This window comes from Kribbella sp. NPDC051586, from assembly GCF_044453965.1.
Lineage (GTDB): Bacteria > Actinomycetota > Actinomycetes > Propionibacteriales > Kribbellaceae > Kribbella.
In genome coordinates, this window is sequence record NZ_JBITDF010000006.1 from 1 (window position 1) to 55,825 (window position 55,825).

Annotated in this window: 52 protein-coding genes (1 of these 52 cut by a window edge); 18 read left to right on the top strand and 34 right to left on the bottom strand. The window is 68.3% G+C overall.

From position 1 onward, the window contains the following. Positions 1-728: 728 nt before the first annotated feature. The 4 genes from ACIA58_RS38010 to ACIA58_RS38025 form a co-directional block, all read right to left on the bottom strand. On the bottom strand, positions 729-2,048 hold the full coding sequence (locus ACIA58_RS38010) for a serine hydrolase domain-containing protein (protein WP_396408722.1): 1,320 nt from the start codon (positions 2,046-2,048) through the stop codon (positions 729-731). Between the two features lie 60 nt (positions 2,049-2,108). Beyond that, positions 2,109-2,336 (bottom strand): hypothetical protein, encoded by a 228-nt coding sequence (locus ACIA58_RS38015; protein ID WP_396408723.1) that lies wholly within the window; start codon positions 2,334-2,336, stop codon positions 2,109-2,111. 69 nt (positions 2,337-2,405) lie between these two features. Beyond that, complete coding sequence (locus tag ACIA58_RS38020; RefSeq protein WP_134111686.1) at positions 2,406-2,609, bottom strand: KTSC domain-containing protein; 204 nt, start codon at positions 2,607-2,609, stop codon at positions 2,406-2,408. A gap of 51 nt (positions 2,610-2,660) precedes the next feature. Further along, entirely contained in the window at positions 2,661-3,014 is a 354-nt protein-coding gene (locus ACIA58_RS38025; RefSeq protein ID WP_396408724.1) for a multiprotein-bridging factor 1 family protein, read from the bottom strand. 140 nt (positions 3,015-3,154) lie between these two features. On the opposite strand from ACIA58_RS38025, the gene ACIA58_RS38030 reads away from it, so the two are divergent. Next, a complete protein-coding gene (locus ACIA58_RS38030) occupies positions 3,155-3,448 on the top strand; it encodes a hypothetical protein (protein ID WP_396408725.1) in 294 nt (97 codons plus the stop codon). Between the two features lie 59 nt (positions 3,449-3,507). On the opposite strand, the gene ACIA58_RS38035 is transcribed toward ACIA58_RS38030, so the two are convergent. Then, the gene (locus tag ACIA58_RS38035) at positions 3,508-4,512 is read right to left on the bottom strand and encodes a hypothetical protein (protein WP_396408726.1); all 1,005 of its coding nucleotides are present in this window, start codon (positions 4,510-4,512) and stop codon (positions 3,508-3,510) included. Between the two features lie 264 nt (positions 4,513-4,776). Then, a complete protein-coding gene (locus ACIA58_RS38040) occupies positions 4,777-5,406 on the bottom strand; it encodes a hypothetical protein (protein WP_396408727.1) in 630 nt (209 codons plus the stop codon). A gap of 223 nt (positions 5,407-5,629) precedes the next feature. Between ACIA58_RS38040 and ACIA58_RS38045 the strand changes: the two genes are divergently transcribed. Further along, entirely contained in the window at positions 5,630-6,454 is an 825-nt protein-coding gene (locus ACIA58_RS38045) for an aldo/keto reductase (RefSeq protein WP_396408728.1), read from the top strand. Here ACIA58_RS38045 and ACIA58_RS38050 read toward each other — a convergent pair whose 3' ends face one another. From ACIA58_RS38050 to nrdR, 3 genes are all read right to left on the bottom strand, one after another. Beyond that, the gene (locus ACIA58_RS38050) at positions 6,455-6,880 is read right to left on the bottom strand and encodes a hypothetical protein (RefSeq protein ID WP_396408729.1); all 426 of its coding nucleotides are present in this window, start codon (positions 6,878-6,880) and stop codon (positions 6,455-6,457) included. A gap of 215 nt (positions 6,881-7,095) precedes the next feature. Continuing rightward, complete coding sequence (locus ACIA58_RS38055; protein WP_396408730.1) at positions 7,096-10,011, bottom strand: vitamin B12-dependent ribonucleotide reductase; 2,916 nt, start codon at positions 10,009-10,011, stop codon at positions 7,096-7,098. Positions 10,012-10,145: 134 nt separating this feature from the next. Then, a complete protein-coding gene (gene nrdR, locus ACIA58_RS38060; RefSeq protein ID WP_130449420.1) occupies positions 10,146-10,640 on the bottom strand; it encodes a transcriptional regulator NrdR in 495 nt (164 codons plus the stop codon). A gap of 301 nt (positions 10,641-10,941) precedes the next feature. On the opposite strand from nrdR, the gene ACIA58_RS38065 reads away from it, so the two are divergent. Further along, a complete protein-coding gene (locus ACIA58_RS38065; RefSeq protein ID WP_396408731.1) occupies positions 10,942-11,892 on the top strand; it encodes a nucleoside hydrolase in 951 nt (316 codons plus the stop codon). Here the strand turns inward: ACIA58_RS38065 and ACIA58_RS38070 are convergent. Then, positions 11,885-12,475 carry a TetR/AcrR family transcriptional regulator gene (locus tag ACIA58_RS38070; protein WP_396408732.1) on the bottom strand — a complete coding sequence of 197 codons (591 nt, stop codon included), beginning with the start codon at positions 12,473-12,475 and terminating at the stop codon, positions 11,885-11,887. The two genes, ACIA58_RS38065 and ACIA58_RS38070, sit on opposite strands and share 8 nt — an antisense overlap. A 74-nt stretch (positions 12,476-12,549) precedes the next feature. Here ACIA58_RS38070 and ACIA58_RS38075 point away from each other — a divergent pair, with 74 nt between their 5' ends. Both ACIA58_RS38075 and ubiG read left to right on the top strand, forming a co-directional pair. Next, on the top strand, positions 12,550-13,116 hold the full coding sequence (locus ACIA58_RS38075; protein WP_396408733.1) for a GNAT family N-acetyltransferase: 567 nt from the start codon (positions 12,550-12,552) through the stop codon (positions 13,114-13,116). After that, entirely contained in the window at positions 13,106-13,882 is a 777-nt protein-coding gene (ubiG, locus tag ACIA58_RS38080) for a bifunctional 2-polyprenyl-6-hydroxyphenol methylase/3-demethylubiquinol 3-O-methyltransferase UbiG (RefSeq protein ID WP_396408734.1), read from the top strand. The genes ACIA58_RS38075 and ubiG overlap by 11 nt, the downstream gene beginning before the upstream one ends. On the opposite strand, the gene ACIA58_RS38085 is transcribed toward ubiG, so the two are convergent. Further along, positions 13,883-14,422, bottom strand: a complete 540-nt coding sequence (locus ACIA58_RS38085; protein WP_396408735.1) for a LysM peptidoglycan-binding domain-containing protein — start codon at positions 14,420-14,422, stop codon at positions 13,883-13,885. It lies immediately after the preceding gene. A gap of 368 nt (positions 14,423-14,790) precedes the next feature. Here ACIA58_RS38085 and lexA point away from each other — a divergent pair, with 368 nt between their 5' ends. Both lexA and ACIA58_RS38095 read left to right on the top strand, forming a co-directional pair. Continuing rightward, positions 14,791-15,600: a transcriptional repressor LexA gene (gene lexA, locus ACIA58_RS38090; protein WP_396408736.1), complete on the top strand. Its 810-nt coding sequence runs from the start codon at positions 14,791-14,793 to the stop codon at positions 15,598-15,600. 48 nt (positions 15,601-15,648) lie between these two features. Then, positions 15,649-16,158 (top strand): glutathione peroxidase, encoded by a 510-nt coding sequence (locus ACIA58_RS38095; protein ID WP_396408737.1) that lies wholly within the window; start codon positions 15,649-15,651, stop codon positions 16,156-16,158. 158 nt (positions 16,159-16,316) lie between these two features. Here the strand turns inward: ACIA58_RS38095 and ligD are convergent, their stop codons facing one another. From ligD to macS, 5 genes are all read right to left on the bottom strand, one after another. Further along, the gene (ligD, locus tag ACIA58_RS38100; protein ID WP_396408738.1) at positions 16,317-17,294 is read right to left on the bottom strand and encodes a non-homologous end-joining DNA ligase; all 978 of its coding nucleotides are present in this window, start codon (positions 17,292-17,294) and stop codon (positions 16,317-16,319) included. Then, the gene (locus tag ACIA58_RS38105) at positions 17,291-19,285 is read right to left on the bottom strand and encodes an ATP-dependent DNA helicase (RefSeq protein WP_396408739.1); all 1,995 of its coding nucleotides are present in this window, start codon (positions 19,283-19,285) and stop codon (positions 17,291-17,293) included. The genes ligD and ACIA58_RS38105 overlap by 4 nt, the downstream gene beginning before the upstream one ends. 73 nt (positions 19,286-19,358) lie before the next feature. Then, entirely contained in the window at positions 19,359-21,659 is a 2,301-nt protein-coding gene (secD, locus tag ACIA58_RS38110) for a protein translocase subunit SecD (RefSeq protein ID WP_396408740.1), read from the bottom strand. Positions 21,660-22,200: 541 nt separating this feature from the next. Continuing rightward, entirely contained in the window at positions 22,201-22,833 is a 633-nt protein-coding gene (locus ACIA58_RS38115) for a response regulator (RefSeq protein ID WP_396408741.1), read from the bottom strand. Next, positions 22,830-23,951 (bottom strand): MacS family sensor histidine kinase, encoded by a 1,122-nt coding sequence (gene macS / locus ACIA58_RS38120; protein WP_396408742.1) that lies wholly within the window; start codon positions 23,949-23,951, stop codon positions 22,830-22,832. The genes ACIA58_RS38115 and macS overlap by 4 nt, the downstream gene beginning before the upstream one ends. 195 nt (positions 23,952-24,146) lie before the next feature. On the opposite strand from macS, the gene ACIA58_RS38125 reads away from it, so the two are divergent. Beyond that, positions 24,147-26,522 carry an immune inhibitor A domain-containing protein gene (locus tag ACIA58_RS38125; protein ID WP_396408743.1) on the top strand — a complete coding sequence of 792 codons (2,376 nt, stop codon included), beginning with the start codon at positions 24,147-24,149 and terminating at the stop codon, positions 26,520-26,522. Positions 26,523-26,696: 174 nt separating this feature from the next. On the opposite strand, the gene ACIA58_RS38130 is transcribed toward ACIA58_RS38125, so the two are convergent. The 3 genes from ACIA58_RS38130 to dapF form a co-directional block, all read right to left on the bottom strand. Next, a complete protein-coding gene (locus ACIA58_RS38130; protein ID WP_396408744.1) occupies positions 26,697-27,317 on the bottom strand; it encodes a hypothetical protein in 621 nt (206 codons plus the stop codon). 129 nt (positions 27,318-27,446) lie between these two features. Next, positions 27,447-28,934: a GTPase HflX gene (hflX, locus tag ACIA58_RS38135; protein WP_396408745.1), complete on the bottom strand. Its 1,488-nt coding sequence runs from the start codon at positions 28,932-28,934 to the stop codon at positions 27,447-27,449. A gap of 84 nt (positions 28,935-29,018) precedes the next feature. Further along, positions 29,019-29,861, bottom strand: a complete 843-nt coding sequence (gene dapF, locus ACIA58_RS38140; protein ID WP_396408746.1) for a diaminopimelate epimerase — start codon at positions 29,859-29,861, stop codon at positions 29,019-29,021. A gap of 25 nt (positions 29,862-29,886) precedes the next feature. On the opposite strand from dapF, the gene ACIA58_RS38145 reads away from it, so the two are divergent. Beyond that, positions 29,887-30,135 (top strand): hypothetical protein, encoded by a 249-nt coding sequence (locus ACIA58_RS38145; protein WP_396408747.1) that lies wholly within the window; start codon positions 29,887-29,889, stop codon positions 30,133-30,135. Here ACIA58_RS38145 and ACIA58_RS38150 read toward each other — a convergent pair. The 4 genes from ACIA58_RS38150 to ACIA58_RS38165 are packed head-to-tail and all read right to left on the bottom strand — an operon-like array spanning position 30,128 to position 34,099. Next, a complete protein-coding gene (locus ACIA58_RS38150; RefSeq protein WP_396408748.1) occupies positions 30,128-31,675 on the bottom strand; it encodes an amidohydrolase family protein in 1,548 nt (515 codons plus the stop codon). The two genes, ACIA58_RS38145 and ACIA58_RS38150, sit on opposite strands and share 8 nt — an antisense overlap. A gap of 4 nt (positions 31,676-31,679) precedes the next feature. Next, on the bottom strand, positions 31,680-32,810 hold the full coding sequence (gene menC, locus ACIA58_RS38155) for an o-succinylbenzoate synthase (RefSeq protein ID WP_396408749.1): 1,131 nt from the start codon (positions 32,808-32,810) through the stop codon (positions 31,680-31,682). Beyond that, positions 32,800-33,444, bottom strand: a complete 645-nt coding sequence (locus ACIA58_RS38160) for a MurR/RpiR family transcriptional regulator (RefSeq protein WP_396408750.1) — start codon at positions 33,442-33,444, stop codon at positions 32,800-32,802. The genes menC and ACIA58_RS38160 overlap by 11 nt, the downstream gene beginning before the upstream one ends. After that, entirely contained in the window at positions 33,437-34,099 is a 663-nt protein-coding gene (locus tag ACIA58_RS38165) for a GNAT family N-acetyltransferase (protein ID WP_396408751.1), read from the bottom strand. Before ACIA58_RS38165 ends, ACIA58_RS38160 begins: the two co-directional genes overlap by 8 nt. Positions 34,100-34,167: 68 nt before the next feature. On the opposite strand from ACIA58_RS38165, the gene ACIA58_RS38170 reads away from it, so the two are divergent. Continuing rightward, positions 34,168-35,250: a M20/M25/M40 family metallo-hydrolase gene (locus ACIA58_RS38170; protein WP_396408752.1), complete on the top strand. Its 1,083-nt coding sequence runs from the start codon at positions 34,168-34,170 to the stop codon at positions 35,248-35,250. Here ACIA58_RS38170 and ggt read toward each other — a convergent pair. From ggt to miaA, 4 genes are all read right to left on the bottom strand, one after another. Continuing rightward, the gene (gene ggt, locus ACIA58_RS38175; protein ID WP_396408753.1) at positions 35,243-37,057 is read right to left on the bottom strand and encodes a gamma-glutamyltransferase; all 1,815 of its coding nucleotides are present in this window, start codon (positions 37,055-37,057) and stop codon (positions 35,243-35,245) included. The genes ACIA58_RS38170 and ggt overlap by 8 nt on opposite strands. Before the next feature lie 70 nt (positions 37,058-37,127). Further along, positions 37,128-37,820 (bottom strand): hypothetical protein, encoded by a 693-nt coding sequence (locus tag ACIA58_RS38180; protein WP_396408754.1) that lies wholly within the window; start codon positions 37,818-37,820, stop codon positions 37,128-37,130. A gap of 6 nt (positions 37,821-37,826) precedes the next feature. Beyond that, positions 37,827-38,330: a SigE family RNA polymerase sigma factor gene (locus ACIA58_RS38185; RefSeq protein WP_396408755.1), complete on the bottom strand. Its 504-nt coding sequence runs from the start codon at positions 38,328-38,330 to the stop codon at positions 37,827-37,829. After that, the gene (gene miaA / locus ACIA58_RS38190) at positions 38,317-39,279 is read right to left on the bottom strand and encodes a tRNA (adenosine(37)-N6)-dimethylallyltransferase MiaA (protein ID WP_396408756.1); all 963 of its coding nucleotides are present in this window, start codon (positions 39,277-39,279) and stop codon (positions 38,317-38,319) included. The genes ACIA58_RS38185 and miaA overlap by 14 nt, the downstream gene beginning before the upstream one ends. A 155-nt stretch (positions 39,280-39,434) precedes the next feature. Between miaA and ACIA58_RS38195 the strand changes: the two genes are divergently transcribed. From ACIA58_RS38195 to ACIA58_RS38210, 4 genes are all read left to right on the top strand, one after another. Continuing rightward, a complete protein-coding gene (locus ACIA58_RS38195) occupies positions 39,435-39,659 on the top strand; it encodes a hypothetical protein (RefSeq protein WP_396408757.1) in 225 nt (74 codons plus the stop codon). Between the two features lie 122 nt (positions 39,660-39,781). Beyond that, positions 39,782-40,027 carry an antitoxin gene (locus tag ACIA58_RS38200; protein ID WP_396408758.1) on the top strand — a complete coding sequence of 82 codons (246 nt, stop codon included), beginning with the start codon at positions 39,782-39,784 and terminating at the stop codon, positions 40,025-40,027. 68 nt (positions 40,028-40,095) lie between these two features. Further along, on the top strand, positions 40,096-40,839 hold the full coding sequence (locus tag ACIA58_RS38205; protein ID WP_396408759.1) for an MBL fold metallo-hydrolase: 744 nt from the start codon (positions 40,096-40,098) through the stop codon (positions 40,837-40,839). 43 nt (positions 40,840-40,882) lie between these two features. Then, positions 40,883-41,470: a GNAT family N-acetyltransferase gene (locus tag ACIA58_RS38210; RefSeq protein ID WP_396408760.1), complete on the top strand. Its 588-nt coding sequence runs from the start codon at positions 40,883-40,885 to the stop codon at positions 41,468-41,470. Here ACIA58_RS38210 and ACIA58_RS38215 read toward each other — a convergent pair. Next, entirely contained in the window at positions 41,467-42,486 is a 1,020-nt protein-coding gene (locus ACIA58_RS38215; RefSeq protein WP_396408761.1) for a hypothetical protein, read from the bottom strand. The two genes, ACIA58_RS38210 and ACIA58_RS38215, sit on opposite strands and share 4 nt — an antisense overlap. Continuing rightward, a complete protein-coding gene (locus ACIA58_RS38220) occupies positions 42,479-43,486 on the bottom strand; it encodes a LuxR C-terminal-related transcriptional regulator (protein WP_396408762.1) in 1,008 nt (335 codons plus the stop codon). The genes ACIA58_RS38215 and ACIA58_RS38220 overlap by 8 nt, the downstream gene beginning before the upstream one ends. Positions 43,487-43,785: 299 nt before the next feature. Here ACIA58_RS38220 and ACIA58_RS38225 point away from each other — a divergent pair, with 299 nt between their 5' ends. The 3 genes from ACIA58_RS38225 (at position 43,786) to ACIA58_RS38235 (ending at position 49,990) form a co-directional block, all read left to right on the top strand. After that, a complete protein-coding gene (locus ACIA58_RS38225; RefSeq protein WP_396408763.1) occupies positions 43,786-47,535 on the top strand; it encodes a S8 family peptidase in 3,750 nt (1,249 codons plus the stop codon). 108 nt (positions 47,536-47,643) lie between these two features. After that, a complete protein-coding gene (locus ACIA58_RS38230) occupies positions 47,644-48,099 on the top strand; it encodes an NUDIX domain-containing protein (protein WP_396408764.1) in 456 nt (151 codons plus the stop codon). A gap of 70 nt (positions 48,100-48,169) precedes the next feature. Beyond that, a complete protein-coding gene (locus ACIA58_RS38235; protein WP_396408765.1) occupies positions 48,170-49,990 on the top strand; it encodes a LamG-like jellyroll fold domain-containing protein in 1,821 nt (606 codons plus the stop codon). Here the strand turns inward: ACIA58_RS38235 and ACIA58_RS38240 are convergent. Together ACIA58_RS38240 and miaB are read right to left on the bottom strand one after the other, a co-directional pair. Beyond that, positions 49,980-50,681, bottom strand: a complete 702-nt coding sequence (locus tag ACIA58_RS38240) for a phosphotransferase (protein ID WP_396408766.1) — start codon at positions 50,679-50,681, stop codon at positions 49,980-49,982. The genes ACIA58_RS38235 and ACIA58_RS38240 overlap by 11 nt on opposite strands. Beyond that, on the bottom strand, positions 50,678-52,150 hold the full coding sequence (gene miaB, locus ACIA58_RS38245) for a tRNA (N6-isopentenyl adenosine(37)-C2)-methylthiotransferase MiaB (protein WP_396408767.1): 1,473 nt from the start codon (positions 52,148-52,150) through the stop codon (positions 50,678-50,680). The genes ACIA58_RS38240 and miaB overlap by 4 nt, the downstream gene beginning before the upstream one ends. A 101-nt stretch (positions 52,151-52,251) precedes the next feature. Here miaB and ACIA58_RS38250 point away from each other — a divergent pair, with 101 nt between their 5' ends. Next, positions 52,252-53,772: an amidohydrolase family protein gene (locus ACIA58_RS38250; protein WP_396408768.1), complete on the top strand. Its 1,521-nt coding sequence runs from the start codon at positions 52,252-52,254 to the stop codon at positions 53,770-53,772. On the opposite strand, the gene ACIA58_RS38255 is transcribed toward ACIA58_RS38250, so the two are convergent. The 3 genes in view from ACIA58_RS38255 to groL are tightly spaced (at most 10 nt apart) and all read right to left on the bottom strand, a layout consistent with a single transcriptional unit that may run on beyond the window. Further along, positions 53,708-54,097 (bottom strand): ArsR/SmtB family transcription factor, encoded by a 390-nt coding sequence (locus ACIA58_RS38255; protein ID WP_396408769.1) that lies wholly within the window; start codon positions 54,095-54,097, stop codon positions 53,708-53,710. The two genes, ACIA58_RS38250 and ACIA58_RS38255, sit on opposite strands and share 65 nt — an antisense overlap. Then, positions 54,094-54,294, bottom strand: a complete 201-nt coding sequence (locus ACIA58_RS38260; protein ID WP_396408770.1) for an iron dependent repressor, metal binding and dimerization domain protein — start codon at positions 54,292-54,294, stop codon at positions 54,094-54,096. Before ACIA58_RS38260 ends, ACIA58_RS38255 begins: the two co-directional genes overlap by 4 nt. A 10-nt stretch (positions 54,295-54,304) precedes the next feature. Then, on the bottom strand, positions 54,305-55,825 hold the 3' portion of the coding sequence (gene groL, locus ACIA58_RS38265; protein WP_396408771.1) for a chaperonin GroEL. It continues 129 nt past the right edge of the window; the window shows 1,521 of its 1,650 coding nt (coding positions 130-1,650); its start codon lies beyond the right edge, outside the window; the stop codon is at positions 54,305-54,307.

Below are 55,825 nucleotides of genomic sequence, written 5' to 3' on the forward strand. Positions count from 1 at the left end.
AGCAGATCATCCGAAGCCCATGCACGGGGTTAATGCATCTTTCGGCATTGACTTTCGGCACGCTGTTGAGTTCTCAAGAATCGGACGCACACCGCGCTTCAGACTTTCGTTTGAAGCTCCGGGGCAACTCGCCCAACTTTACTGTTTCGCTTCCAGCCGGTCAAATCGGCCTTTTTCGATCCAGTCCCCCTGCGCGACTCAGTGTCCGAAACCCGCCGAGGCGTGTTTCGGCTTCCGAGACCTTCAGGGAGTTTGTTGAAGGGCCGGCCGCTTTCGCGTCCTGCGCCTCGCTCCAACAAGAAGAACATTACTGACATTCATGGTGCGGATGCAAATCGGGGTCCCGGACCCTCGTCCGAGCTCCTCGGCACCCGTCCTCGGCACCGGTCTCCCGGCGTCGAGGGAAGCAGTGCTGATCCCTCTGGTCACATCACTCACTCGCGTCTCCGCGAGCGACACTTCCATCATGCCGCACCCACACAAGCGGTTTTCACCCGCCCCGGCAACCACGGAGACAACGACCGAGACGCGACGACGGAGACGGCGCTGACGGTGGAGACGACGGTGGAGATGGCGACAGAGTGGGAGCCGGTCAGCCGGCTCCCACTCCGCCAAGTACCGCACCGTCCAGCAGACGCCTCTCGGCGAGTGGCCGCTCGTAGCGGCTTAGGTTGAGGCCCGGGGTCACGAACCGGACGGCATCAGATGTAACCCGACGGCCCCAGCACCTATTCCCGCACGCAGTCGAACTCCACTCCCTCCTGGTGGAAGACCAGTCGACCCTCTCGAGCCTCGAACGTCGTCTCGGTGTTCGCCGCGATGAAGCCCGTGGCCGACCGCGCCAGGAACAGCTGCGGACGCTGGCCGTCGAACGTCACCTCGAGCCCTCTCCCCCAGCGCTCCACCGTGAAGGCCACCCTGCCGTCCAAGCGATAGGAGCCGACCAGCGCAGCGACGGTCTCTTCACTCGGCAGATCCGGGGTGTCGACTTCCAGCGGATAGCCCTTCCAGCCGTACGCCGAAGCCACCGCGGCGAATGCCCTCTGCACCACCCATCCGCCCCGGTCCCCATTCGTCATGACCACAGCGCCCTGCCCGGTGTCGCGATCAGCCAGCAGGTGACAAGAGAACCCGGCGTTGCCCCCGCTGTGCCCGAACCGCTGACCAGAGTCATCGAGGAAGAACCCGAGCCCCAGGTGCCCGAGCCCCCCGATCCGCTGGCCGGCCGGGAGCTGGTGCGTCAACATCTCCCGCGCCAACTCCGGCGACAGCAGGGCGCCCTCGGCTCCGGCGTACATCCGCTGCACGCCAATGGCCACCTTGGCGAGATCTGTTGGAGTCGTCCACAGTCCGGCGGCAGCCAGCTCGGGGTACGCATGCCAGCGGCCCTCCAGCGGGCGACCACGCTCGTCGTGCGCGACAGCGGCCCTCGCGTGGAGCGCTGGTGGCAGCGGTTGGGTGTAGTCGCTGTCGGACATTCCGAGCGGCTCCAGCACAAGCTCACGGATCAGTTTGCGGAACGGCGTACCCGTCACGTCCTCCAGCAGTTGCTGCATGACGATCGTGCCGCCTCCGGAGTACCGGAACTGCGTTCCTGGCACGAGGTCTACGCGAACACCGAAGGTGTTGGTCGGCGGAAGACCGTCAAGGATCTGCAGCGTCCTGGGCAGCGGATCACCCTCGGCGTACCCCGGGAACCCGTGCACCGTCAGTCCGGCGCTGTGACTGGCCAACTGCCGTAAGGTCACGACAGGTTGCCACGAGCCAGTCGCCGGGACCTGCCACGACTTGAGCTTCCGGTTCACGTCCTCGTCGAGATCGAGCAGGCCGCGATCGACCAGCCGAAGCATCGCCAGTACGGCGATCGGCTTGCTGATCGACGCGGCCTGGAACAGCGTGTCCGGCGTGACGGCCTCAGTTCCGCCTGCGTCCACGAGACCGGCCGTACCGGTCTCGTGGACAGCACCGCCCTCGATCACCACCCAGCTCGCGCCGGGCACGTTGAATCTCCCGAGATCCGCCTTGATCTCCTCTTCCAGCATGTCCATGTCCCTCCCGATCCGGTTCCTGCTGGAACGGTACGGCGGACACGGCTCGCCGGAGCTGGATCACCGGGACGGCTGAGGTGTGCTGCAGTCGATCTTCGGGTTGGCGCCGATGTAGTTGAGCGGGCCGGCGACGATCGTGACGAGCACCGTGCCGACCTTGGCACAGGAAGTCCGGGAACTCTCGAAGTAGTGGCGCTGGGCCGCGGCCGCCAGGCCGATCAGCAGCCAGACGACGATGATGATCGTGATCGCGCGGGAACGGGTCGCAGTAGCTCTCCGGGTAGCCATTTGCATCTCCTGGTTCGGCGTGCCCCCGTGCTGCCCTCCTCAGGTGCCCGCTGCGAACCTGACAGAAACTCAGATCTCGCGAAACTCGTAGTACGGCTTGATGTGCTTGTTGATGTACGCGCCGATGCTCGGGGCGGCCAGTAGCGCCGCGTACGTCGGCTGTGGGACGTCGAAGTACTGGTAGACGTAGCCGTTCACGTACTCGAGCTCCAGTGTGCCGTCGGACCATCCGACCGACCGCACACTCGACGAATTCACCGGGCGTCGCCTCATGCGTGGCTCCTTCCGCACCTCGCGCTGCGGCGCCCAGTCTGCCGTCCGGCGTCAAGACGTGGGAGACCGCTCCGGATCGTCGGCCTGCAGGCGGGCCAGGGCGCGGGCGAGATCGCCCAGCGCAGTGTTGAGCTGGGTCAGCACGGCGTCGTCGATCGGCACCCGTCGCTGGTCCAGGCCGAGGGTGGCGGCGAACCGGACGTGGGCGTCGGGCGGGGCTTGGTTGAGGTAGGTGTCGAGGGCCTCCTGGAGGTAGGGACTGGGCACCACCTCCGGTCTCTCCCGCCACTTCGTCAGTGTGCGCGGCGAGATGCCGAGCCGCTCGGCGAAGGCCTCGTTCGTCAGGCGCATCGCCGTACGCAAGGCATGTGCGTGCCGGCCGGTCCATTCGTCGACGACTGTCATCGGTTCTCGCTCCCTTGCCTGTCGGTCACTCCCTGCTATCAGAATATGGCGATTTGGTGACCGCCGAGGGCAGAATTTGTGCGCTGTGGATACCGGTTGAGTTCCTGGTGAGGACACCGGGGCACGCGTTGACTTGGCGCATGGACGAGATCAGCGGAAGAACCGCGACGCTGCCGCGGACCACACGACGGCGTCACCTGAAAGTCGCGACCAAGGCCGGGCCACGCCGCTTCCAGTTGGTCCGCCACCACGACCCCTCCGGCGTCAGCGGCACGGGCGTGGTCGCCGAGGGGGTCGAGTGGAGCGACGGGACAGTGGCGCTCCACTGGGGTGGGCGCTACGCGACGACGACGGTGTGGCCGGATGGCATCGACGCGCTGATGACCATCCACGGTCACGGCGGTGCGAGCACGATCCGCTGGCTGGACGAGTGACGATGCGTAGCCGATCTCGGTGGGGCGGGCCCACCCTGCAGCCGGCCCGCCTCACCGGTCTACTCCGTGTAGAACTGCTCTCGGTACGGCGCGTGCCGCGGGACCGGACGCTGGTGGGACTCGTCAGTCGGGCCCTTGGCGCCGGACCCGTTGGACTCCGCACCCTCGGGCAGATCCGAGTCCGGCGAGTCGGTGAAGTTGTCGTCGGTGAAGTTGTCGTCGGTGAGGTTGTCGACTGCCGTGCTGAAGGCGAGTTCGGCGCGGGTCGGCCGTTGGCGTTCGATCTCCTCCGCGGATGTCCGCCGGATCGGGAGATCGTTCGCCGCGGCCGACAGTTCGGCAAGGGTGTCGAGGAGACCGAGCGCTGTCTCCACGTCGCCCGGGTGGTTGACCAGCCACCACACCGCGGCCGAGCCAGGCGTGGCGAAGACGTCGTCCTTCAGGTAGGCGCGTTTGTCCTGCTCCATCCGGCGTTCGAGCAGAGTGGCCTGCTCCCGGCGGTGCAGGGCGGCCAGATGCAGGAGGTGCTTGTGATCCGCGTCCGGCAGTCGCAGCCGCACCTCGGTGGCCCAGCTGCGCACCTGGCCTTTCTCGTCGAGCGCTGGTTCGCCGAGGAGAGCGGCCAGCCGGTGCTGGTTGAGCGACTCCTCGGTGACCTGCTGCCTCGCAGTCAGCGATCGCGCCCGCTCCAGCAAGGCGTCGACCGCCACCGCACCCAGGTCCGCGTGGCGCGAGCCCGACAGGACGGTCGACCACTGCACCACGGCAGAGAAGCTGAATTGGAAGTCGGGCGAGGAGGACGGCAGCCGGACGTCGCTCACCGTCCGCGACGGTGGACCCGAGAAGACCGGATCCGGATCCGGCAGTACGACGGACGGCGGCGCCGGCCTGGTCACGACTGGACGGGGTTCGTCGGGCTGCTTCCAGACGACGGCCAGCAAGACCAGGAGCACCACGGTCAGGACCACGGCCGACCAGCTCGGCAGGCCGACGATCAGCGACACCAAATAGAGGACCAGCACAATCGCGGCGGCAGTCAGGAGGGAGTTCCGGTGGAGCTTCATGGGCGCGTTCCTTCACCGCGTCGGGCGGAGGTCAGCAGGTCGGCCAATGCACAACAGACGGCTTCCCCGTCTTCACACCATCCGAGTCACCGGCAACCCAGACCACGGACTGCGCCACACGACGAGTCCACAAAAAGTCTCACATGCCTCACCCAAAGTAGCCGCCAAAAGCGTGTCGGCGACCACCCTCTGGACGTGCCCGTGCCCGTCCAGTCCGGGACAGCCAAGACAGCCAGGTCGGCCGAGACAGCCAGGTCGGCCGCGTCAGCCCGTGAGGGAGCGGAGGGCTTGGCGGGAGGGGGTCAGGAGGACCGGTTTGTAGGGGCAGCGTTGGTCGGTGAGGGTTTCATAAGCGCGGATGGCTCGGTTGGCGGCGTCCCAGCCTTGCTCTGCGGGGGTGCGGCCGAGGCCGCGGTTTCGGACCAGGGCGCCGTAGAAGGCGGAGCAGAAGACGGTCGCCTCGTACCAGCCGATGACGGTGCTGGTGCCGATGTAGGTGATGTCGTCCTGGAGGCAGTCGCGGATGGCGCGCTGCCACTTCCCGATGCCGGTCTTGCAGCCGTCGGCGATCACGACGCCGCTGGCGATCCCCCACTGGCGATCCAGGAACCAGTCGGCCAGGGACCGGAGCGAAACCTGGGTCTGCCCGTCGGTGGAAAGGAACGACGGCTCCTCACTGTGGTCACCGTGTGCCATCACGTGCAGGACCGAGGACGGGGTGGTCAGCGCGGAGAAGGCGGTCTCGTGATCGCGGCTGCGGACGAAGTTCACGTCGATCACCGGCCGGTTCCAGCCTGCGTTGATGTTCCCGGTGATGCTCTGGACGAACGTCATCGACGCGTCGAACGAGCTGTCCAGACCGAGGTCCACCAGAGTGATCAGACGGTTCTTCATTTGCCCACCCCTCCAACGTGTTTCGAGGCCCCACGGGTCCATCATGAACTACGGATCCGACAGTCCGCAGGGTGGTTTCCCGGGGCTGAGACACCTCACCCGCGCCGTACGGCGTACGGCGGATCCCGGGCCGGGAGCGCCGGTTCCGGACGGTCGGCTGACAGGGGTGCGGACTGTGATCGGCGTACGGTGTCGGGGCAGCGTCAGCCGAAGGAGGAGTTGGATGAGCGACGTTCCGACCGTCACGCTGAGTCACGGATCTGCGATGCCGCGGATCGGGCTCGGTACGTCGCCGATGAACGACGCCGACGCCGAGCGGGCCGTGAGTACGGCGCTCGAGCTCGGGTATCGGCTGATCGACACGGCGGAGAACTACCGCAACGAGGTCGGCGTCGGGCGGGCGCTGAAGGGTGCGCCGCGCGACGAGGTGTTCGTGACGTCGAAGTTCAACAAGAGGTGGCACAGCGTCGAAGGCGCGCGTACGGCGTTCGAGGCGAGCGCCGAGAAGCTCGGCGTCGAGTACTTGGACCTGCTCCTCATCCATTGGCCGAATCCGGCGCAGGACCAGTACGTCGACGCGTGGCGAGGGCTGATCGCGCTGCGCGAGGCCGGACTCGTGCGAGCGATCGGCACGTCGAACTTCAAGCCCGCGCATCTGCAGCGCTTGATCGACGAGACCGGTGTGGCGCCGGAGGTCAACCAGGTGCAGCTGAGTCCGGTGTGGGCGAAGGCCGCGGAGCGCGAGATCCATGCCCAGCACGGGATCGTCACGGAGGCCTGGAGCCCGCTGGGCAAGGGCACCGACCTACTGAGCCACCCGAAGGTCCAGGAGCTCGCCAAGAAGTACGAGCGGACGCCGGGACAGGTCGTGTTGCGCTGGGAGACTCAGCAGGACGTCGTACCCATCCCGAAGTCAGCCGACCGAGGCCGCCTCGCGGACAACCTGGCGGTCTTCGACTTCGACCTGACCGCTGACGAGCTGGCAGCCCTGTCGGGTCTGGACGGTACGGCGAAGGGTGCCGCCGACTCCGACCGTGCCGGCCACTGATCAGGTGGTGAAGGAGCCGGTGACGACCGAGTAGGACTCGACGCCGTTCTTGGAGGACCACAGGCGGATCCGGACGAGGGTGCCGTCGGGCACGGAGAAGTTGCAGAAGCTCCAGCCCTGGTAGTCCGCGACGGTGGTGTCGTCGAAGCACTCGTGGGCGTCGTACCAGAAGCCGACCTGGCTTTGGTACAGCTGGATCGCGGCGCGGGCGCTGTAACCGTCTGCCTGGTCGTCGTGGACGCCCAGCCATTCGCCGTCGGTGCAGTAGACCGCGGCGCTCAGGCGCGAGTTCAGCAGTTCTTTGTTGTGGTTGGTGTAGCAGTTGGCGGCCGAGTTCGCGTACGCCGGCGCTGCAGCCAGCACACCTGCGAGCACGAGTCCGGCGGCTGCGGCTGCAAGCACGCGTCGAAGCGGGGACAGAAACATCGGGCGGCTCCCGGCGGTGGCAGATGTGATCGCCGGTGAGCCTAGGGCCCTGGCTGGGAGCGCTTCCAGCCTTCTAGCTGAGCAACTCGTGAGCAGACGCACCTCGGCCCCCGGGGAAAGTGGGAAGTTCCCGGGGGCCGTGGCGCTATCAGCTACAAGGGCGGCTCAGCCACTACGAATCAGCCAGCATCAGGCAGCCAGAGATCAGCCAGAGATCAGCTGCAGCCGGAGGTGCTGCCGCAGCCTTCGCAGACGTAGCAGGAGCCGCTGGGGCGCATCTTGGTGCCGCAGGTGAAGCAGAGCGGGGCGTCGACCGAGGTGCCGGTGATGAGTTCGAGCATCTCGGCGGTGGTGTGGGCCTCGCCCTTGATCGGCTTCGCGGAGGCCGCGTCGGCGATCGGCTTCTCCGGGGTGACGTCCGCGACCTCGGCCACAGGCTCGACCGACTTCAGGGACTCGGGCTCGGACACCTCGACCGGAGCGAGCTCGTAGGAGCCCGTGTCGAGCTGCCGGGACCGCTCCTCCGCGGAGTAGATGCCCAGGGCGGCCCGCTCGTCGAACGGCAGGTAGTCCAGCGCCAGGCGGCGGAAGATGTAGTCCATGATCGACTGCGCCATCCGGACGTCCGGGTCGTCGGTCAGACCGGCCGGCTCGAACTTCAGGTTGGTGAACTTCTGGACGTAGGTCTCCAGCGGCACACCGTGCTGCAGCGCGATCGAGATCGCGATCGAGAAGGCGTCCATCACGCCGGCAAGCGTCGAACCCTGCTTGCCCATCTTCAGGAAGACCTCGCCGAGACCGTCGTCCGGGTACGAACCGGCGGTCATGTAGCCCTCGGCGCCACCCACGGTGAACGACGTGGTCCGCGACGGCCGCGACTTCGGCAGGCGCTTGCGGGTCGGCCGGTACTCGATGACCTTCTCGACGATCTTCTCCGCGACGGCGGCCTGGGCCGCGACCGCGTCGTCGGCCTCGGAGGCCTTCTTCGCCTTCGCGTCCGCCAGCGGCTGACCGACCTTGCAGTTGTCGCGGTAGACCGCGAGCGCCTTCAGGCCGAGCTTCCAGCCCTGGAAGTAGACGTCGGCGATCTCCTCGACCGTCGCGGTCTCCGGCAGGTTCACCGTCTTCGAGATCGCGCCGGACAGGAACGGCTGCGCGGCCGCCATCATCCGCACGTGGCCCATCGGCTTGATGGCCCGCTCGCCCATCGCGGTGTCGAAGATCTCGTAGTGCTCCGGCTTCAGGCCAGGGGCATCGACGACGTGGCCGTTCTCCGCGATGTACTCGACGATCGCCTCGATCGTCTCCTCGGTGTAGCCGTACTGGCGCAGCGCCCGCGGGACCGTGGTGTTCACGATCTGCATCGAGCCGCCGCCGACCAGCTTCTTGAACTTGACCAGCGAGAAGTCCGGCTCGATACCGGTGGTGTCGCAGTCCATCATGAAGCCGATGGTGCCGGTCGGCGCGAGCACCGAGGCCTGCGCGTTCCGCCAGCCGTTCTTGGCGCCGACCTTGAGCACGCCGTCCCACGCGGCCGACGCGTGCTTGTGCACGTCCTTGTCGATCTCGTGGATGGTCCGGATCGCGTCATTGGCCGCCGCGTGCTTGCGCATCACCCGGGTGTGGGCGTCCTTGTTCCGCTCGAAGCCGTCGTACGAGCCGACGATGCCGGCCAGCTCGGCGGAGCGCTTGTACGACGTACCGGTCATCAGCGAGGTGATAGCGCCCGCCAGCGCGCGACCACCGTCGGAGTCGTACGCGTGCCCCGTCGCCATCAGCAGCGCGCCGAGGTTGGCGTAGCCGATGCCGAGCTGCCGGTACGCGCGGGTGGTGACGCCGATCGCCTCGGTCGGGAAGTCGGCGAAGCAGATCGAGATGTCCATCGCGGTGATGATCAGCTCGACCGCCTTGACGAACTTCTCCGAGTCGAACAGGTCGTCGTCGCGGAGGAACTTCATCAGGTTCAGCGAGGCGAGGTTGCAGGACGAGTTGTCCAGGTGCATGTACTCCGAGCACGGGTTGGACGCGGTGATCCGGCCCGTCTCCGGCGTGGTGTGCCAGTCGTTGATGGTGTCGTCGTACTGCAGGCCCGGGTCGGCGCAGGCCCACGCCGCCTGGGAGATCTTGTCGAACAGGTTCCGCGCGTCGACGGTCTCGATCACCGAGTTGTCGAGCCGCGCCCGCAGCCCGAACTCGCCCTTGTCCTCCACCGCGCGCATGAACTCGTCGGAGACCCGGACCGAGTTGTTCGCGTTCTGGTACTGCACGGAGGTGATGTCGCGACCGCCGAGGTCCATGTCGAAGCCCGCGTCACGCAGGATGCGGATCTTCTCCTCCTCGCGCATCTTGGTGTCGACGAACTCCTCGATGTCGGGGTGGTCGACGTCCAGCACAACCATCTTGGCCGCGCGCCGGGTGGCGCCGCCGGACTTGATCGTGCCTGCCGACGCGTCCGCGCCGCGCATGAAGCTCACCGGGCCGGACGCCGTGCCGCCGGACGACTGGAGCAGCTCCTTCGAGGAGCGGATCCGGGACAGGTTCAGCCCGGCGCCCGAGCCGCCCTTGAAGATCAGGCCCTCTTCCTTGTACCAGTTCAGGATCGACTCCATCGAGTCGTCCACGGCGAGGATGAAGCAGGCCGACACCTGCTGCGGCGAGGACGTCCCGACGTTGAACCAGACCGGCGAGTTGAAGCTGAAGTGCTGGTGCAGCAGCAGCCAGGTGATCTCCTGCTCGAACACCTCGGCGTCGGCGGGCGTGGTGAAGTAGCCGTGCTCCTCGCCGGCCTTGCGGTAGGTCTTCACGACCCGGTCGAGCAGCTGCTTGAGGCTCCACTCGCGGTTGTCGTGGGCGAGCGCACCACGGAAGTACTTCGTGGTGACGATGGTCGAGGCGTTGACGCTCCAGAAGTCGGGGAACTCGACTCCGCGCTGCTCGAAGACCGTCTCACCCGTCTTCCAGTTCTGCTGCACGACGTCGCGACGCTCCCACGTCACCTCGTCGTACGGGTGGACGCCCTCGGTGCTGAAGACGCGCTCGATGGTGAGTCCCGTGGGCGCGTTCTTCCGCCCGCGGAACCCGGCCGCCGACCGCTTGGTCGACCCCGAGTGGCCGGTCACCGTCTCTGTCATGGTTGCTCCTCGCCCTGTGTCTACTACCGCGGTCTGTCGGGACCGCCCCGTTGGAGTACTGCGTGAACGCCACGTACCGCCTGTATTGCTCACTGAACTGCTCGGCACTACCTGGAACTACTCGTTCCCCCGGTTTACGTCTGCTGGGTCGGCTTCAGCTGGCCCGGCTCGGTGCCCTGCGGCTCCTTCTCGGCGCGCAGCAGCGCGATCTCCGTCTCGAAGTCGTCCGCGGACTCGAACTGCCGGTACACGCTCGCGAAGCGCAGGTAGGCGACCTCGTCCAGCTCCCGCAGCGGCCCGAGGATCGCGAGTCCGACCTCGTGCGCGGGAACCTCCGGCGAGCCGCTGCCCTTCAGCGCGTCCTCGACCTTCTGGCCCAGGCGCGCGAGCTGGTCGGCGTTCACCGGCCGGCCCTTGCACGCCTTCCCTACCCCGTTGATGACCTTCTCCCGGCTGAACGGCTCGGTCGCGCCGGAGCGCTTCACGACCGTCAGCTGCATCTGCTCGACGGTGGTGAACCGCTTCTCGCAGACCGGGCACTGACGCCGGCGGCGGATCGCTCCGCCGTCCTCGGCCACCCGGCTGTCTACCACTCGTGAGTCGGCGTGCCGGCAATACGGACAGTGCACGACGATCACTCCTCCCGTGACTGCCGCAGGGGCAGGTTGTGGATCAGCCTGGGGACAACTTGTGTAGAACCTGTGTGCAACCAACCACTACCTGTGGAAAATTACACCCGTGTAACCACTACATCTAGGGATCCTAGATCGCTGCTCCGACAGTTGCAAGCACGCTCCGATCGCCCGCGCGTGTCTAGGTTCCAACACTCACGCGGGCCCGTGTACTCCCGCGTGGCGTCCCTCCGTTTGACCCTTTCGAGGCGCAAACTACGGCCTCGGCGGAAGGGACGCCGGATGTGAGGATGGCGCTATGAAGCCGGTGATTCTTGATGTCGATACGGGGCTGGATGATGCGTGCGCGTTGCTGCTGGCGGCGCGGCATCCCGAGCTCGAGCTGAAGGCCGTCACCTGCGTCGGCGGGAATGTCGGCCTCGACGACGTGGTGGCGAACACGCTGACCGTTCTCGACGCCGCCGGCCGACCGGACATCCCGGTCGCCCGTGGCGCCGCCGTGCCGCTGCTTCAGCCGGTGCGGATGGCGCGGCATGTCCACGGGGCCGACGGGCTCGGCGACATCAACTGGCCGCGGTCAAACCGGGAGACGGATCCGCGCCACGCGGTCGAGCTGCTGCGCGACGTACTGCGGGAGGCGGCGGCGACCGGTGAACTGATCACGCTGATCCCGCTGGCGCCGTTGACCAACATCGCCCTGCTTCTGCGGACGTACCCGGACGCGGCAGCCGGACTGCGCGAGATCGTGTTCATGGGCGGTGCCGCGGGGATCGGGAATGCGACGGCGTCGGCGGAGTTCAACATCTGGACCGATCCGGAGGCGGCCGCGATCGTGCTGACAGTGGTGGGCGAGCTCGGCGTACCGATGACCATGTACGGGCTGGATGTCTTCTACGACGTCGTCGTCACGTCGGACCAGGCGCGCGGATTGAGCGGGTCGCAGTCGGCGGAGCTGGCGCGCAAGCTGATCGAGAACCGGAGCGACCGGTACCAGACCGACGGCGCGAGCATCGGCGACGGCGGCGCGGTATGCGCGGTCATCGATCCGTCCGGACTGACGACTCGGTCGTTCCCGGTGCGGGTCGAGCTGTCGGGCGGTTGGTCGCGCGGACGGACCATCGTGGACACACGGGATTGGTCGACCGATCTGACGAGCGATCCACATGGGCTGTCACCGACGACGGTCCAGGTGGCGACGGCGGTGGACGGCAAGCGGTACGCCGAGATGTGGCTCGCGACCGTCAGCTGACCAGATCGACCAGGCGAGCCCGGACCCCGTACAGGAACAGGTCGAGGCCGTCGGCGAAAAGGTCCGGGCCGTCGGCCGACTCGGCGACGACGGCAGCCAGGCTCCAGCGGGCGGTGACTTCGAACAGATGACGCGCTTCGGACTCGGGCACGCCGAGGCGGACGAGGGCGTCGATCTGGACACGGATGAGCTCGGCGCGGGATCCGTCGCCTTGGTCGCGATCCGGGCCGGCCTTTGACTGGATCAGTCCGGCCAGACCGGGGTGGTCGGCGTAGAAGGCGCGCAGCTCGAGGGAGCCGGATCTCGTCAGCGCGATCCACTCGTCGACTGTCTGCAAGTTCTCGTACGCCGCGTTGTCGGCGGTGAACTGGTCGAAGGCGTTGCGCGCGACCAGATCGAGCAACTCCGACTTGTTGCGGACGTGGTGGTAGAGGGTCGGGGCCCGGACGTGAAGACGCTCAGCGACCGCCCGCATGGTGAGGCCGTCCACGCCGTCGGCGCGGATGACGGCCAACGCGGCGTCGGCGATCGCCGTCACGGTGACGCCGGCCGGCGCGTGGGACGACGGGTCGCGTTCAGTCATGAAATCTCGTTGTCCAGGTGGTTGGCCACAGGTACTGTCTAACGTCATTAGACAGCGTAGCCGAGGATGGTGCCGTGACTGTTTTCCGACCTGAGTACCCACTGCGGACCGAGCGGCTGGAGTTGCGCCCGCACCGGATGGACGACCTTGACGATCTGTACGCGTTCCATTCGCGGCCCGAGGTCGTGCGGTACACACCGTGGCCCGTGCGGGACCGCGAGGAGACCCGGGTCGCCCTGGAGAAGAAGCTTTCGCAGGGCGAGCTGACGGAGCCGGGTCAGTGGCTGGTGCTCGCGATCGAGCTGCGCGAGACCGGGACCGTGATCGGCGAGGTCCTCTTGAAGTGGGCGAGCGAGACCGATCGTCAGGGCGAGATCGGGTTCGCGCTGCACACCTCGTACCAGGGCAAGGGGCTGGCGGCGGAGGCGGCGCGGGAAATGCTGCGGGTCGGGTTCGAGGATCTCGGGCTGCACCGGATCGTCGCTGTGCTGGACGATCGGAACGACGCCTCCGCCCGGTTGCTCGAGCGGCTCGGGATGCGCCGGGAGGCGCATTTCATCGACGCGCTCCAATTCAAGGGCGAGTGGGGGAACGAGTACGTTTACGCGCTGCTGGAGGACGATTGGCGTGATGCCGATTGACAATGCGATCTACGACCGGCTGGGCAGCGGCTGGTGGGACGAGTCGAATCCACTGAATGCGCTGAACGGCAGCTTCACGCCTGCGCGGTTCGCCTACTTCCGCGACGTGCTCGATCGGCTCGGGCGCGATCCTGGCGGCCTGCGGGTCCTCGACATCGGCTGCGGGGGCGGCTTCCTGGCCGAGGAGTTCGCGCGGATCGGCTGCCGGGTCGTCGGCATCGACCCGTCCGAGATGTCGATTCGTACTGCGCGGCAGCACGCGTCGGCTTACAGCCTGAAGATCGGGTACGCCGTGTGCGTGGGCGAACGGCTCGTGCTGCCGGACGGGAGTGTCGATCTCGCGTACTGCTGCGATGTGCTCGAGCATGTCGCGGACCTGGATCGGGTTGTCGCGGAGACCGCTCGGGTGCTCAAACCCGGCGGGGTCTATCTGTTCGACACGATCAATCGGACGCGGGCGTCGAAGCTGTTTTTCATCAAGCTGCTGCAGGAATGGCGACTGACCCGGATGATCGACAGCGACGTGCACTCCTGGGCGATGTTCATCAAGCCGACCGAGCTCGAAGAGATCCTTCGACGGCACGGGTTGCGGCTCGGCGAGGTCGCCGGGCTGGGGCCTCGGGCGGGCGCGGTGTCACTCGGCTGGAACTTCGTGCGGGTGCGCCTGGGTCGGCTGTCCTTCGGCGAGGCGAGCCGGTTGATGGACGTCGGCCGGGTGCGGCGGGTGGACCTGTCCTACCTGGGCTATGCCACCAAGAGCCTGTGATCAGCCGGCGATCGGGATCTGGAGCGTCTCCCCCGGGGTGATGTCGGCCGGGCTGGAGAGCTTGTTGAGGTCGGCGATCTTCTCGACGACCGTGGCGGGGTCCTGGCCGGGATTGGTGCTCTGGGCAATGGACCACAGGGTCTGGCCGGGGGCCACCTGGACCGGGACGGTGTGGGTGAAGTGCGGGCCGGGCTCGAGCACGCCGGTGACGCGGAGACCCAGGACGGCGATCGCCGAGCCGAAGACCAGGACCGACAGGACAGTCAGCAGGACGCGGCCACGCCGGGTCAGCTGAAGGGTGGACGACTGGGCCCGCGGGCGCGAGACGTCATGGCGACCGAGGGCCTCGCCGGAGCAGCCACGAACCGGAAGCGGGTCGGTGGTCGCGCCGTCGATCCGCGGCCGGCGGCGCGGCATGGTCGCCGGCGCCGGCGACGTCACGGGAGAAGTCGAGCGCAGCGCGGGCTCGAGCGAGCGGGATGTGGGCTCGGGTGAGCGTCGTGGTGCCAGTGCGTCGGCCGCGAGAGCTGCTGTGCTCATCGGATCCTCCAGACCTCGGTCAGTGCGCGTCCTGCGGTGCTGAGTCCTGTCTACCGGCCGCCTCCGACAGTTTTCGGAGAGCGGCCCATTCGACCGGACCGAACACCTGTTCGATCGAACGTCTGTACGAATGATTAACCGACGGGCACCCGTCGCGCAACCACTTCCAACCAGGACACGCCCACGAAATTCCCTGACGCCGAAGTTGCCCGCGTGCGGCTTATAACCCGACACACGAACAGACGTGCGAACCGACACGCCTTCGAACAGATGTTTGAAGAATCTCAGGATTCGGTCTACGGTCATCACAGTCGAGCAAGCTTCGGCCGGTGGTGTGATCGCCGGCCCGACCCGAGGAGCAACCACCGATGGCCAGGACGCCGAGCGGATCCAGCAAGAATGACCGGGGTGGCGGGGCGGGGCAGCAAGGACCCGAGCGCATTGGTGCGGACAAGGCTGCGGACCGGACCGTCACCGAGCTGCCCGACGGGCCGGCCGACGCGACCGGTCTGACCCCGCGGCAGCGCCGCGTGCTGGACGTGATCCGCGATTCGGTGGACAGCCGGGGCTACCCGCCGTCGATGCGCGAGATCGGCGAGCGGGTCGGACTGACCAGCTCCTCCTCGGTGTCGCACCAGCTCCGCGTGCTCGAGCAGAAGGGCCTGCTCCGCCGCGATCCCAACCGGCCGAGGGCGATCGAGGTCCGCTACCCGGGCGAGGTCGACGCCGCGGCCCGGCGATCCGCACTCAGCTCGGTGCGGCAGACGACGTACGACGAGACCGGGGCCGGCGACGCGCATCCGGACGCGGTCTACGTCCCGATGGTCGGCCAGATCGCCGCCGGTAATCCGATCCTGGCCGAGCAGGAGATCGAGGAGATCTTCCCGTTGCCTAAGGCAATGGTCGGCGAGGGCACGCTGTTCATGCTGAAGGTCAAGGGCGAGTCGATGATCGACGCGGCCATCTGCGACGGCGACTGGGTCGTCGTCCGGCAGGAGCAGACCGCGGAGAACGGCGACATCGTGGCCGCGATGATCGACGGCGAGGCGACCGTGAAGACGTTCAAGAAGACCAAGACCGAGGTCTGGCTGCTACCACACAACCCGGCGTTCGAGCCGATCGACGGCAAGGACGCGGTCATTCTCGGAAAGGTCGTAACGGTTCTGCGCCGAGTCTGAAATCTCAGACGGCGAGCAAAGTCCGGCGTGTCGTGTCAGCATTGAGTCATGACGACTGTCTATGACTTCAGCGCCACGCGGATCGAAGGCAGTGAACAGTCTCTTGCCGATTTCCGCGACCAGGTGCTCCTGGTGGTGAACACGGCGTCGCAGTGTGCCCAGACTCCGCAGTACACAGGTCTTCAGAAGCTCTACCGGACATACCGCCGGCAGGGCTTCTCTGTGCTCGGGTTCCCCTGCGACCAGTTCGGCCATCAGGAGCCTGGTGACGAGAACGAGATCGCGAACTTCTGCTCGACGATCTACCACGTCACGTTCCCCATGTTCGCCAAGATCGATGTCAACGGGTCGAGGACGATCCCGTTGTACAACTGGCTGAAACGCGAGCAGGGCGGCCTGCTCGGCGGCCGGATCAAGTGGAACTTCACCAAGTTCCTGCTCGGTCGCGACGGTGGGGTGATCGCGCGCTACGCGCCCACCCACTCGCCGGAGAAGCTGGCCGACAAGATCGAGGCCGCGCTGGCGGTGCCCGCGCCGTCGAGGGAAACGAACGACTGACCCTGGACGCGATTCGGGGCCGTGCGCAACTGTCACCTTGCTGAATTCCTGCGACAGGTGAACAGAAAGCGTCGCAGCACCTCAGATTCTTCTCCGCATTTCGAACATTTCCTGCCGCTGCCTGCATGTCGCGACGGCCTGCAATTGCAGCTGCACGGTCAGTTCCGCGCGACGAGAACCGTCTCCGGGTCGATGTCGAGGCGCAATCCACGCCAGACCGGGTGCCGGAGCCGGCCGTCGCCGCCCCAGCCCGAGTAGGTGACCTCGGCGACCAGCACGGGATCGAGCCAGTGCGCCCGCCGCCGGTCGGTCATCGGGATGCCCGACGGATCGAACGACGGGCGGTCGATCTCGAGACCGGTCAGCTCGGCGCTGAGCATCTCGAGGGTGGCGAAGTCCAGGCCCGATCCGACCTTGCCGATGAGGACGAGATCGCCACCGGGCTCGGCGTACGCCCCGCAGTAGAAGGAGCCGATCCTGCCTTCCCGGTTGCCCTCCCCCGGGTGCCATCCGCACAGCACCACGTCCCTGGTCTGCACCGGCTTGATCTTGATCCAGTCGGCGCTGCGACGGCCGGGCAGGTATCGCGACTTGCGACGTTTCGCCACGACCCCTTCGAGTCCTTGCGCGGCAGACTGATCCAGCGCCTCGGATCCGTCGCGCAACGCGGGCGGGATCTCCCAGAACGGGTCGCCGATGTCCAGCGAGTCGAGCAGTCCGCGACGATCGTCATACGTTGCCTCTAGCAACCACCTGCCGTCGAAGCGGAGTACGTCGAACAGCCGCACCGAGACCGGCACCTCGGTGATCAGATGCCTGAGCTGGCGTGGATCGCGCACGTGCATCCGCCGCTGCAGCAGACCGAACGACGGTGCGCCGTTCTCGTCCAGGGTGACGATCTCGCCGTCGAGCACTGCGGGCAGTCGCAACCCCGGCGCCTCGGCGAGGCCGATGAGCTCCGGGTACCCGCCGGAGACGTCGTGGCTGTTGCGCGACCACAGCCGGCACACCCCGTCGTCCACTTCGGCGATGACGCGGATGCCGTCCCATTTCAACTCGTACGACCAGCCTGAGCCCGAGGGCATCTGCCCCAGCGCCGCCATCATCGGCAGCACGGGCGGACCGGCCGGACTCATGTCGACTGCAGTCGTTTCAGGGCGCCGAGCACCTTCTCACGATCGGCGGTCGGCCACATCGGGGGCAAGGAGGCGCGCAGGAACGCGCCATACCGCTGGGTGACGATGCGGGGGTCGAGGATCGCGACCACACCGCGATCGGTGCTGCGGCGGATGAGCCGGCCGGTGCCCTGCGCGAGCAGGAGCCCCGCGTGGGTCGCGGCGACCGCCATGAAGCCGTTGCCACCTGCCTCGTCGACGGCTCGCTGCCGGGCCGCCATCAGCGGCTCGTCGGGGCGTGTGAACGGGACGCGGTCGATGATCACCAGGTTGCAGGTCGAGCCGGGCACGTCGATCCCCTGCCACAGCGACAGCGTCCCGAACAGCGAGGTCTCCGGGTCGTCGACGAACTCGCGGGCCAGCTCACCGAGCTGGGCGTCGCCCTGACACAGCACCTTGAGGTCGGTGGCCTCGCGCACTGCGGCTGTCGCGGCCTCGGCGGCGCGACGGGACGAGAACAGGCCGAGTGTCCGGCCACCGGCCGCGGTGATGAGGTCGATGATCTCCTCGAACTGCTTCTTGCCCAGTCCGTCGCGGTGCGGCGGCGGCAGGTGCTTGGCGACATACAGAATCGCCTGCTTCTCGTACTCGAACGGGGAGCCGACGTCGAGGCCGCGCCAGGGCAGCGGAGCCGTCTCCGAGTCCTCCAGCTCCGGCATCTCGTCGTCGTCGGCGAGCTTGTCGGCGGGCCGGAGACCGACCTGGCGGGCGATCGCGTCGAAGTCGCCGCCGAGCGTCAAGGTGGCGGACGTGAGGACCGCCGTACGGTCGCGGAGGACCAACTCGCGGAGCAGCCCGGCCACGGTCAGCGGGGCGATCCGGAGCTCGCGGCCGAAGCGGTCGCGGTCGATCATCCAGACGACGTCGAGATCACTCAGCGCGGCGACCCGCTCGGCGACGTCGAAGATCTCCTTCACCGCGCCCTTGGACTGCCGCTTGGCGCCGTCGGGGTCGTCGTCCTTGTCGTCGGACTTCTTGTTGAGGTCGGAATACATCGCGCGGGCGGCGTCGCGGACCAGGGCGGCGGCCTCCAGGACCGGCCCGTTGGAGGCCTCGATGCGGCCCTCGCGGGTGCCGTCGAGGGCAGCGCGGAGAGCGTCGGAGGCGTCGATCAGGTCGTCGGCCTTGTCGTCGTCGACGAACCGGCGGGCCCGCTTGCCGGCACGCTCGACCATCTGCGGCGACAGCTCGTCACCCGCGGCGCCGGTGACCCGGGCGGGCAGCTCGTGGGCCTCGTCGACGATGACGACGTCGTGCTCGGGCAGGACGGTGCGGTTCTCGAAGGCGTCGATCGAGAGCAGGGCGTGGTTGGTGATGACGATGTCGGCCTTGCGGGCGTGCTCCTTGGCCTTCTCGGCGAAGCATTCCTCGCCGTACGGGCATTTCTGCGCGCCGAGGCACTCCCGCGCCGCGATCGCGACCTGCTGCCAGGCCTGGTACTGATGTGAGGGCGCGTGGTCCCGGTCGCCGGCCTCGCCGTCGGCCAGCTGCTGCTCGGCCCAGTCGCGGAGCTCGATGACCTGGCGGCCGACCTCACCGGGCGGCGGCACGTCGACGAGCATGCCGTCGTCGTCCGGCGCGCCCTCGCGGATCCGGTGCAGGCAGGCGTAGTTGTTCCGCCCCTTCTGGATCGCGTACGACGGTCTGCGCGGGAGGAGCTTCTCCGTCGCGTCGAGCAGCGCCGGGACGTCGCGGTCGACGAGCTGCGACTGGAGCGCGAGAGTCGCCGTCGAGACGACCACTCGGCGGTCCTCGATCGCGTGCAGCAGGGCGGGCACGAGGTACCCCAGCGACTTGCCGGTGCCGGTGCCGGCCTGGACGAGCAGATGCGATCCGTCGTGCATCGCGGTGTCCACGGCTTGCGCCATCTCCACCTGCCCGGGCCGGGTCTGGCCGGCGATCCCGGCCACGGCAGCTTCCAGCAGTTCCCGCACATCAACACCCACCGCCACACCCTAGCCCGACGGACCGACAGATTTCCGATCCGGCGGGCGGGGTGTGGATAACCCCTGCCGGTCCTTCGGACTAGACGACGGCGCCGCGGTCGGGCTGGGCGTCGCGGTCGACCTGGGGCCGCTTGGGACGCGGCGGTGGGGCCGGGAAGCGCCGTTCGAGCTCGAGGAGGAGTGGCGCTGCGGTGAGGTTCGACGAGTAGGTGCCGACCAGGATGCCCAGCAGCAGCGCGAGGGCGAAGTCGGCCAGTGAGTCGCCGCCCAGGAACAGGAGCGCGCTGAGGATGAACAGGGTCGAGATACCGGTGTTGATGGTCCGTGGCAGGACGTTGACGATGGCGGTGTCGATGACCTGGCCGAGGTTGTCGGTCGCGCGGGCGTTGCGGGTCTCGCGGATCCGGTCGAACACGACGACGGAGTCGTTCACCGTGTAGCCGATGATCGTCAGGATCGCGGCCAGGAAGATGCCGTCGATCGGCTTCCCGGTCCAGGCGAAGACGCCGACCACGACCGCGACGTTCTGCAGCAGGGCGAGTACTGCGCCGGCGCCGAAGGTCCAGCGGAACCGGGCGGCGAGGTACGCCAGCTGGGCGAGCAAGGCGATGCCCAGCGCGATCAGACCCTTGTTGCGCAGCTCCTCACCCAGCGAGGGGCCGATGCTCTCGTTGCGGATCACCTCGGCGCCGCCACCGATCCGGGAGATCGACTCCTTGATCTTCTCGGCTTCGTCGTCGCTGATCGTCCCGGTCCGCACGGTGATGTCGTCCGTCCCGGACGATTGCACGACCGCGGTCGGATACCCCGCTTCGCCCACTGCGGCACGCGCTTGGTCGGGCGTGACCGGCTGCGTCGTACTGACCTCGAGCAGCCGGCCGCCGGTGAACTCGATGCCGAGGTTCAGGCCGCGTACGGCGACGCCGGCGACGCTCACGATGATCGCGACGGCCGTGATCACCAGCCAGCGCCGGCTGTGCTTCATCAACGCCGGCTGCCTGGATTCCAGCCACGTCCGCACCTTGCCGTGGCCGGCGATTCCGCTCAGGCGGGGGCGGCGCAGGACGAAGCCGCGCGACACGGCGAACTCCGCGAAGACCCTCGTGACGACGAGCGCGGACAGCATCGAGGCGAGCACACCGATCGACAGCGTGACGCCGAACCCGCGGACCGGACCGGCCGCCAGGAAGAACAGCAGACCGGCGGCGAGCAGAGTGGTGATGTTGGAGTCGGCGATCGCGGACAGCGCGTTCTGGAATCCGCTGCGGAGCGATCTTCGCAGGCCATCCGTCCGGCCGGCTGTGTAGTCCTCGCGGGCGCGCTCGAAGACCAGGACGTTCGCGTCGACCGCCATGCCGATCGCCAGCACGAAGCCGGCCAGGCCGGGCAACGTCAGGGTCGCTCCGAGCGCGGTCAGGGCGGCGTACGACATCGCGGCGTACCCGAGGAGGCCGAGGACCGCCATCAGACCGACGAGGCGGTAGACCATGACGATGAACAGCGCGGTCAGCGCGAGGCCGATGATCGCGGCGAGGGCGCTGGCCTGGATCGCGTCCTGGCCGAGCGAGGGACCGATCGTCCGCTGGTCGATCACCTGCACCGGCACGGGCAGCGCGCCGCCGGAGATCAGCGCGGCCAGGTCCTTCGCCTCTTCCTCGGTGAAGGCGCCGGAGATCGTCGTCGTACCGCCGGTGATGCCGACGTTGCAGAGCTGGTTGCCGCCGTTCGGGTCGACCTGCGGTGCGCTGATCACCTCGTTGTCCAGCACGATCGCGATCAGCCGCGGCGCGGTGTTCACCGGGTTGCACGCGGCCTTGCCGGTGATGGTCGACCAGATCTTGCCGCCGTCGCCCTTGAAGTTCATCTCGACGAACCAGCCCTGCGCGACCTGCTGCGGGTCGAGCCGGCCCTCGGCGCCGCTGACCAGCTCACCGGTCATCGCCGGCTTGGCGAGCCGGAGGAAGCCCTGGCCGCTCTCGGGCGGTAGATAGACCTCGCCCGCGGCCGGCTTGGCCGGTTTGGCGGCGACCTGGTCGAGCACCTCGTGGAACGTGAGCTGCGCGGTCTTGCCGATCACCTTCGCGGCCTCGCGCGGGTCCTGCACGCCGGGCAGCTCGACGATGATCCGGTTCTCGCCCTGGCGGGTCACGTTCGGCTCGCTCACGCCGAGCGCGTCGATCCGCCGGTGCAGCACCTGGGTGGCCTTGTCGGTGGTCTCCTTGGTCGCCTTGACCGTCGGAGAATCCTTGGCCTCGAGCACGATCTGCGTCCCGCCGCGCAGGTCGAGACCGAGCTGTGGCTTCGCGGTCAGCGTGACGTACGTCGACGCCGCGAGAACCAGGAACGCGAGCACTACACGGACAAGGGACGACCGGTTCACCGAAGCCTCCGGAGGTGGGCACCCGCAGTACGGATGTCGTGACAGAGAGCACCCACGCGGGTGTGAACGCACAGTGTACGAACCCACTCAAGCCCGACCAAGAACAATCGCACAAGCGACTGGGTCGCGGGTGTGGCTCGGTCCGCCTCTGCTCGCCCGGGCGCGCCGATGGCGGGTTGTTGGCTGACTGACGGGATATAACACGCTTGCTGTCGAACAACCCGCCACCCGGCAGCGTCGGCGCGCTTGAGTATCGGGGACGAACCGTTCAGTGGGCCGGCGGGAGCGGTACTGTCACTACCGTTGCATAAGGCAACAATATGGTCGGCTGGATGCCACCCGCTTCTCACGTGTGCGGGGTGGGCCGGTAGATGAGCTCCTGGGTGCTGCCGTCGAGCGTGTGGCTCTCGAGCAGCTCCAGATCGAAGTCGCCGGTGCCGTCGAAGATCCGGTCCTGCTAGAACACGTCGCCGCCGATCCGACACTGCTTCACATCAGATCCTGGCAGCTGCTGGGGCCATCGACCGCGAGCGGGAGCCGGCTAGGTGTCCAGGCCGTGTTCTATGGCGTAGCGGACCAGTTCGGCTCGGTTGTGGAGTTGGAGTTTGCGGAGGGTGTTTTGGACGTGGTTCTCGACTGTGCGGTGGGAGAGGACCAGGCGGGTGGCGATCTGTTTGGCGGTCAGGCCTCGGGCTACCAGGCGGAGGACTTCGGTTTCGCGGTCGGTCAGGTGCGGCACCTCGGGACCACCGGCGCCGAGGCGGCGGTACTCGCCCAGCAGCAACCCAGCCAGCCCGGCGCTGAAGATCGCGTCGCCCTCGGCGGTACGACGGACAGCCTCGTCGAACTCGTCCAAGGACGCGGACTTCACCAGATACCCCGACGCCCCGTTCTTCACCGCCGCGAGTACGTCGTCCTGCTCGGCACTGGCGGACAACACCAGCACCCGAGTGTCGGGCAGCGCCGACGTGATCTCCCGCGTCGCGTCCACACCGGAGCCGGAGCCCAGCTGCAGGTCCATCACCACCACGTCCGGCCGGGTCGCCAAGGCGATCTTCACCGCGCCGGCAACGTCGGAGGCGGTCGCGCACACGTCGTACCCGCGGCTGCCGAGGTCGCGCGCGACTCCTTCGCGCCACATCGGATGGTCGTCGACGATCATGATTCGCGTCATGCGGTCACCTTCAGCTCCCACTCGGTTCCTTCGCCGGGCGCGGTCCGTACGGCGACGGTGCCGCCCAGGTCGGCGATCCGGCCGCGGATCGACTGGCTGACGCCGAGGTGGCCGTCCACGCGGGCCTGCTCCAGCCGGGCGGGCGTCGTGCCGACTCCATCGTCGCGGATCGACACCACGACGTCATCTCCGAGGTCCTCGACCGCGATCCAGCAGCGGGCGTCCTGGCCGGCGTGCTTGGACACGTTGCTCAGCGCTTCCTTGACCGCGGCAACCAGCTCGGCAGCTGTGCGCGCGGGCATCAGGACCTTCGTGGCCGGTACGACGACATCCACCCGGGTCGTCGCCAACGGCAACAGAAGTCCGCACAGATCGACGCGACCGCCCTCGGCGACGGCCGGACGCGTCGACATCAAGGTGCGGAGGGCAACTTCCTGTTCCGCTGCGAGCTGGGCGAGCTCGATCGCGTCGCCGCCGATCGCCGTACCGCGTCGCTGGACCTGCGCCAGCACCTGCAGTACGCCGTCATGGATCGAACGACTGAGCCGGAGCCGCTCGGCGGTCGCGCTCTCGGCGGCGATCGCCGACCGCAGCCGGGCGCCTGCCTGCCGCAGGGTCGAAGCGGCGTACCCGACGACCAGTCCGGCGACCAAGAGCAGCTGGACGTTGCTGAGGATCTTCGACGCGTTGTCGACACCGCGCAGCGACAGCAACGCCAGGCTGATCGTCGCGGCGCCGAGCAGGCCGCCGTCGCGGCCGCGGGAGATCGCCAGCGCGAGGACCGGGCCGGCTGCCCAGACCGACGTCAGGACCGAAGCTCCACCGCGGATATCCACCAAAGGCTGCGCCCACAAGGTCGCGTACATGCAGCCGACCGTGACGATCAGGTCGGCGAAGGCGAGCCGGGTGTTCCGGCGACCCCAGCGGCGGCTGTAGCCCAGCGACGAGATCAACGTCCAGATGCCCATCACGGCGAGTTGGAGCAGCGCACCGGACGGCCGGACGATGCCGTCCCACCGCGTCCACACACCGAAGCAGGCGAACGCCCAGGTGATCACGCGGAACACCACCAGCGCACGCCACAGCGGCTGCAGCAGATCGACCTTCTCGCGTTCCACGCGCCACAGTCTGCCAAGGACCGCGACCGGGCGGCGTGAGCCCTATTACTCAAAGCTCGAGGTGCAGGTTTCCCCGCACGTTGACAGGTTTTCCTCAGTTTCACCTTCAGCTGAGCGGATTTTCCCCGTACTCTCGCGCAGAACACGCTCGGGGGAGCTTTGATCACACCGCGTTATCAGACACGGAGGGGAATCGTGCGCAAGCTACCCGCCGGGCTGTTCAGCCTGGCTCTGGCCGCGACGACCGGGCTCGGCATCGCCGCAGCATCGGCCGGAAACGCCGCCACACCGCCCAAACAAGGGTCGGCGCCGATCGCCAGCGAGGTCGCGCCCACGCCGGACGACCTGTCCAGCCCGCAGGAGGACAAGCGCCGCGAGCTGCGGCAGGAGGCTCTGACCAAGGTCCTGAACGGTCAGGCCAAGCCCGAGCTGCGCAACGGCAGCACGGTCGTCAACCTCGGCAACACGCCCGCGCCGAAGAGCGTCAAGGCGACCAGGAACGCCAAGGGCAAGGTCGACCAGTACGTCGAGCTGAGCCGGGAGAAGACCGACCGGATCTTCGTCGTGCTCGCCGAGTTCGGCAACGACCGCGACCCGAACTACCCGGACCAGGACACCTCCCCGGCGACGCCGGGCCCGACCCGGTTCGACGGTCCGCTGCACAACCAGATCCCGGCCCCCGACCGCTCCGTGGACAACTCCACGATCTGGCAGGCCGACTACAGCCAGAAGCACTTCCAGGACATGTACTTCGGCAACGGGAACTCGGTCAAGGAGTTCTACGAGAAGCAGTCCTCGGGCCGGTACTCCGTGTCCGGTGAGGTCACCGACTGGGTCAAGGTCAAGTACAACGAGGCCCGGTACGGTCGCTCGAACGGCTACCCGTGCGCCGGCAACGTCTGCAACAACACCTGGAACCTGGTCCAGGACGCGGTGAACCAGTGGGTCGTGGACCAGAAGGCCAAGGGCCGCACCCAGGCGCAGATCACCGCGGACCTGAAGACGTTCGACCAGTGGGACCGCTACGACTACGACCACGACGGCAACTTCAACGAGCCCGACGGGTACATCGACCACTTCCAGATCGTGCACGCCGGCGGCGACCAGGCCGACGGTGACCCGTACCAGGGCGAGGACGCCATCTGGTCGCACCGCTGGTCGGTGCAGTTCCCGGGCGGCCCGGCGACCAACCCGCGGGGTGGCGCCCAGGTCGGTGACACCGGCATGTATGTCGGCGACTACACGATCCAGCCGGAGAACGGCGGCGTCGCGGTGTTCGCGCACGAGTACGGCCACGACCTCGGTCTGCCGGACGAGTACGACACCGCCGGCGGCGAGAACGGCGTCAACTGGTGGACGGTGATGGCCCAGAACCGGGTCAGCGCGGCCACCGACGGCGGCATCGGCGAGCGCGTCCAGTCCATGGGTCCGTGGGACAAGCTGCAACTCGGCTGGCTCGACTACGAGATCGTGAACTCCGGCCAGAACCGGACCGTCGACCTCGGCCCGCAGGAGTACAACTCGAAGAAGGCCCAGAGCCTGGTCGTGCCGCTGCCGAAGAAGGAGATCACCAGCCAACTGGTGCCGCCGGCCGTCGGGACGAAGTCCTGGTGGAGCGGTCAGGGCAACAACTTCACCCACACCATGAGCCGTCAGGTCGCGCTCCCCGCCGGCCAGCCCGCGAGCCTCACCTTCCAGGCGAACTGGGACATCGAGGACTGCGGCCCGGACCCGTGTGACTACGCCTATGTCGACGTCAACGACGGCAGCGGGTTCAAGACGATCAAGGGCAACATCACCAAGGATGCCGAAGGCAACGGTATCGACGGCAAGAGCAACGGCTGGGTGCCGGCCACGTTCGACCTGTCGGCGTACGCCGGCAAGACGGTCACGCTCCAGTTCCGCTACGCCACCGACCCGGCGTCCGGCGGGATCGGCTTCTTCGCCGACGACATCAAGGTGACCTCGGGCTCGACCACGGTGGTCGCGTCCGGTGCGGAGACCTCTCCCGACGGCTGGACGCTGAACGGGTTCTCCGCGGCGGGTTCGTCGTTCACCACGCTGTTCGACAACTACTACCTCGCGGCCAACGTGAACTACGTCGACCACGACCAGTACCTGCAGACCGGTCCGTACAACTTCGGGTTCCTGAACACGCTTCCGGACAAGGTCGAGCACTTCCCGTACCAGGACGGCCTCGTCATCTGGTACTGGGACACGTCGCAGGCCGACAACAACACCAGCGTGCACCCGGGCTCCGGCCTGATCCTGCCGATCGACTCGCACCCGACGCCGATCAACCGGGTCGACGGAACGCTCTGGCGCCCCCGCGTCAGCGCGTACGATGCTCCGTTCGGGCTCGAGAAGGCCGACTCGTTCACGCTGCACTTCAACGGCCAGGCCAGCTACATCCGCGGCCAGAACGCCGTTCCGACGTTCAACGACAGCAAGTCGTACTGGAGCGCGGACCAGCCGACGAGCAGCGTCAAGGTGCCGAACAACGGGGTCAACATCAAGGTCGTCTCCAAGACCGGTACCTCGATGAAGGTCCAGGTCAGCAAGCGCAAGTGATGCCGTGAGCAACAAGACCTGAGCAACAAGACAAAAGATGGCCCCGGGAGTCCAGACTCCCGGGGCCGTCTGCTCGTTCCGGCTGTCACGCCGCGGACGAGCTCGGCCCGCTGCCGGATGCTGATGTCGACGAACTCCCCGGACGGTAGGTCGAACCAGGTCAGGTAGGTCGAATCAGGTCAGGCAGCCGCCAGGTCCCACGGACCGCAGGCCTTCGACTCTGGTCAGCAGCTGCCGGCGGACGAAGTTCGGTGGCTGCTCGTCCGCCCGCAACTCGGGAGGATCGTCCGGGGTCCGGAGGAAGTTCGCGTTGTAGATGAACTCGCCTCCACCTGCTCCGGCGGCGGGGCGAACAGGAGGTTGGGCGAGGGCTCCCGGTCGCGCATCTGATCGGAGGCCCAGTCGGCTGTCGAGGATGTACTGCGCGTCCACGTCAGTACCGCGAATCGATGCCTGCCGCGACACCGAGGCCGGTGACGCGAAGCCGAGGACGAGCCGGAGCTGCGGCCCGATCTTGTCGGTACGCCAGACCCGGTCCCAATCGATCACGGCCGGATCGGCCAGATCGCAGCAGTCGAAGACGACGATCACCGGGCCTCGGTCGCCGAATCCGCCCGCGAGTACGGGCCAGTCGTCCGCGTGCAGCCCGAGCTCGTACCCGGATGCGCCGTTCAGCCTGTGCGTCGCGACGTACAGGATGTCGACCTGCTGCGCGTCACCGCCGTGGTCGAGATCCTGGTCGACCAGGTTCTCGTCGAAGGTCACGAACTTGACGTTCGCGCCGGCCGCGAGCATCCCTTCCAGGAACAGCGACGGTTTTGATGTTGATGGTCATCCCCCTGACTCCCGCCCGGAGGATGACACAGCGTGAGCGCGCCGCCAAGAGTTGGCGACGCGCTCACGCTCTGTGTTACCTCTGTGTTACTAGGCCGTTGCTACCTGGTACCGCCTCAGGTCGCCGGCGAGGGCCGGGTGGACCCGGGCGGTGACCCGGGTGCCGTCGGCGGTGTGTTCGAGCTGCTCGACCGAGCCCTCGGAGTGGATCCGGGAGACCAGGTCGCCGCGGTCGTACGGCAGGAGTACGTCGAGGGCGACGTGCGGCTGCGGCAGCCCACCCTCGATCAGCTCGCGGAGCTTGTCGATCCCTTCGCCGGTGCGGGCCGACACCACGATGACGTGCGGCTCGCGGTGCAGGATCGGCGCCAGCGCCATCGGATCGGCCAGGTCGGCCTTGTTGATCACGATGATCTCGGGCACGTCGCTCGCCTGGATCTCGGCCAGTACCTCGCGCACGGCCTGGATCTGTGCCAGCGGGTCGGGGTGCGAACCGTCGACCACGTGCAGCAGCAGGTCCGCGTCCGCGACCTCCTCCAGCGTCGAGCGGAACGCCTCGACGATGTCGTGCGGCAGGTGCCGGACGAACCCGACCGTGTCGGTCAGCGTGTACACGCGCCCGTCCGCGGCCGTCGTCCGCCGGGTGGTCGGGTCCAGGGTCGCGAACAACGCGTCCTCGACCAGCACGCCCGCGCCGGTGATCTTGTTCAGCAGCGAGGACTTGCCGGCGTTGGTGTACCCGGCGATCGCGACCGACGGCACCAGGTTGCGGCGACGCTCCTGGCGCAGGGTCGAACGCTTGCCCTTCAGGCTCTTCAGCTCACGGCGCAGCTTGGCGATCTTGGTGTTGATCCGGCGCCGATCGGTCTCGATCTTCGTCTCACCGGGACCACGGCCGCCGATACCGCCACCGGCCGCGCCGACGCGTCCACCGGCCTGGCGGGACAGGTTCCCACCCCAACCACGCAGGCGCTGCTTCATGTACTGCAGCTGGGCCAGCTCGACCTGGGCCTTGCCTTCCTTGCTCTTCGCGTGCTGGGCGAAGATGTCCAGGATCAGCGCGGTCCGGTCGACCACCTTGACCTTGAGCTTGTCCTCGAGGTTGCGCAGCTGCGCAGGGGCCAGCTCGCCGTCGGCGATCACCGTGTCCGCGCCGAGCGACGCGACCAGGTTGCGCAGGTCGGAGACCTTGCCGGAGCCGATGAACGTGGCCGGGTCGGGCTTCTTCCGCCGCTGGATCACGCCGTCCAGAACCTCGGAACCGGCGGTCTCGGCGAGCAGCTTCAGCTCGGCCAGCGAGTTCTCCGCGTCCTCGGCGCTGCCTTCGGTCCAGACGCCGACCAGCAGCACCCGCTCGAGCAGCAGCTTGCGGTACTCGACCTCGCTGATGTCGGTCAGCTCGGTGGACATCCCGACCACGCGGCGAAGCGCTTGGCGCTCCTCCAGGTCGAGGCCCTCGGTGCTCAGTTCGTGTTCATACTCATCGTGACCCGTCAACGAAGCGCCGGAGTCCTCGCCCTCGATGAGGTCAAGTTCGACGTCGGTGGTCTCGTCGTATGCGTGTGAATGGGTCGTCATATACCTTCCATGGTGGCACGGGCCTCCAGTACAGGCGACCCGTTTAACCACGTCAACGCCCCACGCGGCACCAGGATTCCCCGCCTAGGCAGGTAGCCAGGTCCGGTCGAACTCCCCACGAGCGTGCAGAACGGCCGGTCCGGTCAGCTCCAGGTGGTTGTCGGCACGCCAGGTCACGCTCACCTCACCGCCTGGTACGCCGACGCGGTACGTGACCGGGAGCTCGTCGCGGGCCTGTCGCGCCGCGGCCACGGTCACCGCGCAGGTGCCGGTCCCACAGGACCGCGTCTCCCCCGAACCGCGCTCGTGGACCCGCATCTGCACCTCGTGCGCATCCCGGCGTACGACGAACTCGACGTTGACCCCGTGCGGGAAAGCGCTGGTGGGCGACCACGTCGGCTGGTCGCAGAGGTTGCCGGGCTCGTCCAGGCTGTCGACGAACGCGACGGCGTGCGGATTGCCGATGTCGACGTGCACGGCGGGCCACTGGTGACCGTTGGACTCGACCACGATTCCGGCCGGACCGGGCAGCGTCGGCTCGCCCATGTCGACGGTCAGCGTGCCGTCGTCGTTCTGGGAGACAGCCTTGATACCGGCGCGGGAGCCGACCCGGACGGGCTTGTCGTCGATGAGCCCCGCGTCGGCGAGGTACTTGACGAAGACGCGGACGCCGTTCCCGCACATCTCCGCGATCGAACCGTCCGCATTCCGGTAGTCCATGAACCAGTCGCCACCGTCCTCGACGTACGGCTGCTTGTCCCCCTGGATCACCCGCAGTACGCCGTCGGCGCCGAGGCCCGCGTGCCGGTCGCAGAGGAACCGCACCAGGCCGGCGTCCAGATCGCCGTGGACCGAACCGTCGGGGTCGGGCAGGATCACGAAGTCGTTCTCCGTGCCGTGCCCCTTCAACCAGGGAAACGTGCTCATGGTGCTCAGCGTACGGTGTTCCCTCGTGGAGCTGATTGCCTACTTCTGGGAGCAGGAGGACGCCGAGACCGTCGCCGGGTTGCTGGACGGCGAGGTACGGCGGGGGCGCTTCCATGGCGAGGACGACGACGAGGATCACCCGTGGGTCGTCGTTCTCGATCACCCGGACGCGGAGCGAGTCGTCGCCGAGCACGACGGATGGGTCGAGACGGTGACGAAGGAACCGGGTGCGACACCCGCACCGCTGCCCCAGGAACCAAGGCGATTCAAGTAAGGACCCGGCCCGGCCGGCTGCTGGTTGGTTTGCCGTTGGACAACGCGGGCTGACCGGCAACCAGGACGTGTTCGACGCCGACGGACAGTTGCCAGGGGTCGTCGTACGTCGACCTGTCGGCGATCGTGCTCTGGTTGAGGACCACGAGGTCCGCGATCGCCCCGGGTTTGATGACGCCGCGATCGGAGAAGCCGAGGCGTGCCGCGGGCAGAGAGGTCATTCGGCGGATGGCCTCGGACAACGTGAGGATGCCCAGGTCGCGGGCGTAGTGGCCGAGGACGCGCGGGAACGTGCCGAAGTTGCGGGGATGGGGGTGGCCGAGGCCGGTCGCGTCCATGATCCAGCCGTCGCTGGCGATCGCCGTACCTGGGTGTTCGAGGACGGTGATCACGTCGTTCTCGCTCATCGCGTGGTTGACCACGCTGACCGCGGCCTGGTGGGACTCGAGGATGCGGAGCACGATCTCGGCAGCGTCGACGTCGTCGCGCCGGGCGATCTCCGTCAGGCTGAGGCCGCGGCTGTCCTCGTAGCGTCCGGGTGGCAGCGATGCGATGACGACCGAGTCCGGCGACAACAGGTTGTCGGAGCGGAGCGCGTCGGCGATTCGCTTGCGCTCGGCCGGATCCGCGAGGCGGTCCAGGAGGGCGCCGTCCGCCAAGGCCCAATCGGGCAGGCGGGTGGTGAGCGTGGTGCTGGTCGCGGTGTACGGGTACGCGTCCCAGCCGACGTCGAGATCGGCGTCGTCGAGGAGCTCGAGCGCTGCGTGGACCAGGCCGTGGTTCTGTTTGCCGACGGCCTTCAGATGGGAGATCTCGAGGCGGGCGCCGCCGGCGCGGGCGGCCGACATCGCCTCCTCCAGAGCCGCGAGAAGGCCGGAGCCCTCGTTGCGGATATGGGTCGAGTAGAGCAGACCGCAGTCGGCGGCGGTGGCGACCAGTGCGGCCACCTCCGCCGGCGAGGCGTAGGCGCCCGGCGCGTAGATCAACCCGGTCGAGAACCCGACTGCGCCCTGGTCCGCGGCCGCGCGGAGCAGGTCCTGCATCTGGCGGAGCTCGTCGGCCGACGGCGCCCGGCGCGCGTTGCCCATGACCGCGATCCGCAGTGTGCAATGACCGACCTGGAGAGCCAGGTTCACCGCCGGCTCCAATGTTGCGGCGAAGCCGCCCAGGTCGTCCCAGGACCAGTCGTGCTTCGACCCCAGAAATGCCGTACCGGCCTTCAACGTCTCCAGGTCGCCGATCGGGAACGGCGACCAGCCGCAGTTGCCCGCGACGAGCGTGGTCACGCCCTGGGCCAGCTGGGACTCGGCGGCCGGACTCGAGCCCAGACTGAAATCCGCATGTGAATGAAGATCGACGAATCCCGGTGCCACAATGTTGCCTGTGGCATCGATGACCTCTGCCCCGGACAGCGCCGCGCCGGGTGGCAGCACCGCGGTGATGCGCTCGCCGTCGATCACCACGGTCCCCGGCACGGGTTCCGCGCCGGTGCCGTCGGCAACCAGGCCGCCGGTCAATGCCACTGGCCCCGTCGTTCGCACCGAATCACTCCTGTTCTGGACCGAGGGCGAGCTCGGCGACGGTGTTCGCCTCGATCAGCGCCCGGTCCACGACATGGCCGAGACCGGTTGCCTCGGGCACCTGTACGACACCGTCGACGGCGACGACGGCCGGTTCGATCACGTCCCGGGCGTAGTACTTCTCCGAGGCGGACACATCCGATGGGAGGGTGAACCCGGCGAGACTGGAGAGCGCGACGTTCGCGAGCCGGCCGATGCCGAACTCGTGCATACCGCCGCACCAGACGGGGATCCCGGCAGCCTGGGCCCGGTCGTGCGCTTCACGCGCTGGGGTCAGCCCACCCATCCGCGACACCTTGATGTTCAGGACCTGCAGCGCCTCTAGCTCGAGAGCCGTCTGCAGGTCGTCGACCGTCTCGATGCTCTCGTCGAGGCACACCGGCGTCCTGATCGTGCGTTGCAGCTTGGCGTGCGTGAGCAGGTCGCGCGGTGCGAACGGCTGCTCGATCATCGTCAGGCCGAACTCGTCCAGCTCCCGCAACAGCTTGAGATCGTCGACGGTGTAGATGCCGTTGGCATCCACATGCAGATCGAGGTCGGGGTACGCCGCACGCACGGCACGGACCGGCTCCACGTCCCAGCCGGGCGCGATCTTCAGCTTCACCCTCGGGTACCCGGCGGCCACCTGGTTGGCAACCTGGGTGAGGAGATCGTCGATCGTCGGCTCGATGCCCAGCGAGACACCCGCGACCACCTCGGTCCGCGTCCCGCCCAGAACTGTTGCTAAAGGCATTGATTGGGTCTCGGCGAACAGCACCCAGGCCGCGGTGTCCACGCCGGCCTTCGCGAAGTTGTTGCCGCGAACCTTAGACCAGACCGCCGCCAGTTGGCCGGGGTGCGTCCACGAGCGGCCGAGGATGGCAGGCAGAAGGTACTGCGAGGCGATGTGCCAGCAGGACTCGACCGTCTCGGGCGCGTAGTACGGGTCGGAGGACGACGCGATCTCGCCCCAGCCGACGGCACCCGACGCGTCCTCGAGCTCGACCAGGATGTGGTCGAGGAACGCCTTGCGGTGAGAGCTGGTCTGGAACTCGTGCACCAACGGCATCCGGACCCGGTGCAGTCGCGCGGTGACAATCTTCAGCTCAGTTGACATAGAGTCCCAGCTCCGTGTTCAGCCGGTCGCGCTCGAGCAGCCGCCGCCGCGCGCCCTTCGCGCTCGCGGTCGTCAGCGTCGCGAGGACATGCAGCACAGAGGCGACGACGGTCGGAGAGTCGACGTACGACGCGCTCCCGGTCGCGACGTAGATGCTCTGGTCGGCGATCTTGGCCAGCGGCGCGTCCTCGAAATCCGTGACCGCGACCAGCTCACCGCCCGCGTCCACGAATCGGCGGGCGATCTCGACCGTGTCCCGCCGGTACCGGCGGAAGGAGAACGCGACCATCAGGTCGTTCGACCGGACGTCGGACAATACGTCGACGCCGCGGACGACCGTGCCGTCGATCAACGTGACCTGCGACAGGCCGGCCCCCAGGTCGAAGGCCAGCAACGACGCGTACGAGAACGACTTCGCCGAGCCGACGATGAAGCGCCGGCGGGCGGCGACGATCCGGGCCGCGGCCTGCGCGATCGACTCGTCGGTCAGGATCTGGTCCAGGGCCTCGTCGATCGAGGCGCGCTCCTGCTCGACCACGCGACGCTGCAACAACGTCGACGATCGCCGTTGCAGCCGGGCGTCGTACCGCTCGTGGGGGCTGGTGAGCTCGCGGTTGCGTGGGTCGTCAGGCATCGGCGGCCGGTCCGAAGTAGTACGCGCCGCGGCCGTCCGGCAGGCGACGGCACGACACAGCGACGAGTCCCTGCGCCAGAAGACCTTCGAACGAGCTGCGAAGCTCGGCCGGCTCGGTCGGCATCACCAACTCGGTCAGGGTGTCGGGGACGGCCGGCCGCTCGCGGGTCAGGTCCCACTCGACGATCACTCGATCGGTGCCCGGACCGTACATGTCCGGGGCGAACCATCGCGCGCGAGCGCCGAGAACGTCGAGGTTGAAGTGCGCGTTGCGGACCTGCGCCGGGTCGTACGTCCATCGCATCCGCGACATACCGTGGCTCAGGGCAACTTCTCGCTGGGCGTGCTTGAGCATCCGGCCGAGGCCGTGCCCCTGCTGGTCGGCGGCGACCACGGCCGACTGCGAGTAGTGGTAGAAGCCGCGCCGGTCGGTGCCGCAGAAGCCGTACGCGAACGCGACCAGCTTGTCGGTCCCGTCGAGGATGCCGACCACCGATCCCCCGTTGCTCGCCAGCGCACCCAGCAGCCGCGGATTCAGCCCGTACGCCGGGTCGAGGTAGCCGAAGACCGCGCGGTACAGCTCCGAGGCCTCGGCGAACCGCGACGCCGTGGTGAGCGAGACCGCACGAAAGCTCACCTCAGAGATACGATTCATATCCTGAGTAGATCCCATGGATCTCCAGGGAGTCAATCCGTGATCAGATGATGATACGTTGACTATCCATGATCATCGAGCGACTCCAGGAGTACGTCGGCGCGGAGACCCCGACCGGCGACGCGGCCGCGCTGAACGCCTTCGCCGACCGTCTGGCCGAGCGGTACGACGCGCTCGGCGCGACCGTCCGCCGGGTGCCGGCGCCGACCGGTGATCACCTGGTCGCGGACTTCCCCGGCCGGGCCGGCGAGGCGCCGCTGCTGTTCCTCGGGCACCACGACACCGTCTGGCCGATCGGCCAACTGCGCGACGCGATGCCGTGGCGCCAGGAGGACGGCGTCATCCACGGCCCGGGCGTCTTCGACATGAAGGGCGGACTCGTCGTTCTCGAGACCGCCCTGGAGCAGGTCGCCGACCAGGACCGCCGGCCGGTCCGGGTCGTGGTCGTCGCGGACGAGGAAGTCGGTTCGCCCTCCGCACGCGAACTCGTCACGGCCGAGTCCGCCGGCGTGTGCGCCGCCTTCGGACTCGAGCCGCCGCACCCGAACGGCGACCTGAAGACGTCGCGCTGGGGCAGCACGCGGGTCCGCATCGAGATCACCGGCCGCGAGGCGCATGCCGCGCTCGATCCTGACAGCGGGATCTCGGCGATCGACGAGCTCGTCGACCAGCTGATCGCGGTCCGGGGGATCGTCGCACAGCACAAGGAGGTCCTGTGCAACGTCGGCACGATCTCGGGCGGTGGGCGGACGAACGTCGTACCGGGATCGGCTGCGGCCGACATCGGGTTCCGCTTTGTCGACCCGGAGACAGAGTGCGCCGTGCTGGATGCGGTTACCGGTCTGTCGCCGGTGCGCGGGGCTGAACTGCAGGTGCGGGTGATGTCGAATCGGCCGGCGTGGCAGCCGTCGGCGGCGACCGATGAGCTATTGACAAAGGTGACCGCGGCCGGGCGAACCGTCGGTCAGGAGATCGGCGGTGCGGCCGCGTCCGGTGCTGCCGACACCAACCTGACCGGCTGGCTCGGGATCCCGACCCTGGACGGCCTGGGGCCTGTAGGCAAGGGCGCCCACGCCGTCCACGAGCAGGTGATCGCGGCGAGCCTGAGCGAGCGGGTCGCCCTGGTCGCCGCCATCCTCACAACTATCTAGGCCAGACCACCGCCGCGGATCCGCCGCCGCGGCGCGTCGGTTCCGCGGCCGCGAGGATCGCGCCACCGGGCAGGAACTCCAGCCCCTCGAGGGCACCGATCTCGGCCGCCGAGGAACCCGGCGCACCGGCCGGCGTGAAGGTGTGGCCGTACGCCCCCAGCGCCGCGCCGTACCTGTCGATGAACGACTGCTCGGCCGTCACGGACGCGGTGTTGCGCTGGGACGCCCGCGGTGCGGCGATCGCCTGGGGCAGGGTCATGCCGCGGTCGAGCCGGTTCGTGAGGGTCTGCAGGACGGTCGTGATGATCGTCGAGCCGCCCGGCGAACCGAGGGCGATGTACGGCTTGCCGCCGCGCAGCACGATCGTCGGCGAGATCGACGACCGCGGCCGCTTGCCCGCCTGGATCCGGTTCGGGTCGGCGGGGTCGTAGACCGCGGAGAAGTCGGTCAGCTCGTTGTTCAGAATGAATCCGCGGCCGGGGACGGTGATGGCGCTGCCGCCGGTCTGCTCGATCGTCAACGTGTACGAGACGACGTTGCCCCACCTGTCCGCCGTGACCAGGTGAGTGGTCGACAACCCCTCGGTGTCCGGCCGCTGCGTCGTCGCGGCGCCCTTCGCGCAGTGGTGGTACTTGCCGTCCGGCGATCCGGCCGGCACCGGCTTGACCGCCGCCTTCGCCGGGTCGATCTGGCAGGCTCGCTCGGCGCCGAATCCGCGGGACGTGAGTTCCTTTGTCGGCACGTCCACGAAAGCGGGATCGCCGACGTACGCCGCTCGGTCCGCGAACGCCAGCGCGGACGCCTCGAGGTAGTCGTGCAGGTACTGCGTCGTGCTCTGCTGCCTGAGGTGCAGCGGCTGGAGGATGTTCAGCGCCTCGCCGACCGTGGTGCCACCGGACGAGGACGGAGCCATCCCGTACACGTCCAGGCCGTCGTACCGGACCTTCGTCGGGACGCGGTCCAACGGCTTGTACTTCTTCAGGTCGCCGGTGGTCAGGTAGCCCGGCATCACCGGCAGAGTGGTCGTCGCGGTCTTCGGCGGGTTCTTCACCACGGCGCTCATCTCCGCGCCGAGAGCACCGCCGTAGAAGGTCGAAATCCCCTTCTTGCCGAGCATCCGGTAGGTGTCGGCGAGCTCCGGGTTCTTGAACACCGTGCCGACCTTCGGCGCGTCACCGCCCGGCAGGTAAAGCTTCGCCGTCGGCACGATCGCCGAGAACCGGGCCTTGTTCTCCTGCGTCTGCAGGTTGAACGTGCTGTCCACCACGAAGCCGCGGTCGGCCAGGTCGGCGGCCGGCGTGAGCGCCTTGCCGAGCGACAGCGAACCCCATTGGCGCAGGGCCGAGTCCCAGGTCGCCAGCGTGCCGGGGATGCCGACCGACACACCGGACGTGACGAGCTCGGGAGTGAAGTTGTACGGCTTGCCGGTCGCCGGGTCGATGAACGCGTCCGAGGGCATCGCCGCGGGCGCCGTCTCGCGGCCGTCGATCGTGGAGACCTTGTGGCTCCTGGCGTTGTAGTAGACGAAGTACCCGCCACCGCCGATGCCTGCGGAGTACGGCTCGGTGACGCCGAGGGCAGCCGCGGTCGCGACCGCCGCGTCGACCGCGTTGCCGCCGCGCCGCAGTACGCCGAGCCCGGCGGCCGTCGCGTCCGCGTCGACCGAGGACACCGCTCCCCCGAATCCGACCGCGGTCGGGTTCTTCGCCGGCGGCGCCGGTGAGCTGGGCGGGCTCGCGGCGGCGCTCGTACTCAGACCAGCCAGAACAAGGGCACCTGCAGACAGCGATGCGACCAGCTTCTTCACCAGTACTCCCGCGGGGCGTCGGCGACAGGGACATCCCCTTGCTATCCCACCGACGGGCTTCGCGCCAGTACTAGTTGACGGTGCAGGAGTCCATGAAGCGCCGCAGTACGTCGTCCGGCCACTCGACTGTGCCGGTCGGGAGCTCGACCAGGAGCCACTGGTCGGCCAGCTTCACCTGACCGGTCAGGCGACCGTTCAGGGTGCCGATGTGGAAGGTCTTGCCGTTGCCGTCGGTGACGCGGACCGCCGTCAGGCTGCGGGCCTGCGGTCCCGCTTGCAGGACCACCTTGGCGGCCGAGTCCGCCGCACGCATCGTCGGCTGGGAGAGCACGACACGGTTGGCCGCGATCGGCGTCTCGGCCGTCCAGCCCCTCGGCGTCAGGTTGCAGTCGATGGTGCTCCACGGCTGCTTGTTGGCGACCAGCTCGACGACGGACGCACCGAACATCGACATCGTCTCGCTGCTGGACGGTTTGGCCGCCGGCGCCGTCGCGGGCGTCGGGGACGCGGCTGCGGTCTTCTCCGGCTCGCTCGTGCCGCCGGCGACCTCGGAGGTGTTCCCCCACCACTTCACCTGGTTGCCGACCGCGAGCACGAGCGCCGACACGGCGGCAACGCACAACACACCGGTGACGCGACGCCGGCGTTTGATCCGGCGCAGGGCACGGCGGCCGCGGGTGACATCGGCCTCGATGTCGGCATCCGGCAGCGCCTCGGCCGCCTGATCCGCGAACCCCTCCAACAACCTCTTGACCTCGTCCACCAGCCCTCAGCTACTCCCCGTCTCTTCCGTCATCAGGTCCTTCAACCGCTTCAGCGCCTTCGCCGTCTGGCTTTTCACCGTGCCCTCGGTGCACTCCAGGATCCGTGCACAGGTTGCGACATCCAGGTCCTGGAAGTACCGCAGCACCAGCACGGCCCGCTGCCGCGGCGCGAGATCCAGCAACGCGTCCCGGATGGCGAGGGTGTCGGTCTGATCAGGTACGTCGGGCAGCCGCGGCTCGAGCGTCTCCGCGGTCACCACCTCCGGGTGGCGGCCGGCCCGGCGGCGCTCGTCCAGGAAGGCGTTGACCAGGATGCGGTGCGCATACGGGCCCGCGCCTTCGTGCTTGATCCGGTGCCAGTGCACGTACACCCGGGTGCAGGCGGTCTGGACCAGATCTTCGGCGGTGTGCACGTCACCGGCGGTGAGCAGCAACGCCGTTCTCATCAGCCTGGTGCGGTCCGCGAGCAGGTACTCACGGAACTCGGCCTCACGGTCACCCCCTCGCATTCGTTTCCACCCCGACTACGCCGCCGATCCCCCTGCGGTTGCCCTGGGCTATCACTCGAATTGCCTTCTCCACCAGATCGGGGGCGTCGTACTGGAGCCAACTAATGCGTTGGTCCTTACGGAACCACGAGTCCTGCCTGCGCGCGAACCGCCGCGTGGCCTGGGCGGTCCGTTCCCGGGCCTGCGTTTCGTCGATCTCACCGTTCAGCAACGCGATCACCTGCGAGTACCCGAGTGCGCGGTTGGCCGTCTTCCCCTCAATCAAACCCTTGTCCAGCAGTCCTCGCACCTCGGCCACGAAACCCGCGTCGAACATCCGGTCCACCCGGAGGCCGATCCGCTCGTCCAGTTCGGGCCGCGGTACGTCGAGACCGAGCTGGATCGCGCCCGGGTACACGTAGCGGTGCTCGGGCAGCGTGGCGACGTACGGGCCGTCGGTGATCTCGATGACTTCGAGCGCGCGGACGATCCGCCGGCCGTTGCTCGGCAGGATCTGCTCGGCGGCCTTCGGGTCGAGCTGCCGCAGTTTGTTGTGCAGGGCACCGGATCCGTGCGCTTCCAGCTCGGCCTCGAGCCGGGCGCGGACGACCGGGTCGGTGCCGGGGAAGACGAAGTCGTCGAGGATCGCGCGGATGTACAGCGCGGAGCCGCCGGCCAGGACCGGGACCTTCGATCGGGCGATGCAGTCGTCGATGGCCTCACGGGCGAGTTGCTGGAACTCGGCGACGGTCGCGGTCTGTGTGACGTCGAGGATGTCGAGCAGGTGGTGCGGTACGCCGTCGCGCTCGGACGTACTGATCTTCGCCGTGCCGATGTCCATGCCGCGGTACACCTGCATGGCGTCCGCGTTCACCACCTCGCCGCCCAGGTGCTGCGACAGCGCGACGGCCAGGTCGGACTTCCCGGCCGCGGTGGGGCCGACGACCGCGACGACGAGTGGTTCGGGCATCGCTCCAGTCTGTCAGTGCAGATTCCTTCCCGGCCCCACCACCCCGGTCGTGCCTGCGAAGAGTTGGCCAAGAGGTATGGACCAGCCTTGTGGGTGACCCGGAAAGTTCGGTAAGAACGCCTGGAGCTGGAAACATTTCTACGGGAGGAAACCACGTGACGAATGGGTTCGAGGAAGAGTCGGACGCGGCCAAGGACGCGCTCGGCCTGGGGGAGGAAGCCGACGACCTGGCGGCCGCGAAGCGCAGCGGCGGCGACGTCGAGGCGAAGAAGAGCGGCGGCGACGTCGAGTTCAGCGGTGGAGACGTCGAATCCACCGGTGACGAGAGCGAGGACAGCGGCGGCGACGTAGAGTCTGAGCCGTCGGGCGACGGCGTCTGACACCCGTCCGACGCGCGTCAGCATGGCGCTCGCGGAGATCCCACAGTTCCGGCGTTGCAGGTGCGAAGATCACCGCTAGCTGTCTGTAAGCACTCAACTACGCAGGAATGGGAGCCCCCGAGATGGGCATCTTCGACAAGTTCAAGGGCAAGGCCGAGGACCTGAAGGACAAGGCCACCGATCTGGTCAACGAGCACGGCGACAAGGTCGGTGAAGGTCTGGACAAGGCCGGTGACTTCGTCGACGAGAAGACGGGCGGCAAGTACGGCGACAAGATCGACACGGGCGTCGACAAGGCCAAGGACGGGTTGGACAACCTGGACGGCCAGAACGACGACATCCCCGACAAGCCGAACCAGTCCGCCTGATCTACCCCGAAGGGCCGCAAGCACCCGCTTGCGGCCCTTCGCCATGCCTGGACGTCTAGGGTCTGGGGATGAGCGAGGAACGGTTCCAGGTCGTGGTGCTCGGGTGTGCGACGCCGTACGCCGAGGTGGACAACCCGTGCTCCGGCTATCTGGTGAGCGGTGGTGGCACGCGGATCTGGATGGATGCGGGCAGCGGGACGCTCGGGGAGCTGCAGCGGCATGTGCGGCTGGATGAGCTGGATGCGATCTGGATCTCGCACCTGCATGCGGATCACAGCGCCGACCTGCTGACGGCGTACTACGGCGCGCTCTACGCCGACATCACCTTGCGCGCACCGATTCCGCTCTACGGGCCGCCGGGGATCGCCGATCGGCTGGCGGGATTCCTCACGAACGGGCCGACGCGCAGTCCGATCGAGTCGGCGTTCGCGGTCACCGAGCTGTACGACGGGCATGAGGCGGCGGTCGGCGCGCTCCACCTCACCAGTCGCGCCGTGGAGCACGGGATGCCGGCATTCGCCGTACGTATGGAGAGCGAGGGGCGGTCGCTCGTGTACTCCGGTGACACCGCGCCATGCACTGCGCTGCGGGAGCTGGCCGACGGATGCGACGTACTGCTGTGTGAGGCCGACGGCGCTGAGGACGGACACCACACCCCCGAGCAGGCCGGCGAGACCGCTGCGGGTGCGGCCCGGTTAATCGTGACGCATGTCGGGCGGTCGATCGGCCGGGAGCAGGCGGCTGTGCGCGCCGCGACCCGATTCGACGGGCCCGTCGAGTACGCCGTACCGGGCGCTGCCTATCTCATGTGACTTCCGGACGTAGATCGTCCGGATAGCGTCGTACGCTCGGGGCATGGCCAAGACCAAGGTGGCCGTCGACGAACTGACGGTGCGGGCGCTCGCCCCCGAGACGTGGGATGCGTTCGCGGCGCTCGCGGAGCGGCACAACGGGGTGTGGGGCGGGTGCTGGTGCACGTACTTCCACACGATGCATGACGAGAAGACGTTCGAGGCCGAGAGCAACCGCGACCTCAAGCATCGCCTCGTGATGGAGGGGCGCGCGCATGCGGCGCTCGTGTTCGACGAAGAGCTGGCGGTCGGCTGGCTCGAGTACGGCCCGCCGGCCGAGCTGCCGAACATCAACCACCGCAAGGAGTACGAGGCCGGCCTGGACCGCCCGCCGGATTATCGGCTCACCTGCTTCTTCACCGACCGCAACTACCGCCGCCAAGGCGTCTCAGCAGTTGCGCTCCGCGGCGCCCTCGAGCTGATCGCCCAGGCCGGCGGCGGAGTCGTGGAGGCCTATCCGCAGGACACCGCCGGCAAGAAGATCACCGCCTCCTTCCTCTACAACGGAACTCGCTCGCTCTTCGAGCAGGCCGGCTTCACCTACCTCCGCCCCAAGGGCAAGAACCACACCGTCATGAGCAAGACCGTCTAGCTCGTCTGCCGGTCGGGTCGTTTCGGCTGGGTTGCGCGGAGAGCGGCTTGTACCCCGGCCTGGAAGCGGGTGGCCGCCCCGAGGTCGCGAAGGAGCGCGGCGATCTGGCGCTGGATCGAGCGGTTACTGATGCCCAGCTGACGTGCCACTGCCGAATCCTTCAGGCCGGACAGGAGAAGCGCCTCGAGCCGGTCCTGGCCGGCCATCTGCTGGACAGGCGCCGCCCGGTCACCGGCCGGCGCCAGCGGCACCGCGCCGTACCACAGCCCCTCGAAGAGGTTGCCTAGCGCATCGAGCAGGCCGGACGGGTGGATCACCAGACCTGCTTCGACCTCGGACGGCCCGCGCTGCAAGGGGAGCAGCGCGAGCCGGTCGTCGACAAGGCACAAGGCGAGCGGGACACGTGGGGTCACCCGACTGACCCCACCCGCGCGTCCGGTGCGTTCGAGCTCGTCGCGGAAGCCGGACTGCTCGAGCGCCTTGGCGTCGTACACCGTCCGACAGACCACCGCTCGCTGGAGAAGGGCGAGCTCGGTCCCGATCGCGGCGGCGTCGTCGATGTCGGGCGCACGGCTCAACCTGCGTAGCTCCGTCCGCGCGGAGCGCTTGACCTGATGTACCCGCTGGCGCAGGGCAGGACCGCCGATCACCAGCTCGACGAGGTTCGTCGCGGGACGGACCAGGGAGGCCTGATAGCGGCGGCTCACTTCTCGTGCCGATGCTCGTGCCTGCTCGATGTCCCGCTCGACCGCTATCAGGCGTGCTGCCAGCGCGACGTCGGGCGCGATGGCCGCGTAGCGGGACGGCGCGTCGGCGAGCTGACGAACCAGACCGTGGGAGATGAGTCCGCTCAGTAGGTCGCGCAGCTCCCGCCGGTCCGTGGTCACGGCCAGGAGCTCGGTAAAGCTGAGCGCATGGTGATCGATCAGATATTCGTACACAGCCGCTTCGTGCGGGCTCAGGCCGAGGACAGTGAGATCCTCGCTCGCGGATCGGGGTGGTCCGGTCTCAACCATCGCCGAGCCATCCCTTCCGAACGGCCTCATAACCGGCCTGGAACCGTGTCTGGACGTCGAGTTTGAGCATCATCGCCTGGAGGTACCGGCCGACGGTGCGTTCGGACCAGCCCAGCTGGCGGGCGATCGCGGAGTCGCTCAGCCCGCCGACGAGCAACGGCAGCAGGCAACTCTCGGTCGGGGTCGGCCGGTCCGATCCGTCCGGGTGTGATGGTTGGCCGCCGCCCCGGACCCGGAGCGGAATCGCCCGGGACCAGTAGAGCTCGAACATCTCGCGAAGCGCCTCCAGCAGGGTCGAATCCTCGATCAGCAACGCGGAGGCGAGGTCGACCGGGTTGCGATGCAGAGGTAACAGCGCCGCGGGTTTGTCGCTGAGCAGCAGCTTGATCGGAACTTCGGTGACCCGGGCCTGCTCCCCGGCCGCGAGCCCGGCCTGCAGATCAGCCAGCCGTCCCGGGCGATCCAGGCCGAGTGGGTGGTACAGGACCCGGTACTCGATGCCCTTTCCGAGCAGCTCGAGCTCAAGGCAGTTGATCGGATGCGCCTCGACGTCCGGCCCGAAGCTCACGTACGGCGGAACGTCTGAAACGCAGAGCCCGGACACAGCGCCGCGCTGCAGCTCCTGTGATACACGCGCGATCGCCTCGTGGCCGTAGATCACGTCGATCAGGCGATCCAGTTCCTGCCCCGGACGCCGGCCGTGAAATCTGGTCGCCAGTTCGGTGACCCGTCGCCTGGCCTCGCTGAGATCACGCTCGCGGGCGGACAACAGGGCGTCGAGGGCCGGCTCGGGCTCGACAGCGGCGTACCGCGGCGGGCTGGCTGGGATCCGGGCCACCAGACCGAGGCTCTGCAGCATCTCGAGCGCCGCGTCGACCGGTTCGTCCCAGCCCTCACGATCGGCGATGCGATCGATGTCCGACTCGAGAACGGGCGGACGGCTCAACAGGTAGTCGTACAGGACCTTCTCCTGCCCAGTCAGACCGAAACCGTCCAGCATCTGCCAAAAGCTAGTCGGCCCGCTCTGGCCGAGCGAGTCATTTATTCGCCAATGGCGCGAACCGGACGGTGCAATCCCTTCTGTTCGTCTCGAGCTGAATGGGAGGTTACGGGAGGCCAAGTCAGGCACCGACGGGAGTAGCGATGATGCAACGGCAGCGTGGTGCCAGGACAGCCGTGGCGGCGTTCTGCATTGCCATGGTGGGGATTCTGCAGCTGGCCGGGATACCGGCACGACCTGCTGCAGCAGTCCCCCACCCAGAGGCGACACCAGTCCCTGCCGGCGCGCCCGGCGCGGACTTGACGTTGCTGACCGGCGACAAGGTTCGGGTGCAGCTGGGAGCGGACGGCCGCCCGATCGTGCGGCAGGTGACCGCCGCGCCCCGTGCCGACGGCAGCACGACTGCCTTTCACACGCTGATCCACGCCGGCGACACCTACGTCATACCGTCTGACGCGCTGAGCATGCTGGCCTCGCACACCATCGATTGGCACCTGTTCGACATCGCCGAGCTGGTTGCCAGCGGCTACGACGACGAGAGAACCGATCAGCTACCGATCATCGTCCAGTACCCGCACGGGAGAAGTGATCTGGCGCAGCAGCAACTGCCGGCCACTACTCCCGGCCACGTGCTGGACAGCATCGACGCCACCGCCGTCGGCGTGCGCAAGTCCGAGGCCGGCCAGTTCTGGGCAGCCCTCAGCCGGCACTCCCCGGTGGCGGCCGCGAAGGTGTGGCTCGACCGCAAGGTGACTGTTGCCCTCGACAAGAGCGTGCCGCAGATCGGCGCTCCCGCTGCATGGGCCGCGGGCTTCGACGGCAGCGGGGTGCGGATCGCCGTACTCGACACCGGGCTTGACGCGGGTCATCCCGATTTCGCCGGCAAGGTCGTCGCCGCGCGCAGCTTCGTTCCTGGTGTGACGAGCACGCAGGACGGCCACGGGCACGGCACACATGTGTCGTCGATCGCGGCCGGCACCGGCGCGGCCGACCACGGTGTCTACAAGGGCGTTGCGCCCGGAGCGCAACTGATCGTCGGCAAGGTGCTCGACGACAACGGGTCCGGCCAAGCCTCCTGGGCCATCGAGGCGATGGAGTGGGCCACCCGAACGGAGCACGCCGACGTCGTGAACATGAGCCTGACCGGCGGTGCGACCGACGGCACGGACCCGATGAGCCAGGCCGTCAACGACCTGAGCGAAACGACCGGCGCCCTGTTCACCATCGCCGCCGGGAACTCGGGGCCGCGGGCGGACACTGTCGCCTCCCCCGGGGCGGCCGACCTGGCGCTCACTGTCGCCGCGGTCGACAAGTCCGACCGGCTCGCCGACTTCTCCAGCCGTGGCCCTCGGGTCGGAGATCGCGCTCTCAAGCCCGATCTCGCCGCCCCTGGCGTCGACATCGTGGCGGCCAGAGCAGCCGGTAGCTCGCTCGGGCAGGTCGTCGACGACCACTACATGATGCTGTCGGGTACGTCGATGGCCGCACCGCACGCTGCCGGAGCCGCCGCCATACTGGCACAGCAGCATCCCGACTGGGACGGTCAGACGATCAAGGCCGCGCTGACGAGTACCGCGTTCGACGTCGGCTACACCGCGTACCAGCAAGGTTCCGGGCGTCTCGACGTCGGGCGCGCGTCAGGTCAGAGCGTGCACGCCGATGCGGGCCTGAACTTCGGTGTGTCGCCGTACGGCGACCGCGCCCCACGAACGAAGACCATCACCTACACCAACGACAGCCACGACCCCGTGACGCTCGAGTTGCACGGAACGCTGTCGTCCTACACCGGCTCGCCCGCGCCGCACGGCATGCTCGGGCTCGCTCAGAACAGCCTGACCGTACCGGCCAACGGTCGGGCCTCGGTCACCGTGGCTCTCGACCCGAGTGGAGCCGCCGCCGGCGCGTTCCAGGGGGTAGTTACCGCTACCGACCCGACCGGGAAGATCAAGCTCAGGACGACGATCGGGGCGTATCTCGAACCCCAGCACTTCGACCTGACACTCGAGGTCACCCCACCCCGCGGGGCCACCGATGTGACTGTCTCCGGAGGACTGGTCGTCCGGGAAGACGGCCGGGACGACCTCGACGACGGGCCGATCGCGCTTGCCGCCGGACTGCGGGCCGGCGCCCACCTGCTGGGCGGGACGTACTCGGTGCAAGCCGTCGTCTCGTGGCGCGATGCCGCCGGCGAGCGGCAGTACGCCCTCCCCATCGCCCCAGAGGTTGCCGTAGGCAAGGACACGACCGTACGGTTCGACCTCAACGCGGCCAGGCGGCTGACGATCAGGACGCCGACGCCGACCGAGTCGTACGACGGCGGAGTCAGCATCCGACGCGTCTCGGCCGGCAGTGGGTGGGATGTCCGCTCCGAGCTGGCCTCCGACTACGGCAGCCAGAACTACTGGCTGCTACCCACCAGGTCGGTGAAACTGGGCGCGTTCCACCTCGCCACCGAACAACTCCGCGGCGCCGCACCCGTGACGATGCAGGTCGTCGGACCTGGACACGCGTCTCTCCACCCGCAGTACCAGGCGGCCGACGACACCGTCGCCAGGCTCAAGGGACGAGCGATCGTTCCGCTCCAGGACGTCGGTCTGGGCCGGCCCGAGGACTTCGCCCGCATCCACCTTCGCGGCGCGCTGGTACTGATGCGGCCGACCGACATCTGCACCAACTCCTGTGGCCCGGCGATCGCCGATCGGATCGACGCCGCGGCTCAGGCCGGAGCCATCGGCGTTGTGGTGGCCGGTCCTGCTGCCCGTGTCTCGCTGGGCGACCGTGCCTTCGCCCTCCCGGTCATGACTCTGCCGGCCGACGAGGCGGAGTCGCTGGCAGCCGGCGCCAAGCGAGCAGCGATCAAGATCCGGTTCGAGGGCCAGACCGGCCCGCACAGCGTCTACTCGCTGGCCTTCTCCACCGACGGCGGGGTGCCCGCGGTCCCGACCTACGAGGTGAAGGACCGGGAACTGTACAAGATCACCGACCGGGTTCATGCCGACCGGCCGGCCGGCACTCACATTCTGCGGACCACCAACGATCTGTCGAACACGCTCAGTACGTCGTTCACCCTCGACTCGCCCGGCACGATGACCGAGTACGTGGGACCGGTCTCAGCCACCAGGGCGTGGACGCGCGCAGCCGATCAGACGTACGACGGATCAGCGGACACGGCGTACGAATCGGCCGACGAGACGTTCCCGAACCGCGGCAGCCGGACCGAGGACTGGTACTCGGTCCCGCAGGTACCGGGGGTTCCCGCCGTGCCGGCTTCCGTGGGCCAGCCGCGACTCTGCATGGGTCTGTGCCGGGCCGGTGACACGGTACTGCCCTGGTTCTGGCTTACCTCGGACGAGCCCACCCACAGCGGAAGCCAGTCGTGGTACGGCGGGTCGCCGGGCGATCAGCCCGTGCCACAGGAGACCCTTTCGCTGTCCACATCGGGCCGGGAGCTCCCGCTGGAACTTCGAGAGGTCCACGTCGTGGCCGGATGGGCTGCGCACTTCTGGTGGCCGGCGTTCACCGTGCCAACCGGCAAAGCCACCTACCAGTTGGCCGAGCGGTACCGGTCGCCGCTGCCGTCACAGCGTTACGCGACTGAGGTGGACACCGATCTGACCTTCGTCACAGAACGCCCCGACCCGTCGTCGGCCCTTTGCCTCGGGCAGTGGTTTCCCATCTACGCAGTGGTGTCCAAGGACGAGCCTTGCGCCGCGTTGCCGTCGCTGCACCTGCGGTACGACGTCGGAGCCGACCTGGACAACACATTGCCTGCCGGTCGGGTCCACACGATCACGATCACGCCGTACCAGAACGGACTGCTCGCCGCCGGACCGAAGGTCAAGTCGCTGCAGGCGTGGGTCAGTTACGACGACGGGAGCAAGTGGCAGGAGGTCGCCGTACGACCGGCAGCTCACGGCGCGTTCATCGCGTTGCTCAAGCACCCTCAGCTGGGTGAGACGGCCGGCGCGGTCAGTCTTCGGTTCGAGGCCAGGGACGCGGCCGGCACCTCGATCCGCCAGACGATCCACCGGGCGTACGGACTCAGGTGACCGATGGTGGCCCTGGGTGGCCGCTGAGGCCAGCGAAAGTTCCCCGCGTTCCTGCTTCCTCGTCACCGCCGTCGTCCGGTTGTCGGTGGAAGTGTCTAGGGTGCTGGCATGGATCGTTTTCGGGTGGTGCCGGCGGCTTATGTGGTGGTTCGGCGCGGCGATGAGGTGTTGTTGTTGCTGCGGGCCAACACCGGATACATGGACGGGTACTGGGCGGTGCCGGCAGGGCATGTGGAGAAGGGCGAGTCGGCGATCGCGGCGGCCGTGCGGGAGTTGAAGGAAGAGGTGGGGCTGGACGTCGACCCGGCGGAGCTGGTGCCGGTGACGGCGATGCATCGGACCGGCGGGAACGGCGATCCGATCGACGAGCGGGTGGACTTCTTCTTCATCGCGTCGAAGTGGAGTGGCGAGCCGCGGCTGATGGAGCCGGAGAAGGCCGCGGGCCTGGAGTGGTACTCGCTGGACAAGCTGCCGGAGCCGTTGGTGCCGCACGAGGCACGGGTGCTGGCGGCGGTGGCGGACGGGCGTGGGCTTCCTGCGGTGATCGCCCAGGGTTTCGCCTGAGTTCACCGTTGTTCGCCTTGCTTCGCTCTAGTGTTCGCTGCGGTGTCAGCGAGCTTTGGGAGCGTGGGCGATGGACGAGCGGTACGACGGGACGAGCCGGCGGAAGCTGTTGCAGGCGGGAGCGCTCGGTGCGGGTGCGGTCTTGACCTCAGGCGCCTTGAGCGCGGGAAACGCCGCCGCCGGCACGGGTGGCAGTAGGACGGCTGGCCGGATCGACACGGAGCACCCGCGGTTCACGCTGGCGATCGTGCCGGACACGCAGTACCAGTTCGATCAGGACCGCGGCGATCCAGCGCCGTTGAGGGCGACGTTCGACTGGCTGATCGACCACCGGACCGACGAGAACATCGTCTTCGTCGCACACCTCGGAGACGTCACCGAGAACGCGCTGGCGATGGAGTTCGCGCAGGCCGACCCCGTCTTCAAGATCCTCGACCGGGCCCGCTTCCCGTACTCCGTGCTGGCCGGCAACCACGACATCGACGGGTCGAAGGACGATACCCGCGGCGCGTCGCCGTACCTCGACACGTTCGGCCCGCGGCGGTTCCGATGGATGCCGACGTACGGCGGATCGACCCCGAACGGGTACAACTCCTACCACGTGTTCCGCGCGGCCGGCCGGCAATGGTTGCTGCTGGCAATGGACTGGCGGCCGTCGGACGCGAGCTTCGCCTGGGCCCGGGACGTGATCGCGAAACACCCGAAGCTGCCGGTCGTCCTCACCACGCACGAGATCGTGTACGCCGACGCGGGCGACCCGACCGCCTACTTCAGCGACCATGGCAACCGGGTCTGGGACCAGCTGATCGACGACAACGACCAGATCTTCATCACGATGAACGGGCACTACTGGCCGCCCGGCCGGGTCACGCGCAAGAACGCGGCCGGCCACGACGTACACCTGCACATCACCAACTACCAGGACCGGTTCTACGGCGGATCCGGCATGGTGCGGCTGTACCACTTCGACCTGGCGCGGAACACGATCGACGTCGAGACGATCGCGCCGTGGATCATGGGCCAGGACCCGGCCCGGCGCAACGAGCTCGCCGAGCTCGAGATCGAGCTGACCGACGACATCAACCGGTTCAGCGTCCCGATCGACTTCGACGAACGGTTCGCCGGCTTCGCACCGGTAGCGGTCCGCCCGGCGCGGCCGGCGTCAGAGTTGGTGATCCCAGGCACGGCGGCGTACTGGCGCTTCGACGGGCCTGTTGCCGATCAGGTGATCGACCAGTCGGGCAAGGGCAATCACCTCACCCGCAAGCAACTGTCCGACGACGCGCTCACGGCGAGCACAGAGTTCCACCCGGAGCAGCCCGGGCACGGGAGCTGGCTGTTCCCGGGCGGCAAGGATCCGGCGCGCGGCGGCTATCTGCAGACGGCGGACGGCGCACCACTCAACGCGCTGACCTTCCGCGGCGGGTACACGATCGAGGCCTTCGTGAAGCTGGCCGACGACGGGCAGGACCATTCGTGGGAGGGACTGCTCACCCGGCTGGGCACCGGACGCGACGCGGGCAGGACCGGCAGCGACCCGGACGAGCCTGCGGCGAAGCTCGGGTTCTCCGGTGGGCGGCAGGTGCAGTGGGCGGTGTACCCGCTCGACAAGAACGACACGTTCACGAACTGGGGCCACGAGCAGGTCGCCGGCCGCTGGTTCCACCTGGCGATCGTCAACGACGGCCGGCACAGCATCGTGTACGTCGACTCGTCGGAGCTGCTCCGCAACCCGGCGACCCCGTCCAACGGACTGGCAACCGCCGGTAAGCCCTGGCTCGTCGGCGCCGGCCACTACGCGAACACGATCGACCAGGGCTTCGCCGGCAACATCGGCGAGCTCCGCATCGTCGCCCGCGCACTCGAACCGTCACAGTTCCTCAACGCGTGACGGCTAACGACAGGATCAGCTTTTCCTGCGCGGGGAGGAGGGCGAGCTCCGCGGCGGTGAGGGTCGGGTTGTTGCCGCGGTACTCGAGGGCGGCGGGGAGGCCGGGCGTCGGGTCGATCGTGTTGGCGAGGTAGACGCCGAGGGCGTCGCGCAGCAAGTCGGTGAGCTCCTCGAACGCCGGGTCCAGTGCGACCTGCGCGAAGATGATCGCGGTCAACGCCACGTCGAACTCGGGAATGCCTTCCTCGGCGTTGCGCCAGTCGATGACGACCGGGCCGGCCGGGGTGGCGATCACGTTCAGCGGATGCAGATCGCCGTGGACGACGACCAGTCCCGGCGTACCGCTGGGTGCGGGGATGGCCTGTAGGCGGCGGTGCAGGTCGGCGTGGATCAGGCCGATCTCGGCCGCGGTCAGGTCGCCGGCGATGGCGGCGTCACCCAGCGTCGGGCCGTCCAGGCGCTCGACGACCATGTCCGGACCGCTGACCTCTCGGACATTCGGGACCGGGTAGTCGTACTTCGCCACGTGCCGCATGAAGTCGGCCTCGTCGCGGACCGGATGGCTGTTGCGGTAGCGCCGCAGGACCCACTGGTCGTCGATGGCGTAGACGTCGGCGTCCCGACCGGCGGCGAACGGCTCAGCACCCGGAGGCAGCAGCGCCGACAGCCCGGGCTGCGAACTGTCCGTCATCCGGCCTGGCAGCCGCCGGCTGCTGCTTCGAAGGGCTTGGCACCGAGAGTTGGCATGCCGAGCATTACACCAGGCGAAGGGGCCGGGGCGTCCTGCGCTCGCTGCCACGCGTCGCCGGCGCGAGTACGACGTACTGCGCCGAAGACATCCGCGTTCAAGTGGTGGGGCGCCGCGTACGTGACCTCGACCGTGGCCACGTCGCCCGGCCGCGGGGCCTCGACCTCGGCGGGCAGCGCGAAGTGGACCAGGCGGTTGTCGCGGGCGCGCCCGCTGAGGCGGTGGGTGGCGGCGTCCTTGCGCCCCTCCCCCTCCGCGACGAGCACCTCGACGGTCCGGCCGACCATCTTCTTGTTCTCGTCCCACGCCATCTCGTCCTGCAGCGCGACGAGCCGCTCGTACCGATCCTGGACGACGTCGCGCGGGACCTGGGCCTCCATCGACTCGGCCGGCGTGCCGGGGCGCTTCGAGTACTGGAAGGTGAACGCGCCCGCGAACCGCGCCTGCCGGACCACGTCGAGCGTGCCCTGGAAGTCCTCCTCGGTCTCCCCCGGGAACCCGACGATGATGTCGGTCGTGATCGCCGCGTCCGGCATCGCCGCGCGCACGTCCTCGATGATCTTGAGATAGCGGTCGCGCCGGTAGGAACGCCGCATCGCCTTCAGCACCGTGTCCGAGCCCGACTGCAGCGGCATGTGCAGGGAGGGCATCACGTTCGGCGTCTCGGCCATCGCCTCGATCACGTCGGCGGTGAAGTCCCGCGGGTGCGGCGAGGTGAACCGGACCCGCTCCAGGCCGTCGATCCCGCCGCACGCCCGGAGCAGCTTGCCGAAAGCGAACCGGTCGCCGAACTCCACGCCGTACGAGTTCACGTTCTGACCGAGCAGCGTCACCTCGAGCACGCCTTCGGAGACGAGCGCCTCGACCTCGGCGAGCACGTCACCGGGGCGGCGGTCCTTCTCGCGGCCGCGCAGCGACGGGACGATGCAGAACGTGCAGGTGTTGTTGCAGCCCACGCTCACCGACACCCAGGCGGAGTACGGCGACTCGCGCCGGGTCGGCAGCGTCGACGGGAAGACGTCGAGCGACTCCAGGATCTCGACCTGGGACTCCTCGGCGACCCGGGCCCGCTCCAGCAGCACCGGCAGCGAGCCGATGTTGTGGGTGCCGAAGACCACGTCGACCCACGGCGCCTTCTTGGTGATCGACGCCTTGTCCTTCTGCGCCAGGCACCCGCCGACGGCGATCTGCATGCCGGGCTTGCGGGCCTTCACCGGCGCCAGGTGGCCGAGATTCCCGTACAGCTTGTTGTCGGCGTTCTCCCGGACCGCGCAGGTGTTGAAGACGACCACGTCGGCCTCGTCACCCTCGGGCGCGCGGACGTAGCCCGCGTCCTCCAGCAGCCCGCGCAGGCGCTCGGAGTCGTGGACATTCATCTGACACCCGTAGGTGCGGACCTCATAAGTACGCATAACAGCCACCAAGAGTACGTGCCGGGGTAGACAAATCCCTACCTGGGACCGGCGGGCTGCGACCCGTGTGCCAACCTGCACCGACAACAATAGTGAGGGGCATGAACAGTTCTCGCCGTCAGTTCCTCGCCCGTACCGCCGCCGGAGCCGCCGTCCTCGCTGGTGGGACCTTCGCCACGACGACCGCCTCGGCGCTTGTGAAGCCAACGAAGATCACCGCGCTGACCAACGTCACCGTCATCGATGTCGCCACCGGTCGCCGCCACCGGAACCAGACCGTCCTGATCAGCGGCGAACGCATCATCGGAGTCGGCCGGATCCCGGTTCCCCGCGGCGCCGCCGAGTTCGACCTCACCGGCAAGTACGTCATCCCCGGCCTGGCCGACATGCACGTCCACAGCCTCGGCGACGAGCACGTCTCGCCGCCGCTGTACCTCGCCAACGGGCTGACCACGGTCCGCGAGATGGCCGCCCCCGACCCGACGGTCTACGACTGGCGCGACCGGATCGAGGCCGGCACGCTGCTCGGTCCGCGGATGGTCGTGGCCAGCCCGATCATCGACGGGGACCCGACGCTCTGGGACCCGAACCTGCTGCACGTCCTGGTCGTATCCGATGCCGCCGAGGCACGTGCCGCCGTACGCCAGAGCAAGGCCGGCGGCGCCGACTTCATCAAGGTGTACTCGCGCCTGAACAAGGAGTCGTACGCCGCGATCATCGACGAGGCCCGCAAACAGAGTCTGACCGTCCACGGTCATGGGCCGGACGAGCTCACCTCGCAGGAGGTCAGCAACGCCGGCCAGCGCAGCATCGAGCACATCCACTCGCTCGGCCTGAACGTCTCCACCCGGGAGGCCGAGGTACGGCGGATGGTGCGGGCGATCACGGTGCAGACCGGCGACTACAACTCCTGGTTCCGGCAGATGCACGCGATCGAGTGGATCGCCGCGAACACCTACAGCCCGGCCCGCGCCGCCGATGTGTTCGGCACGCTGCGGCGCAACCGCACCCGGGTCACGCCGACGCTGACCATGCACAACGTGCTCGACCAGATCGACTACACGCAGCTCGACCCCAGCCTCAAGAAGTACCTCAGCGAGGACTCGATCGGCACGTACGACTACGTCGTGCAGACCATGTACGGCGCCAACCGCACCGCCGAGGAGATCTCCCACCAGAAGCAGATGTGGGCCTGGCGGCAGCGATTCGTCCGGGAGTTGTTCGACCACGACGTACCGATCATGGCCGGCACCGACACGGGCGCTCCGTACTCCGTGCCCGGGTTCGCACTGCACGACGAGCTGGAGCACCTGGTCGGCGCCGGAGCAACGCCGCGTCAGGCGCTGTACGCCGCGACCGTGGAGCCGGCCAAGTTCCTCGGACTGTCGGCGGACCTCGGCTCGGTGGAAGCGCGGAAGATCGCAGACCTCGTCGTACTCGACGCCGACCCGCTGATCGACATCCGCAACAGCCGCAAGATCCATACCGTGGTGACCCGCGGACGGGTCATCTCCCCCGCGCAACGCCGGCGGATGCTCGCCGATGTGGAGGCCGCCGTCAAGGCGCCGCCCGCGGCGACGGCACTCGCAGCCGGCGGCTGCTGCGGCCGATCCAACCACTGAGCGCCCTCCGGGGCGGATCCGGCGCGAGCGTGCCGTCTGGCGCGACATGCTCGAAGATCTGCTCGACGAGGGCTACGACGTGGGGGTCGTCGACGGTATAGAACTGCCGGCGACCCTCGCGTCGTGCGCTGACCAGTCCGGCCAGGCGGAGCTTGGCCAGGTGCTGGCTCGCCGTCGGCACGCTGACACCCACCCTGGCGGCCAGCGTGCCGACGTCGTACTCGCCACCACTCGCCAACGCGACCAGGTGCAGTCGGACCGGCGCCAGCAACAAGCCGAAAGTCCTGGCCGCGGTGGCGAGTTGTGGCGAGGTCGGCTCGATCATGCGCCCGCACGAGCCTTCGCCTGGATCGGCTCCCCGAACGGGTCACGGACCGGGAACCCGAGCGCCGCGTCGATCAGCTCCTCGAGCCGGTCGCTCAACCCGGGCTCGAGGAGGAGCGCCTCCCCGTGCACCTCGTCCAGCGGTACGCCGAGGACTCGGTACAGGAACGTCTCCAGGAGTTGGTGCCGTCGGTTCATGGCCGTCCCCTCAATAGATGTTCGACGGGCGGACCATGCCCTCGGCGAGATCGCCGAAGCCGGGCGCCATGATCGCGCCGGGGTTGCCGAGGATCTCCTCGACGACCGCGGTCTCCGTGGTGAGGATCAGAGCCGCGATCGAGGCCGCGCTCTCCAGCGCCGCCCGGGTGACCTTGAGCGGATCGATCACGGCATCCTCGACGAGATCGCCGTACTGGCCGGTGAGCGCGTTGAAACCGTGCCCGGCCGGCAGGGACGCGACCCGCGCCACCACCTCGTCGCCGTCGTACCCGGCGTTGATCGCGATCCAGCGCAGCGGTTCCGGCAGCGCGCGGCGTACAACCTCGCGCCCGATCGCCTCGTCGCCAGACAGCTCCAGCTCCGAGAGCGCGGCCTGCGCCTGCACCAGAACAGTCCCGCCGCCGGCCACGATGCCTTCTTCGAGCGCAGCGCGGGTCGCGGCCAGCGAGTCCTCGACGCGCAGCATCCGTTCCTTCAGCTCGACACTCGTCGCTCCGCCGACCCGGATCACCGCGACCTTGCCGGCCAGCCGCGCCATCCGCAGCTGCAGGCTGTCCTGGTCGGCGTCGATCTTGGCCCGCTCGAACTGCTTCTCCAGCTGAGAGATCCGCGCCTCCACCAGCGACGCGTCCCCGTGCCCACCGACGATCGTGGTGGTGTCCTCGGTGATCGTGATCCGGTCACACGTGCCGAGGTGCTCGCGGGTCACGTCGGTCAGGTCGAGCCCGGTGTCCTTCGCGATCACCGCACCGCCGAGCGCGGTCGCGAGATCCTCCAGCTCGGCGATCCGCCGATGGCCGAACCCGGGCGCCCGTACGACGACCGACCGCATCGTGTTGTGCATGTTGCCGCCGACAAGCAGTTGCAGCGCCGGCCCGTCGACCTCCTCGGCGAGCACCACGAGCGGACGGTCCGCGCGCTGCGCCACCTCGAGGGTCGGCATGATCTCCTGCACCTGCGTGATCTTCTTGTTGGTCAGCAGGATCAGCGGGTGGTCGTAGACGGTCTCCATCCGCTCCCGGTCGGTGACCATGTACGCCGACACGTAGCCGTGGTCGAACTCGATGCCGTCGACGACCTCCACCGACATCCCGAGCGTGTCCGACTCCTCCGTGGTGACGACGCCGTTGCGGCCGACCCAGTCGACCGCGTCCGCGATCACCGTGCCGATCACCTCGTCGTCACTGGCCGCCAGGGTCGCGATGTGCTGCAGTTGCTCGCGGCCACGAACCTCGACCGCCCGGCTGCGCAACGCCTCGACCACCACCGGGACCGTCCGCTCGATGCCGCGGCGTACCCGCATCGGGTTGGCGCCCGCGTCGACCTCGCGCAGGCCTTCGCGCACCATCGCCTGGGCCAGCACGGTGGCCGTGGTGGTGCCGTCGCCGACGACGCCGTTGGTCTTCATCGCGACTTCCTTGACCAGCTGCGCGCCCATGTTCGCGAAGGGTTCGCGCAGCTGGATCTCGCGGGCGATGGTGACGCCGTCGTTGGTGATCGTCGGCGGGCC

What these genes read in the sequence shown, in the direction of transcription:
- ACIA58_RS38010 (WP_396408722.1), bottom strand. Translation starts at nt 2,048, where the DNA reads ATGGACATGCTGGAAGAGGAGATCAAGGCGGATCTCGGGAGATTCAAC.
- ACIA58_RS38015 (WP_396408723.1), bottom strand. Translation starts at nt 2,336, where the DNA reads ATGGCTACCCGGAGAGCTACTGCGACCCGTTCCCGCGCGATCACGATC.
- ACIA58_RS38020 (WP_134111686.1), bottom strand. Translation starts at nt 2,609, where the DNA reads ATGAGGCGACGCCCGGTGAATTCGTCGAGTGTGCGGTCGGTCGGATGG.
- ACIA58_RS38025 (WP_396408724.1), bottom strand. Translation starts at nt 3,014, where the DNA reads ATGACAGTCGTCGACGAATGGACCGGCCGGCACGCACATGCCTTGCGT.
- ACIA58_RS38030 (WP_396408725.1), top strand. Translation starts at nt 3,155, where the DNA reads ATGGACGAGATCAGCGGAAGAACCGCGACGCTGCCGCGGACCACACGA.
- ACIA58_RS38035 (WP_396408726.1), bottom strand. Translation starts at nt 4,512, where the DNA reads ATGAAGCTCCACCGGAACTCCCTCCTGACTGCCGCCGCGATTGTGCTG.
- ACIA58_RS38040 (WP_396408727.1), bottom strand. Translation starts at nt 5,406, where the DNA reads ATGAAGAACCGTCTGATCACTCTGGTGGACCTCGGTCTGGACAGCTCG.
- ACIA58_RS38045 (WP_396408728.1), top strand. Translation starts at nt 5,630, where the DNA reads ATGAGCGACGTTCCGACCGTCACGCTGAGTCACGGATCTGCGATGCCG.
- ACIA58_RS38050 (WP_396408729.1), bottom strand. Translation starts at nt 6,880, where the DNA reads ATGTTTCTGTCCCCGCTTCGACGCGTGCTTGCAGCCGCAGCCGCCGGA.
- ACIA58_RS38055 (WP_396408730.1), bottom strand. Translation starts at nt 10,011, where the DNA reads ATGACAGAGACGGTGACCGGCCACTCGGGGTCGACCAAGCGGTCGGCG.
- ACIA58_RS38065 (WP_396408731.1), top strand. Translation starts at nt 10,942, where the DNA reads ATGAAGCCGGTGATTCTTGATGTCGATACGGGGCTGGATGATGCGTGC.
- ACIA58_RS38070 (WP_396408732.1), bottom strand. Translation starts at nt 12,475, where the DNA reads ATGACTGAACGCGACCCGTCGTCCCACGCGCCGGCCGGCGTCACCGTG.
- ubiG (WP_396408734.1), top strand. Translation starts at nt 13,106, where the DNA reads ATGCCGATTGACAATGCGATCTACGACCGGCTGGGCAGCGGCTGGTGG.
- ACIA58_RS38085 (WP_396408735.1), bottom strand. Translation starts at nt 14,422, where the DNA reads ATGAGCACAGCAGCTCTCGCGGCCGACGCACTGGCACCACGACGCTCA.
- lexA (WP_396408736.1), top strand. Translation starts at nt 14,791, where the DNA reads ATGGCCAGGACGCCGAGCGGATCCAGCAAGAATGACCGGGGTGGCGGG.
- ACIA58_RS38095 (WP_396408737.1), top strand. Translation starts at nt 15,649, where the DNA reads ATGACGACTGTCTATGACTTCAGCGCCACGCGGATCGAAGGCAGTGAA.
- ligD (WP_396408738.1), bottom strand. Translation starts at nt 17,294, where the DNA reads ATGAGTCCGGCCGGTCCGCCCGTGCTGCCGATGATGGCGGCGCTGGGG.
- ACIA58_RS38115 (WP_396408741.1), bottom strand. Translation starts at nt 22,833, where the DNA reads ATGACGCGAATCATGATCGTCGACGACCATCCGATGTGGCGCGAAGGA.
- ACIA58_RS38130 (WP_396408744.1), bottom strand. Translation starts at nt 27,317, where the DNA reads ATGCTCGCGGCCGGCGCGAACGTCAAGTTCGTGACCTTCGACGAGAAC.
- hflX (WP_396408745.1), bottom strand. Translation starts at nt 28,934, where the DNA reads ATGACGACCCATTCACACGCATACGACGAGACCACCGACGTCGAACTT.
- dapF (WP_396408746.1), bottom strand. Translation starts at nt 29,861, where the DNA reads ATGAGCACGTTTCCCTGGTTGAAGGGGCACGGCACGGAGAACGACTTC.
- menC (WP_396408749.1), bottom strand. Translation starts at nt 32,810, where the DNA reads ATGTCAACTGAGCTGAAGATTGTCACCGCGCGACTGCACCGGGTCCGG.
- ACIA58_RS38160 (WP_396408750.1), bottom strand. Translation starts at nt 33,444, where the DNA reads ATGCCTGACGACCCACGCAACCGCGAGCTCACCAGCCCCCACGAGCGG.
- ACIA58_RS38165 (WP_396408751.1), bottom strand. Translation starts at nt 34,099, where the DNA reads ATGAATCGTATCTCTGAGGTGAGCTTTCGTGCGGTCTCGCTCACCACG.
- ACIA58_RS38170 (WP_396408752.1), top strand. Translation starts at nt 34,168, where the DNA reads ATGATCATCGAGCGACTCCAGGAGTACGTCGGCGCGGAGACCCCGACC.
- ACIA58_RS38185 (WP_396408755.1), bottom strand. Translation starts at nt 38,330, where the DNA reads ATGCGAGGGGGTGACCGTGAGGCCGAGTTCCGTGAGTACCTGCTCGCG.
- miaA (WP_396408756.1), bottom strand. Translation starts at nt 39,279, where the DNA reads ATGCCCGAACCACTCGTCGTCGCGGTCGTCGGCCCCACCGCGGCCGGG.
- ACIA58_RS38200 (WP_396408758.1), top strand. Translation starts at nt 39,782, where the DNA reads ATGGGCATCTTCGACAAGTTCAAGGGCAAGGCCGAGGACCTGAAGGAC.
- ACIA58_RS38205 (WP_396408759.1), top strand. Translation starts at nt 40,096, where the DNA reads ATGAGCGAGGAACGGTTCCAGGTCGTGGTGCTCGGGTGTGCGACGCCG.
- ACIA58_RS38210 (WP_396408760.1), top strand. Translation starts at nt 40,883, where the DNA reads ATGGCCAAGACCAAGGTGGCCGTCGACGAACTGACGGTGCGGGCGCTC.
- ACIA58_RS38215 (WP_396408761.1), bottom strand. Translation starts at nt 42,486, where the DNA reads ATGGTTGAGACCGGACCACCCCGATCCGCGAGCGAGGATCTCACTGTC.
- ACIA58_RS38220 (WP_396408762.1), bottom strand. Translation starts at nt 43,486, where the DNA reads ATGCTGGACGGTTTCGGTCTGACTGGGCAGGAGAAGGTCCTGTACGAC.
- ACIA58_RS38230 (WP_396408764.1), top strand. Translation starts at nt 47,644, where the DNA reads ATGGATCGTTTTCGGGTGGTGCCGGCGGCTTATGTGGTGGTTCGGCGC.
- ACIA58_RS38235 (WP_396408765.1), top strand. Translation starts at nt 48,170, where the DNA reads ATGGACGAGCGGTACGACGGGACGAGCCGGCGGAAGCTGTTGCAGGCG.
- ACIA58_RS38240 (WP_396408766.1), bottom strand. Translation starts at nt 50,681, where the DNA reads ATGACGGACAGTTCGCAGCCCGGGCTGTCGGCGCTGCTGCCTCCGGGT.
- miaB (WP_396408767.1), bottom strand. Translation starts at nt 52,150, where the DNA reads ATGCGTACTTATGAGGTCCGCACCTACGGGTGTCAGATGAATGTCCAC.
- ACIA58_RS38250 (WP_396408768.1), top strand. Translation starts at nt 52,252, where the DNA reads ATGAACAGTTCTCGCCGTCAGTTCCTCGCCCGTACCGCCGCCGGAGCC.
- ACIA58_RS38255 (WP_396408769.1), bottom strand. Translation starts at nt 54,097, where the DNA reads ATGATCGAGCCGACCTCGCCACAACTCGCCACCGCGGCCAGGACTTTC.
- ACIA58_RS38260 (WP_396408770.1), bottom strand. Translation starts at nt 54,294, where the DNA reads ATGAACCGACGGCACCAACTCCTGGAGACGTTCCTGTACCGAGTCCTC.